We start from the raw sequence: 45,472 nt of genomic DNA, 5'->3' as shown, positions 1-45,472 counted from the left end.
GCCGTACGGCCCGGGCCGCGAACGGCTCGCGCGCCCGCCCCTACGCGCCGCCGCCGCGCGGGTCGCTGCCCGAGCCGTACGCGCCGCCACCGCGCAGCCGCCCGGTGGGAACGAACCGGGTCCCTCGGCCCGGCGACCGGCCCGCGGGCGCCGACGGTGCCCGGCGGGCGGACGGCCGGGCCGTGCTGCTGGCGCGGCTCACCGACGCGCTGTGCGAGCTGTCCTGCATGGAGACGCCGCAGGGCCGTGCGATGTTCGCCATGCTGCTGGGCGATCAGCTGGGCCGCCAGGTCGATCTGCGGGGCGTCCGGCTCCGGGAGGACGCGGTGGCCGTCGCGCGGGCCGTGCTCGCGGTCCCGGCGGGCAGGCGGGTGCTGGTGGCGGTGGTCCGGATCCTCGAAGGAGGGCCCGCGGGCGACGAGTTGGAGTGGCTGATCGACGCCCACGACTGACCGGTCGTCGAAGCCGTTCGTGCGGATACCGTGGACAACCACGCCGTCCGGCGCTACCTTCCCCTCAGGGCGAGGTGGGAGCGCTCCCATACTTCGGTGGACCGGAACCCGCCGTCGGCGCGCTGCCGCCTCGCCCGGTCCACGCACCTCCGGCCGGTCCCTCGCCCGCCCGCCTCACCCGTTCCCGAACACCTCGGCCAGCCAGTCCAGTTGGCGCCGCACATGGACCGCGTCCCCGCCCTCGTGTCCGTTGAACGGGTAGGCGTGCAGCACCTTGACGGGGTCCGCGGCCGTGCGTTCCGCGTAGCGGTTGAACGCCGCGTACGCCCCGCTCGGCGGGCAGACCGTGTCGCGCAGCCCGACCCCGAAGTGGGCCGGGGCGTGCGCCCGGCGGGCGAAGGACACGCCCTCGAGGTAGGACAGGGTGCGGTGGGCCGCCTCCTCGGCGCCCCGGTGGACCGCGAGATACGCGGTGATCTCGCCGTACGGGGGCAGGTCGGTGAGGTCCAGGGCGCGTTGGATGCCGCACAGCAGCGGGGCGGTGACCAGGACCGCCGCGAGGTCCGGTACGAGTCCGGCCACGGCCAGCGCGAGTCCTCCGCCCTGGCTGTTGCCGACGGCCGCGACCCGCGAGGCGTCCACGCCGGGCATTGCGCGCACGGCGGCCACCGCGCGCACGGCGTCGGTGATCAGCCGGCGGTAGTGGTGGTCCCGCGGGTCGAGCAGTCCGCGGACCGCGGGACCCGGGCCGCCCGGCGCGTGCGCGTGCGGGTCGGGGGTGGCGCCGCCGCTGCCGTACTGGTCGCCCTGGCCGCGGTTGTCCATCAGCAGATGCGCGTACCCGGCGTTCACCCAGGTCAGCCGTTCGTGCGGCAGGCCGCGGCCGCGTCCGTACCCGGCGAACTCCACGACCGCGGGCAGTGGTTCGGCGCTCGCGGCCGGAAGGCTGAACCAGGCCCGTACCGGATCGCCGGCGAAGCCGCGCAGCGTCACGTCCCAGCTCTCCGTCAGCCGCAGCCCGTTGTCCACCGGGCGCGCGGAGATCAGCGGGCCGCCCGCGGCCGACGTCTCCTCCAGGGTGCTCTCCCAGAACGCGTCGAAGTCGGCGGGCTCCTCGATGTCCGGGCGGTGGCGCTCAAGTTCCGCCCGGGGCAGGTCGAACGCGGGCACGGGGCACCTCGCAGAGTCGAACGGACGGCGCGACCGATCGTTGCGGGCGCGCACCAGAAAGTTCCGGGGACGTTAACAGATCAAGGCCGCGCTCCACAGCCGTACGGACCGGATCCGTTGCCGCTCCGACCGCTCAAAAGTCCCGCGCGCACCACCCATTGACACCGTCTACCGCGCCTCATAGGTTGCCGCGAGATTACCGGTAAGCGCTCGAAAGTTTCGGTTCTGCGTCCTAGGTACAGGAGGCCCGAGCAATGAGCACCTCCACCACGTCGGCTCGTTCCCCGGGCACGCAGGACCCGCCGCCGAAGACCCCACCGCGGCGCACACGTTCACCCGCGCGCACCGGCTGGCGCCGAGCACTGCGCAGGGACTGGCAGTTGTACTCGCTGGCCGTGCTGCCGCTGCTGTTCTTCCTGGTGTTCCGCTATCTGCCGATGATCGGCAACGTGATCGCGTTCCGCCGGTTCGAGCCGGGCGGTTCGATCCTCGGCGAGTACTGGGTGGGGCTGCGCTACGTCGAGATGTTCCTGTCCGACCCGACCTTCTGGCAGGTGTTCCGGAACACCCTGTGGATGGGCGGACTCACGCTCGTGTTCTGCTTCCCGGTCCCGATCGTGCTGGCCCTGCTGCTGAACGAGGTGCGCAGGACGTCACTGAAGCGGTTCGTGCAGTCGGTGTCGTACCTGCCGCACTTCCTGTCGATCGTGATCGTCGCGGGCATCACGCTGCAGATGCTCGCCACGGACGGCCCGATCAACCACGTCCTCGGCTGGTTCGGCCACGAACCGATCCGGTTCATTCAGGAACCCGACTGGTTCCGCACCATCTACGTCGGTTCGGAGATCTGGCAGACGGCGGGCTGGGGCACGATCCTCTACCTCGCCGCGCTCACCACCATCGACGAGGACCTGTACGAGGCCGCCCGCATCGACGGCGCCAACCGCTGGCAGCAGATCTGGCACGTCACCCTGCCCGGCATTCGCCCCACCATGATCACGCTGCTGATCCTCAACATCGGCACCTTCATGGCCGTCGGATTCGAGAAGGTCCTGTTGCTGTACAACCCGCTGACCTATCCCACCGCCGACGTGATCTCCACGTACCTCTACCGGACCGGTGTGGAGTCCAACAGCTTCAGCTACGCCGCCGCGATCGGACTGTTCGAGGCGATCATCGGGCTGGTCCTGATCACCTCCGCGAACCAGTTGTCGCGCCGCACGATGGGGACGAGCCTGTGGTGAGGCCGAGCCGCTCCTACCGCGTCTTCCAGGGAGTCAACGGGGTGATCCTCACGCTCGTCGTGGCGGTGACCCTCTACCCCTTCGTCAACATCATCGCCCGCTCGTTCAGCGGGGAACGGCAGATCCGTGCCGGTGAGGTGACGCTGTGGCCCAAGGGCTTCAACCTCACCACGTACGAGATCGTCTTCTCCGACTCGATGTTCTGGCGCAACTACGGCAACACCGTGCTGTACACGGTCGTCTCCACCGCCGTCGCCATGGTGCTGACCACCTGCTACGCCTACGTCCTGTCGAAGCGGAACCTCAAGGGGCACGGCACCCTCGTCGGGATCGCCGTCTTCACGATGTTCTTCACCGGCGGACTGATCCCCCACTACGTCCTGATCACCAGCCTCGGTCTGAAGAACAGCGTGTGGGCCATCGCCCTGCCCAACGCGATCAGCGTGTTCAACCTCCTGGTGATGAAGGCGTTCTTCGAGAGCCTGCCGACGGAACTGGAGGAGGCCGCGCAGATCGACGGCCTGAGCACCTACGGCACCCTGCTGCGGATCGTGCTGCCGCTGTCGAAGGCCGTCGTCGCGACCATGGTGCTCTTCTACGCGGTGTCGTTCTGGAACTCGTGGTTCGCCGCGTTCCTCTACATGGACCGCAGCGACCTGATGCCGGTCACCGTCTACCTGCGCAACCTGCTCGCCGGCGCCACCGGAGGCACCGGCGCCGGCGCGGCCACCGAGCAGCTCACCCAGGTCTCGGCGAACATCCAGGCGGTCACGATCGTGCTGACCTCGCTGCCGATCCTCTGCCTGTACCCGTTCCTCCAGCGCTACTTCGTCTCGGGCGTAATGCTCGGCGCGGTCAAGGGCTGACCGCCGCACCGCCTTCCCGGCCCCATCCGGCCCCTCCCGGCCGTCCGTTCCTCCCCGCCTTCCCCGCCCGCCCCTATCGAACCCGCCGACGCTCCAAGGGAGTCACCCGTGAAGAACACCGGTCAGCTGTCGCGGCGCCAGATACTCGGCGCCGCCGGATTCCTCGGCCTCGCCGCCCTCACCGGCTGCGGTGGCGGTGGCGAGGGCGGCGACGCCGCGGACCTGGCGAAGAAGCAGAAGGGCGCCATGAAGGACTACCGCGCCGGCGGCCGGTTCAAGGCGGCCCAGCCGCTCACCTTCTCCGTGCTGCACAACGACAACCCGGGCTATCCGCTCAGAGAGGGCTGGCTGTTCTGGAAGGAACTCACCCGCCGCACCGGCGTCACCCTCGACGCCACGTCGGTCCCGCTGAGCGACTACGAGAAGAAGCGCAGCCTGCTCATCGGCGCCGGAGACGCCCCGCTCCTCATCCCCAAGACCTACCCGGGCGCGGAGACCGCGTTCGTCTCCTCCGGCGCGATCCTCCCGGTCAGCGAGTACGTCCACCTGATGCCGCACTTCCAGGCCAAGGTGAAGAAGTGGCGCCTCCAGCCGGAGATCGACTCGCTGCGCCAGTCCGACGGCCGCTACTACCTGCTGCCAGGACTGCACGAGAAGGTCAAGCAGAGCTACTCGCTGGCGTTCCGCACCGACGTCCTCGACAGGCACGGCCTGACCCTGCCCACCACCTGGGACGAGGTGTACGAGACGTTCAAGGCGCTCAAGGAGGAGTACCCCGACCGCTATCCGCTCTCCGACCGCTGGAGCACCAACACCCCGTTCCCCGTCGGCGCGCTCTCCCAGTACCTCGGCCAGGCGTACGGCGTCCGGGCCGGCTGGTCGTACCTGAACACCGGCTGGGACGCCGAGGCCGGGAGGTTCGTGTTCACCGGAGCCACGGACGCCTACCGCCAGGTCGTGGAGTACCTGCACAGACTGGTCTCCGAAGAGCTGATGGACCCCGAGAGCTTCACCCAGACCGACGACGAGGCGGTCAGGAAGCTGCTGTCGGAGAAGTCCTTCGCGATCAGCGCCAACCCGCAGGAACTGGTGCAGAACTACCGCTACAACCTCGGCAAGCAGGTCGAGGGCGCCACCATCGAGATGATCCCGGTGCCGATCGGCCCCGCCGGACCGGTGGTCATGGGCGGCTCCCGCCTGGAGAACGGCCTGATGATCTCGGCTAAGGCACTGGAACGCGACGACTTCGTCGCCCTGATGCAGTTCGTGGACTGGCTCTGGTACTCCGACGCCGGCCAGGAGTTCACCAAATGGGGCGTGGAGAACACCACCTACACCCGCTCGGGACCCGGCGCGTACGAACTCGAGCCCGGTATCAGCCTCATGGGATCGGACCCGAACGCCCCCAAGGACCTCCAGAAGGACTTCGGCTTCTACAACGGCGTCTTCTCCTACGGCGGCAGCTGGGCGCTGGTCTCCTCCTCCTTCGGTCCCGACGAGAAGAAGTTCCAGGACGCCATGATCACCCGCGAACAACTGCCCGTGGACCCGCCGCACCCGCTGCGCGCCGAGGAGCAGGAACAGGCCACCCTCTGGGACACCCCGCTCAAGGACCACGTCACCCGGAACACCCTGCAGTTCGCGCTCGGCAAGCGCCCGCTGTCCGAGTGGGACGACTACGTGCAGGAGCTGCGGGCGAAGAACATGGACCGCTTCATCGACCTGCACAACCAGGCGCACGAGCGGTTCAGGGAGGACAACGCGTGATCCACGTCCCCGCGGAGCCGGACGGCCCCCTGTCCGACGCCTGGCGCCACTGCGTCGGCACCGGCCGCCTCGACCTCGCGCTGCGCCGCGACTACCAGGACTCCCTCGCCCTGCTCCAGCGCGACATCGGCTTCCGGTACCTGCGCGGGCACGGCCTGCTCAGCGACGGCATGGGCATCCACCGCACCTACGAGTGGCAGGGCGCCCGCCGCACCCACCACTCCTTCACCTACCTCGACCAGGTGCTCGACGCCTGCCTCGGCCTCGGCGTGCGCCCCTTCCTCGAACTCGGCTTCATGCCGGCCGCGCTCGCCTCGGGACGGCAGACGGTGTTCTGGTGGAAGGGCAACATCACCCCGCCCGCCGACGAGAAGGAGTGGACGGACCTCGTCCGCGCCGTCCTCACCCACCTGATCGACCGCTACGGCGCCGAAGAGGTCCGCACCTGGCCCGTCGAGGTGTGGAACGAACCCAACCTGCCCGACTTCTGGCTCAACGCCGACCAGGCGGCGTACCACCGGCTGTACGAGGTGACCGCGCACGCCGTGAAGGAGGTGGACGACCGGCTGCGGGTCGGCGGCCCGGCGATCTCACCCGGCGCGGACGAGTGGCTGGTGCCGTTCGCGGAGTTCAGCGAACGGCGCGGTGTGCCCGTCGACTTCGTCTCCCGCCACGCCTACACCTCCGGGCCCGCCCGGCACGTCCCCTTCGGCGTCCACCAGACCCTGGCGCCGGCCGCCGACCTCCTCACGCAGTTCGCCGCGCCCCGCCGGGTGCTGGCCGGCACCCGGCTGGCGGAACTGCCCGTCCACATCACCGAGTTCAACTCCTCCTACCGGCCGGACAACCCGGTCCACGACACCGCCTTCCACGCCGCCTACCTCGCGCCGGTCGTCGCCTTGGGCGGCGACCACGCCGACTCCTTCTCCTACTGGACGTTCAGCGACGTCTTCGAGGAGACCGGCATCCCGACCGCGCTCTTCCACGGCGGCTTCGGCCTGCTCACCCACCGCCAGGTCCGCAAACCCACCTACCACCTGTACGCGTTCATGGCCCGCATGGGCGAGCAGCAGCTCGCGCGGGGCGCCGACCACCTGGTGACCCGGCACGCCGACGGCCGGGTCACCGTCCTCGCCTGGGCCCCCGTCGACACGACGGGGCGCACGCCCGGCCCGGACCGGCACACCCTGCGCCTGTCCCTGCCGGTCGGCACCGCCCCGCGCGGCGAGGCGTTCGTCCGCCGCTCCCGCGTCGACGAGGAACGCGGCAACGCCTACACCGCCTGGCGGCACATGGGCAGCCCCCGCTCACCGGAGCGCACACAGCTCGACATCCTCCACGAGGCCGCCGAACCCGCCCGCAGCCACCACCGGCTGCCCGTCGAGAACGGCCGCGTCGACCTCGCGCTGACCCTCGCCCGCCACGAGGTCACCCTGGTCGAGGTCACCCCGGTCCACGACGAGGCCCCGCCCTGGTGGGACGAGCGGCGCCTGCTCGGCGGGGAGACGCCGTGAGCACCGCACGGGTGGACGCCTTCGGCACCGGCCCGCTGTCCCGGGCCGCCGCCCTGATCCACACCCTCCTCACCGTCGAGGCCCTGCTGCTGCTCACCGCGGCGCCGGGCCTCGCCGGCCTCTTCCTGCTCGCCCCCGACCCGGCCAACCTGCCCCTGGCCGCCGCCTGCCTGCTGCCGCTCGGCCCGGCCGCCGCGGCCGCCCTCTACGCGCTGCACCACCGCAGCCGCGACCTCACCGACCTCCGTCCGGCCCGCGCCTTCCTGCGCGGCTGGCGCCTCGGCGCCCGCGCCGCGCTGGCCCTGTGGGCGCCGCTGCTCGGCTGGCTCACGGTGATCGCCTTCACCCTCACCCACTTCTCCGCCACCGGACTGCCCCGCTGGTGGGCGGCCCTGCTGGGGCTCATCGGCACCGGCTCGCTGCTGTGGGGCGCCCACGCGCTGGTCCTCACCGCCCTGTTCACCTTCCGCGCCCGCGACACCGCCCGCCTCGCCGCCCACTTCCTGCTCCGGCAGCCCCGCGCCACCCTCTCCGCCGCCTCCCTGCTGGTCGTGACGGCCGCCGGGACCGCCCTGCTCACCGAGGCCCTGCCCGCCCTGCTCGCCGCCCCGCTGCTGCTGTCGCTGCTGCACGGCAGCCGCCCGCTGATCACCGAGACCGAGGAGCACTACACGGCCTGACCCCGCCGCACCCCGAAGTCCCCTACGGCGACGACAACCCCGAGCAACGGCCCGAGTGAGCGTGGGACGAGGACCACCGGCTGTTCACCCGGGCCGGCATCGACACCCTCAGCGACGTCCCCGGCCCGCTCGCCCCGCTGCCCCCCAACGGCACCCGCCCGCTTTTCCTCCTCGACCACACCACCGCACCGCCCCACCGCCCACGCCACCGTCACCGACCTGCTCACCGGTCAGGGCGAACCGTTTATCCCGGACCCGCTCGGCGTCGCCGTCCCGCGCGTTCAGTAGACGGTCCGCCCCCGCCCGTCCGGCACGCCGGACTTGCGCAGGAAGTAGCTGTTGACCTGGTCGCGCCACTCCCGGGCGCAGCGCACCTGCTCCTCGAACCGCTCGGCCACCCGCGCGTGCCGGGCCGGCTCCACCAGGTCCGCGAGGCCCGCCCACACCCGGCGGGCCTCCTCGGCCTCCTCGACACCCTCGAAGTGCGTGTCGTAGATGTGCTGGATCACCGTCTTCCCGCTGTGCAGTACGTGGCCGTAGGACACGTGGTGGAAGAACAGCAGCAGCTCGTCCGGGCAGGTCTCCGGCGACTCGTACACCTCGGACCACGGCTTGGCGTACTGCGCGGCGTACCCGGTGCCGGTCGCCGCGCTGCGGTCCACGCCGACGCCGTCGCGGTCGGCGAAGTGGTAGGTGCCCCACGGGCTGTACTCGTAGCCGTCGACGCTCGGCCCGTAGTGGTGCCCCGGCTGCACCATGAAACCCACGCCGAGCGGCGCCGTGTACTTCTCGTACGTCGACCAGGAGCCGTCGAGCACGGCGTGCAGCCCGTCGACGAGCCGCTCCGGCGCGCCGGGATGGGTCAGCGCGATCCACTCGTCGAGGACCGCGCGCGGATCCGCCGCCGGGTCCCAGGCCAGCCGGCCGAACGTGTAGAGGTTGGCCTGCGCGAGGGGATGACCGGTCCAGAACGGGTCGTCGCCCGCGTTCGACACGGCCACCAGGCCGTCCGCCAGCCGTCCGGCGCTCACCGAGCCGTCCGGCCGGAACCGCAGCGCCTCGCTCCACATCGGGCCCAGCCAGCACACGTGCCGCTGCTGCCCGGTGTACTCCTGCGTGGCCTGCACCTCCACCGCCAGCCGGGTCCGTGGCATCGCGCCGATCAGCGGGGACACCGGCTCGCGCACCTGGAAGTCCATCGGCCCGTGCTTGACCTGGAGGACCGCGTTGGGTGCGAACCGCCCGTCCAGCGGGGTGAAATGGTCGTACGCGGCCCGCGCCCGGTCGGTGGACCGGTCCCGCCAGTCCTGCCGGTGGTCGTAGACGAACGCCCGCCAGTGCACCGTGCCGCCGTACGGCTCCAGCGCCGCGGCCAGCAGGTTCGCGCCGTCGGCGTGCGAGCGGCCGTAGGCGAACGGGCCCGGCTGGCCCTCCGAGTCGGCCTTCACGACGTACCCGCCGAAGTCGCCGATCGCCTCGTACACCCGGCGCGTCGCCTCCGCCCACCAGGTGCGCACCGCCTCGTCCAGCGGGTCGGCGGTGGGCAGTCCGCCCAGCACCACCGGCGCGGCGAACGTGACCGACAGATGCGTGCGGATGCCGTACGGACGCAATACGTCGGCGATCGCGGCGACCTCACCGATCCGGTCGGTGAGCAGGTGCGCCTCGGTCGCGTGGACGTTGACGTTGTTGATGGCGACGGCGTTGATACCGCACGCCGCGAGCAGCCTGCCGTACGCCCGCACCCGGTCCAGGTCGCCGCGCGCCCGTCCGTCGGCCCAGAACAGCGAGCCGCCCGCGTAGCCGCGTTCGACCTGGCCCATCACCGGGTGCACGGCCACGTTGTCCCAGTGGTCCAGCATGCGCGTCGCGAGCGCCGGGCGGTGCACCTCCCGGGCGCGCTCACCGGTGAAGGCGTCCTCGCCGAGCCGCACCACGTGGAACAGGCCGTGCAGCAGGCCGCGTTGGCCGGACGCCGTGACGGTCGTGGTCCCGCCGCGGCGCTCGAACGTGAACCCCTCGTCGCCGAGACCGTCGACGTCGGCCGGCGCGAGGACCAGGTCCGCGTCCGCGCCGTCCGGCACCACCCGGCCGCCGAACCGGGCGCAGGCCTCGGCCAGTTCGCTGTGGACCGTGCCGGCCTGCGGGCCCTCGCCCGCGCGGACCAGCACACGCCGGCTGCCGACCGCGCGGAACGCCGCGGACGGCAGCCAGGCCGCGTCGATGTCCCCCGGGTCCGTCATCCGTGCCCTCCCCGTGCCGTGGACGCGCCGCCCGGAGAGCACCGGGGGCCGCCCTCATTCTGGTGCACGGGGGACCGGAGAGGTACCTGTTGGCCTGCGGGAATCCAGCGAAAAGGCGGGCCCGGACACGGTCCGGACCCGCCCTGTGAGCGGTGGTCAGCTCAGCAGTTCCACCTCCGTCAGCGCCGCCTCACCGGTGAGCACCAGCCGGTAGTGGCCGTAGGCCGCCGGCTCGTCCACCGAGAAGGCCCGCGTCTGGCGGTCCCAGCGGAACGACTCGTCCGCCCGGGTGTCCAGGTCGGTCCACGTCTTTCCGTCGGCCGAGCCCTGCAGCACCCAGCCGGTGGGCGCCTTGGCGCGGTCGCCGGACGTCAGCGTGTACTGGACGGCCTCGGTGTTCCCGGTGACGGGCAGGTCCACGGTGGACACCGTGGCGCCGGTCGCCGAGGTGTCGTCGAACAGCGCCCCCTCGCCCTTCAGCACGTCCTTGCGGGGCGTGGGCACCTCGTCGTCCTGCGTGATCGACACCGGGGCGGCGTTCTTGCCGGTGCCCCACGACGACGGGCGCGGGCCCATGTCGAACTCCAGGACACCGCCCTTGGCGATCAGCGCGTGCGGCAGCGAGGTGGAGTTCCAGCGCTTGCCGTTGACCTTCAGACCCTGCACGTAGACGTTCTTCGCGCTGTTCTCCGGCGCCTTGACGACCAGCTCGCGACCGTTCTCCAGGTGCACGGTGACCTTCTTGAACAGCGGGGAGCCGATGGCGTACTCGCCGCTGCCCATCACCAGCGGGTAGAAGCCGAGCGAGGAGAACAGGTACCAGGCCGACTGCTCGCCGTTGTCCTCGTCGCCGTGGTAGCCCTGCCCGATCTCGCTGCCGGTGTACAGCCGGGACAGCACCTCGCGCACGTTCTTCTGCGTCTTCCAGGGCTGCCCGGCCGCGTCGTACATGTACAGGGCGTGGTGGGCCACCTGGTTGGAGTGGCCGTACATGCCCATGCGGACGTCCCGGGCCTCGGTCATCTCGTGGATGACACCGCCGTAGGAGCCGACGAACTCCGGGGAGGCCGTCTCCGGGGTGGACAGGTACTCGTCGAGCTTGTCGCCGAGGCCGTCCCGGCCGCCGTAGAGGTTGGCCAGACCGCGGCTGTCCTGCGGGGCGGTGAAGGCGTAGCCCCAGCCGTTGGTCTCGGTGTAGTCGTGGCCCCACACGCGCGGGTCGTACTTCGAGGACTCGACCCGCCAGTCGCCCTTGGCGCTCTTGCCCTGGAAGAACCCGGCCTCGGAGTCGAAGAGGTTGACGTAGTCCTGGGCGCGGTTCAGGAAGTACGCGGCCTCCTCCTTGTACCGCTTCTCGCCCGTCTTCTTGTAGAGGGCCTCGCCCATCTTCGCGATGCCGTAGTCGTTGAGGTAGCCCTCCAGCGCCCACGACAGGCCCTCGTGCGTCTCGGTGCTGGTGTAGCCGAGGAACGGCGAGGTCGCCATGCCCTTGCGGCCCACACCGGACGACGGCGGCACGACGGTGGCGTTCTTCACCGCCGCGTCGTACGCGGCCTCCGCGTCGAAGTCGACACCCTTGACGTAGGCGTCCGCGAACGCCACGTCCGAGGAGGTGCCGGTCATCAGGTCGGCGTAGCCGGGGGAGGACCAGCGCGAGGTCCAGCCGCCGTCCTTGTAGTGCTGCACGAACCCGTCGACCAGCTCACCGGCCTTGGACGGGGTCAGGAAGGAGTACGCCGGCCAGGTGGTGCGGTAGGTGTCCCAGAAGCCGTTGTTGACGTACACCTTGCCGTCGACGATCTTCGCGCCGGTGTGCGTCGGGGTGTCCGGCTGCGGCATCCTCGAGAACGGCGAGGCGTACTTGTACGCGCCGTCGACCTTCTCGTGGCCCGCGTTCGGGTACAGGTACAGCCGGTACAGGCTGGAGTAGAGCGTGGTCAGCTGGTCCGGCGTGGCGCCCTCGACCTCGACCTTGCCGAGGATGCGGTCCCACTGGCGCTGGGCGCTCTTCTTGACCGCCTCGAAGTCGCGGCCCTCGGGGATCTCCTGGCGCAGGTTGTCCTTGGCCTGGTCGACGCTGATCAGCGAGGTGGCGAGGCGCAGCGTGACCCGGCGGTCGTCGCCCGCGTCGAAGCGCAGATGGCCCTTGACGCCGCTCGCGTCGCCCTCGGTGACCTTCTTGTCGAACTCGCCGTACACGAACATCCGGGTCGCGCCCGTGGACAGTCCGGACTTGACGTCCGAGTAGCCGGTGAACGTGCCGTTCTCCTTGTCCAGGGTCAGCCCGGCCTGGTCGGTGACGTTGTCGAACAGCACGCTCGCGTCGTCACCGGGGAAGGTGAAGCGCATCATCGCCGCGTGGTCCGTCGGCGCCATCTCGGCCTTCAGGCCGTTCTCGAACCGCACACCGTAGTAGTACGGCCGCGCGGTCTCGTTCTCGTGCCGGAAGGCCAGCTCGCGCGCCTCACGCCCGAGGTCGGGGGTGCCGGCGGCGACGGACGGCATCACCTGGAAGGTCTGCCGGTCGCCCATCCAGGGGCTCGGCTCGTGGCTCGCGCTGAACGCCTGGATCGTCGGCAGGTTGTCCGCGTTGTTGCCGCGCGCGTAGTCGTACAGCCAGCTCAGCGACCCGGCGTTGGTGACCGGGGTCCAGAAGTTGAAGCCGTGCGGGACGGCCGTCGCGGGGAAGTTGTTGCCGCGCGAGAAGCCGCCGCTGGAGTTGGTGCCGCGGGTGGTCACCGCGTAGTCGGAGAGGTGGGCCTTCGGCCGCTCCGGCGCCACCTCCTTCAGCGCCACGTCGTCCAGCCAGCCCCGGAACTTCGTCTCGCCCTTGGGCGAGTCGTACGCCACCAGGATCCGGTCGACGGTCTTGCCGGCGGCCACCGAGCCGATCCGGGAGACCACGTTGTTCCACTGGTTGACGTACAGGACCTTCGACGCGCCCTGGCCCTGCGGCGTCAGCGGGAACCCGTGCTGGTCACTGGCGCGCAGGTCGCTCAGGTAGGTGCCGTCGGTGAAGGCGAGGTCGACGGAGACGTTGGTGGCGTCGTAGTCGAGGTCGCCGTCCGCCATCGACGGGAAGACGCGGTACGACAACTGGGTGTTCCGGCCGACCGCCACATCGACGTCGAACACCTTGTTGTACGAGTACGCCCGCCCCTCGGCGGTGTGCCGGCCGGCGTAACGCAGGGCACGCTTTCCGGTGAACCCGGCGCCCGCCTTCGCCGTGGGCGAGCCGCTCGGTCCGCGGTCGACCAGCGAGAGCATGTCCTGCGGTATCGGTGTCTCGCTGTCGCCGGTGGAGAACTGCACGTCGGCGAGCTGGACCAGGTCGCCGCTGCCGTTCTTGGTGATCTCCAGCCGGAAGTGGCGGTACTCGGCGACGGCGGAGGCGTCCACGTCGTACAGCTTGGTCTGGAACCGTTCGGAGAACGTCTCGCCGGAGCGGGTGTCGAGGGTCGTCCACTGCGTGCCGTCGGCGGAGCCCTTGAGCGTCCAGTCCCTCGGGTCGCGTTCGGCGTGGTCGTTGGCGGAGGTGAGCGCGTAGCGCAGCACCTTCGCCGGCGCGTCCAGGTCGAACTCCACCCAGCCGGTGGACTCGAAGGCCAGCCACTTGGTGCTGGGCTCCCCGTCCACCAGGTTCTCCTTCACCTCACCGCCGCCGGTGTTCTCCGCGCTCGCGCGGACGTCGGTGACGTGGTCGGTGACATTGCCCGGGATGCCGGAGCTGTACCCGCCGTCCACGCCCGAGGCGCGCTTGTCGCCGCCCGGGGTCGTGTCGACCGTGTTCAGCCAGTCCGGGGCGGGCTCCCCGGACTCGAACGACGAAGCGAACTCCCGGTCGGCCTTGGCCGGTGCCGTCGGCAGGGCGACCGCTACGCCCTGGGAGCCCGCGGCCAAAGCGAAGGCGGTCGTCGCGACGACCGCCGTCCCCCATCTGTGCCGAACCCTGTGTTGCATGCGTGAGCACCCTCCCTGCGCTGGACAACGTTGTCAATCGATAAGCGCAAGCACCAGTAGTGGGTCAAGTGGCCCAAGATGTCAAGAGGGTTGAATGTGGTATTCCAGTCCGGAGGCCGGAGAATTCACGTCGGGGAAGCCTTCGGAGGCCCATATTTCCGGGAGGTCTCAACTCGGAAAAGACCGGAGGTGAACCTTGCATTCGATCTTGCTCCGTCGGCGTGAAGTGGACTATACCTGTCGGCACTCCGGGGCATCTTCACAGCGCCCGACCATGTACCAGCCGCACTTCCTGCACGACCCAGCTTGACCCGATCGCGGTGCCGGGGAGGATCCGGTTCACCGCCTGAGTCCTGGAGAAGGCGAGGACTTGAGCATGGGATCCACTTCCGCAGAAAACAACGGCACCGGCGACACCCATCCGACCGGCGTGGGACGCCGCGATCTGATCCGGCGGTCCGCCGCGCTCGGCCTCATTTCCGTACCGGCAATGGGCTTCCTGTCCGCGTGCGCGAGCGGGGGCGGTGAGGAACAGGAGAAGGCCACCCAGGGCAAGAAGTCCGAGAAGAACCCGCTCGCGGTCAACGAGACCGCGCCGATGGAATTCGTCCTGTTCGACGGCGGCTTCGGCAAGGAGTACGCCGAGGACGCGGTGAAGGTCTACGAGAAGAACTTCCCCGGGGCGAAGGTCGAGTTCTCCGCCACCCAGAAGATCCAGTCCACCCTGCAGCCGCGGTTCAACCAGGGCAATCCGCCCGACCTCATCGACAACTCCGGCGCCGAGCAGATGGACATGGGCGTCCTGGTCGGCAAGAAGCAGCTCGCCGACCTCACCCCGCTGCTGGACGCCCCGTCGTACGACGACCCGGGCAAGAAGGTCCGCGACACCCTGCGCCCCGGCATCGTGGAGATGGGGCAGTTCGACGGCGAGCAGGTCTGGATCCTCTACTACGCCTACACCGTGTACGGCGTCTGGTACTCGCAGAAGGCCCTGGAGGCGCTCGACGAGCAGTACCCGCAGACCTGGGACCAGATGCTCGCCGTCTGCGAGAAGGCCAAGAAGAAGGGCATGGCCGGCTGGACGTACGCGGGCAAATACCCCTACTACATCCCGTTCTCGCTCTACCCGATGATCGGCAAGGTCGGCGGCCGCGAGGTCCTCGACGCCATCGACAACCTGGAGCCCAACGCCTGGAAGCACCCCGCCGTCAAGGCCTGCTTCGAGGCGTACTACGAGCTCTACCGGAAGGGTTACGTCCTGCGGGGCACCCCGGGCCTGGACCACATCCAGTCGCAGACCGCCTGGGCGCAGGGCAAGGCGCTGTTCCTGCCGAACGGCTCCTGGGTGGAGAACGAGTCCGCGAAGGTCATCCCGTCGGACTTCGGCCTCACCGTCTCCGCGCCCACCGGCCTCGACTCCTCCGACAAGCTGCCCTTCGGCACCATCTGGGCCTCCGGCGGCGAGCCCTTCGTCGTCCCGGCCAAGGCGCGCAACGGCGCCGGCGGCATGGAGCAGCTGCGCATCATGCTCGGCGAGGCGTCCTCGAAGAACTTCACCAGCAAGGTGAAGTCCCTGACCGCCTACAACGGCGGCACCGACGGCATCGAGCTCACCCCGGGCCTGAAGTCCGGTGTCGCGGCACTCGACAAGGCCGGCGAGAACGTCGTCAACCCGCGCATCCAGGACTGGTACGTGCAGCTCCAGAAGGAGAAGATCGGCGTGTCCGGGCTCGGCGAGATGATGGCCGGCCGGATCACCCCGGCCGAGGCCATCAAGAAGATCCAGGGCTTCGCCGACGAGGCGGCCAAGGACTCGTCGATCAAGCACTACAAGCACCAGTGAGGACCCGTCACCAGGGCCTGTCCGGCGTGCGCGCGCCGGGCCGGCCCTGGCGGCACCCGCGCGCAGAACGGGGTCGGTAGCAATGCAGCACGGCAAGTACCGGTTCATCGTGGGGTTCCTGACGGTTCCCCTGGGGCTGTACGCGCTCTTCGTCATCTGGCCGTTCATCCAGTCGATCTACTACTCCTTCACCGACTGGACCGGACTGAGCCCCGACTTCGCCATGGTCGGGTTCGACAACTACGAACGGATGCTGGACGACGACATCTTCTGGAAGTCGTTGCAGCACAGCCTGCTGTTCGCCCTGCTGCTGCCGGTGGTGACGATCGGTCTGGCCCTGTTCCTCGCCTTCATGATCAACGTGGGCGGGCGGCGGCGGCGCGGCGGCCCGGTGATCTCCGGCGTCCGCGGCTCGGCCTTCTACAAGATCGTCTACTTCTTCCCGCAGGTGCTGTCGATCGCCATCGTGGCCCTGCTGTTCGCGTTCGCGTACAACCCGGACAGCGGTGCGATCAACTCGGTGCTGCGCGCGGTCGGCCTCGACGGCGTCCAGCCGCTGTGGCTGGGCGACCCGGACCTCGCCCTGTGGGCCGTGATGGCGGTGCTCGTCTGGTCCACGGTCGGCTTCTTCGTGGTCCTGTTCTCCGCGGGCATGGCGTCCATCCCCGCGGACCTGTACGAGGCCGCACTGCTCGACGGGGCCAACCGCGTGACCACCTTCTTCCGCGTCACGCTGCCGCTGCTGTGGGACACCGTGCAGTCCGGCTGGGTGTACATGGGCATCCTGGCCCTCGGCGCGGAGTCGTTCGCGGTCGTGCAGATCATGACGACCGGCCCCGGCGGCCCCGACTACTCGACCACCGTCATGGTCCTGTACGTGTACCAGAAGGCGTTCCGTGACGGTCAGGCCGCCTATGCCACCACCATCGGTGTCGCCCTGCTCGTCGTCACGCTGGCCTTCGCCGCCGTCGTGATGAAGCTGGGACGGCGCGAGCGGCTGGAGTACTGATGAAGACGACCGAGACCCCCGCCCCCGTACCGGCCGAGTCCGGCGCCGCCGTCACCAAGGCCGGCGCCCCGGGCGGCGGCGAGCCCGCGCGGCACAAGAGGGAGGGCACCGTCCTCAACGTCTTCTCGCACGGGATCCTGGTGATCTGGGCGATCATGGTCGTCATGCCGCTGGTGTGGGCGGTGATGACGTCCTTCAAGGACGACGCCTCCATCTTCGGCTCGCCCTGGTCGCTGCCGGACACGCTGCACTTCGACAACTGGTCGCGGGCCTGGACCCAGGCCCATATGAGCGACTACTTCCTGAACACCGTTCTGGTGGTCGGCGGCTCACTGGTCGGCACACTGGTGCTGGGCTCGATGGCGGCCTATGTGCTGGCCCGTTTCGACTTTCCCGGCAACCGGTTCATCTATTACCTGTTCATCGGCGGCATGAGTTTCCCGGTGATGCTCGCGCTGGTCCCGTTGTTCTACGTGGTCAACAACATGGGACTGCTGAACACGATTCACGGGCTGATCCTGGTCTACATCGCGTATTCACTGCCGTTCACGGTGTTCTTCCTGACCGCGTTCTTCCGGACGCTGCCCAGTTCGGTCGCGGAGGCCGCATTCGTGGACGGGGCCTCGCACACCCGCACCTTCTTCCAGATCATGCTGCCGATGGCCAAGCCCGGTCTGATCAGCGTCGGCATCTTCAACTTCCTCGGCCAGTGGAACCAGTACATGCTGCCCACCGTGCTCAACACGGACGAGGACAAGCACGTCCTCACCCAGGGTCTGGTGCAGCTGGCCGTCAGCCAGGGCTACAAGGGGGACTGGTCCGGACTTTTCGCCGGCCTCGTCATGGCGATGCTGCCCGTCCTCGCCGCGTACATCGTCTTCCAGCGGCAGGTGGTGCAGGGTCTCACCGCCGGAGCCCTGAAGTAACGCTCCGACATCGCTCGCGCACACGCCGCTCCCGTCGCAGACAGCGGCGTGTGCGCGGGTGTCCGTGTCTCCGGAAACGGTTCAACCTCTTGACGGGAGGCAACCCGAACAGCTCAGCTTAGAGTTCACTAGTTGGACATGGACGGGGCCTCGCCGAAGCGGCCCCGCGCGCAGGAGGTCGTCGTGGAGACTCCGGGGTCGCAGTCGTCGCTGCACCGAGCCAACCTGGAGCGGGTCGTCCGAGCAGTACGTCTTGCCGGTTCCCTCACCCAGGCCGAGATCGCGAGGACGACCGGCCTGTCCGCGGCCACCGTCTCCAACATCGTCCGGGAACTGAAGGACAGCGGAACGGTCGAGGTCACGCCCACCTCGGCCGGTGGACGCCGGGCCCGCAGCGTCTCGCTGAGCGGGGACGCCGGCATCGTCATCGGCGTCGACTTCGGGCACACCCACCTGCGCGTCGCGATCGGCAACCTCGCCCACCAGGTGCTCGCCGAGGAGTCCGAGCCGCTGGACGTGGACGCCTCCGCCGCACAGGGCTTCGACCGGGCGGAACAGCTGGTCAGCCGCCTGATCGAGGCGACCGGGGTGGACCGCGCCAAGGTCGCCGGCGTGGGCCTCGGCGTACCCGGCCCGATCGACGTGGAGTCCGGGACGCTGGGCTCGACCGCGATCCTGCCCGGCTGGACCGGCACCAAGCCGGCCGAGGAACTGCGAGGGCGGCTCGGCGTGCCGGTGCACGTGGACAACGACGCCAACCTCGGCGCCCTCGGCGAGATGGTGTGGGGCAGCGGCCGGGGCGTGCGCGACCTGGCGTACATCAAGGTCGCCAGCGGTGTCGGCGCGGGCCTGGTGATCAACGGCAAGATCTACCGCGGCCCCGGGGGCACCGCAGGCGAAATCGGACATATTACACTCGATGAGTCCGGCCCCGTCTGCCGCTGCGGCAACCGCGGCTGCCTGGAGACCTTCACGGCCGCACGCTATGTGCTCCCGCTGCTCCAGCCCAGCCACGGCACCGACCTGACGATGGAGGGCATCGTGCGGCTGGCGCGGGACGGAGACCCGGGCTGTCGTCGGGTGATCGCCGACGTCGGCCGCCACATCGGCAGTGGAGTCGCGAATCTCTGCAACCTGCTGAACCCGAGCCGGGTGGTGCTCGGCGGTGATCTCGCCGAGTCCGGTGAGCTGGTGCTCGGTCCGATCCGGGAGTCCGTCGGCCGCTACGCGATCCCCAGTGCGGCACGTCAACTGTCCGTTCTCCCCGGGGCACTTGGGGGCCGTGCCGAGGTGCTCGGAGCGCTCGCCCTCGCGCTGAGCGAGATGGGCGATTCGACGCTTTTGGACGGCACCGCGACGGGGTCGCTCGCCGTGGCGGGCCCTGCCTTCACTTAGAGAACGGATGGCACCGTTGCCATCTCGTTAAGGATTTACTTCTTGACGTCGCACGTGTGGCCGAGTTGACTTCCAGCCACCTCGGCCGCAACGACGCGGCCTCGTCAGGGAGGTTTCTAGAAGTGAACACGCGTATGCGTCGTGCCGCCGTAGCCATCGCCGCGGGTGCGATGGCCGTCTCGCTCGCCGCTTGCGGCAGCGCCGCCGAGTCCGGCGACAACGCCGACTCCGGTGACTCCGCCGCCAAGGGCGACGACATCAAGGTCGGTCTGCTCCTGCCGGAGAACCAGACCGCGCGGTACGAGAAGTTCGACAAGCCCTTGATCGAGAAGAAGGTCAAGGAGCTCACGAACAACAAGGGCGAGGTCGTCTACGCCAACGCCAAGCAGGACGCCAGCCTGCAGAACCAGCAGGTCGACACGATGGTGACCAACAAGGTCGACGTGCTGATCGTGGACGCGGTGGACTCCAAGGCCATCGCCGGCTCGGTGAAGAAGGCCAAGGACGCCGGCATCCCGGTCGTCGCCTACGACCGCCTCGCCGAGGGCCCGATCGACGCCTACACCTCGTTCGACAACGTGACGGTCGGCAAGACCCAGGGCGAGGCCCTGCTGGAGGCGCTGGGCGACAAGGCCAAGGACGGCCAGATCGTCATGATGAACGGGTCCTCCACCGACCCGAACGCCGCCCAGTTCAAGCAGGGCGCCCACTCCGTCCTCGACGGCAAGGTGAAGGTCGGCCGCGAGTACGACACCAAGGAGTGGAAGCCGGAGAACGCCAACGCCAACATGGAGGGCGCCATCTCCGCCCTCGGCAAGGACAAGATCGTCGGCGTCTACTCCGCCAACGACGGCATGGCGGGCGGCATCATCACCGCCCTGAAGGCCGCCGGCATCGACGACATCCCGGTCACCGGCCAGGACGCCGAACTCGCGGGCGTGCAGCGCATCGTCACCGGTGAGCAGTACATGAGCGTCTACAAGCCGTACCCGCAGGAGGCGAACGTCGCCGCGGAGATGGCCGTGCTGCTGGCCCAGGGCAAGTCGCTGGACTCCCTCGCCAAGGACAAGGTCGACAGCCCCACCCAGAAGGGCGTCCCCGCGGTCCTCGTCCCGGTCGTCTCGCTGACCCAGGACAACATCAACGACACGGTGATCAAGGACGGCATCTACACCGTCCAGGAGATCTGCACCGGTAAGTACAAGGCCGCCTGCGACAAGATCGGCCTCAAGTAAGCAGTCCAGCGTCCCGTGACACACGGGAGTCCGTGACCCGGACTCCCCGACGGGACCGACTGCCCCACGCTCCGCCGGCGCCCCGCACACACCAGCCCCGCAAGCTACGCGGGGCGCCGGACGGACCACCCCCCCTACTTCTGCACAACCTCCCGCCGGGTCAGGCGGCGAAGGAGATGGTTCACGTGTCCGCTACGCCCGTGCTGGCGTTGCGCGGGGTCTCCAAGCGGTTCGGTGCCGTCCAGGCGCTCACCGACGTAGAGCTTGAGGTCCACGCCGGTGAGGTGGTCGCCCTGGTGGGCGACAACGGCGCCGGAAAGTCCACGCTGGTCAAGACGATCGCCGGCGTGCATCCCATCGATGAGGGATCCATCGAGTGGGAAGGCCGGCCCGTCCAGATCGGCAAGCCGCACGACGCCCAGAACCTGGGCATCGCGACGGTCTACCAGGACCTCGCGCTGTGCGACAACATCGATGTCGTCGGCAACCTCTACCTGGGCCGGGAGATCCGCAGGCGCGGCGTCCTGGACGAGGTGGAGATGGAGCGCCGCTCCCGCGAGCTCCTCGACACCCTCTCGATCCGCATCCCCAGCGTCCGCATCCCGATCGCCTCCCTCTCCGGCGGTCAGCGCCAGGTCGTGGCCATCGCCCGGTCCATGCTCGGCGAGCCGAAGCTGGTGATCCTGGACGAGCCCACCGCCGCCCTCGGCGTCGAGCAGACCGCGCAGGTCCTCGACCTCGTCGAGCGGCTGCGCGAGCGCGGCCACGCCGTCATCCTCATCAGCCACAACATGGCCGATGTGAAGGCCGTGGCGGACAAGGTCGCCGTCCTGCGCCTCGGGCGCAACAACGGCGTCTTCGAGGTCAAGTCGACCTCGCAGGAAGAGATCATCTCCGCCATCACGGGCGCCACGGACAACGCCGTGACCCGTCGTGCGGCGCGCACCAATGGGGAGATCAAGAAGTGAGCACCGAAAAGACCTCCACCCCCACCGAGGGCCACGCCGTGGCGAACCCGGAGGCGGCCGCCGCGGCCGTGACCGTGGTCGACCCCCGGCTGCTGGTGCGCGAACAGGGCTTCGCGGGCTACTGGAACGAGTTCAAGCGGAAGATGAAGGCCGGTGACCTCGGCTCCCTGCCCGTCGTGGTGGGTCTGCTGATCATCTGGGCCATCTTCACCAGCCTGAACCCCAACTTCCTCACCGCCGGCAACTTCTCGGACATGTCCGTCGCCATGGTCGGCACGGGCATGATCGCCGTCGGTATCGTCTTCGTCCTGCTGCTCGGCGAGATCGACCTGTCGGTCGGCTCGGTCAGCGGTGTCGCGGGCGCCGCCTTCGCGGTCATGAGCGTCACGCACGGCATGAACGAGGTGCTGGCCCTGGTGCTGGCGATCCTCACCGGCACGGTGGCCGGCGCCATCCACGGCTTCATCTTCGCCCGCATCGGCGTCCCGGCCTTCGCCGTGACCCTGGCCGGACTGCTGTTCTGGCAGGGCTTCATGCTGCAGATCCTGGGCGACAACGGCACCATCAACCTCGACTCCGAGGGCCTCGTCGTCAAGCTGACCAGCTACTACTTCAGCGACGTGGCCGCCGCCTACGGTCTGGCCCTCGTCGCGACCGTGGGCTACTTCCTGGTCGCCTTCTTCGACAACCGCCGTCGCGAGGCAGCGGGCGTGCCCTCCCGGCCGCTCAACGAGATCATCGTGCGGACCGTCCTGCTGGCCGTGCTGGCGTTCGCCGTCGCGATCGTCTTCAACCAGTACAAGGGCCTGCCGCTGGCCGTGGTGATCTTCCTGGCGTTCCTGGTGCTGACGGACTTCGTGCTGCGCCGCACCGCCTACGGCCGCAAGGTGTTCGCGCTCGGCGGCAGCGTCGAGGCGTCCCGCCGGGCCGGCATCAACGTGGAGATGGTCCGCATCTCGGTCTTCGCGATCGCCGGCACCTTCGCCGCGATCGGCGGCCTGTTCGTCGCCTCGAAGATCGCCTCCGCCAACCAGGGCGCGGGCACCGGTGAGTTCCTGATGAACGTCATCGCCGCGGCCGTCATCGGCGGTACGTCCCTCTTCGGCGGCCGCGGCCGCACGTGGGACGCGCTCCTCGGTGTGATGGTGATCATCTCGATCACGTACGGCCTCGCCCTGGAGGGCATCGCCTCGCCGGTGCAGTACATGATCACCGGCGGTGTGCTGCTGGCGACGGTCGTCATCGACGCCGTCACCCGCAAGACGCAGAAGACGGCGGGACGCGCCTAAGGACGTCCGAGCCGGCCGGTCCCCGGCCCGCCGCGCCCGCGCGGCGCGGCCGCGGACCGACCCGGCCCCCCCGCCCCCGAGTACGCAACTGTTGCCCGGTGCCCCGACAGGTACCGGGCAACAGCCGTGTCGTAAGGCGGACGCATCCGGGGTACCGCTGATCGCGTGACGTATGACGCACCGCCCGGAGTCCGTGCGCCGGAGCGGAACATTAGACTCGACACGCCCGGCAACAGCTCGATCAGCTCTACTGCAAGGAGGCACGGGTGCCGCTGCTGACCCGCATCAGGGGACCGCGCGATCTGGACCGGCTCAGCCTGGAGGAGCTCGACCAGCTGGCCGGGGAGATCCGGACCTTCCTCGTCGACGCGGTCTCCAAGACCGGCGGCCACCTCGGCCCCAACCTCGGTGTGGTGGAGCTCACCATCGCCCTGCACCGGGTCTTCGAGTCGCCGAAGGACAAGGTCCTGTGGGACACCGGCCACCAGTCCTACGTGCACAAGCTGCTGACCGGACGGCAGGACTTCTCCCGGCTGAAGATGAAGGGCGGCCTGTCCGGCTACCCCTCGCAGGCCGAGTCCGAGCACGACGTCATCGAGAACAGCCACGCCTCCACGGTGCTCGGCTGGGCCGACGGCATCGCCAAGGCCAACCAGATCAAGAAGCGCGACAGCCACGTCGTCGCCGTCATCGGTGACGGCGCGCTCACCGGCGGCATGGCCTGGGAGGCGCTGAACAACATCGCCGACGCCAAGGACCGCCCGCTCGTCATCGTCGTCAACGACAACGAGCGCTCCTACGCGCCCACCATCGGCGGCCTCGCCAACCACCTGGCGACCCTGCGCACCACCGACGGCTACGAGCGCTTCCTGGCCCGCACCAGGGACCTCCTGGAACGCACCCCGGTCGTCGGCCGCCCCCTCTACGACACCCTGCACGGCGCCAAGAAGGGCCTGAAGGACTTCATCGCCCCGCAGGGCATGTTCGAGGACCTGGGCCTGAAGTACGTCGGCCCCATCGACGGCCACGACATCGAGGCCCTGGAGTCCGCGCTGGCCCGCGCCAAACGCTTCAACGGCCCGGTCATCGTCCACTGCCTCACCGAGAAGGGCCGCGGCTACCAGCCCGCCCTCGCCGACGAGGCCGACCGCTTCCACGCCGTCGGCAAGATCCACCCCGACACCGGCCTGCCGATCGCCTCCTCCGGCGCCGACTGGACCTCCGTCTTCGGCGACGAGATGGTCAGGATCGGCGAGGAGCGCGAGGACGTCGTCGCCATCACCGCCGCGATGCTCCAGCCGGTCGGCCTGGACAGGTTCGCCAAGCGCTTCCCCGAGCGGGTCTACGACGTCGGCATCGCCGAGCAGCACGGCGCCGTCTCCGCGGCCGGCCTCGCCCACGCCGGAGTGCACCCGGTCTTCGCCGTCTACGCCACCTTCCTCAACCGCGCCTTCGACCAGGTCCTCATGGACGTGGCGCTGCACAAGTGCGGTGTGACGTTCGTGCTGGACCGGGCCGGCATCACCGGCACCGACGGCGCCTCCCACAACGGCATGTGGGACATGTCGATCCTCCAGGTCGTCCCCGGGCTGCGGCTGGCCGCGCCGCGCGACGCCGAGCAGGTCCGCGCCCAGCTGCGCGAGGCCGTCGACGTCGACGACGCGCCGACCGTGGTGCGCTTCTCCAAGGGCGCCGTCGGCCCCGCCGTGCCCGCGGTGGGCCGGGTCGGCGGCATGGACGTCCTGCGCGAGCCCGGCACCGACACCCCGGACGTGCTGCTGGTCTCGGTGGGCGCGCTCGCGCCGATGTGCCTGGAGATCGCCGGCCTGCTCGACCGGCAGGGCATCTCGACCACCGTCGTCGACCCGCGCTGGGTCAAGCCCGTCGACGAGGCCATGGCCCCGCTCGCCGAGAAGCACCGCGTCGTCGTCACTGTCGAGGACAACTCCCGGGTCGGCGGTGTCGGCTCCGCGATCGCCCAGACCCTGCGCGACGCCGGCGTCGACGTGCCGCTGCGCGACTTCGGCATCCCGCCGCGCTTCCTCGACCACGCCTCCCGCGCCGAGGTCATGGCCGAGATCGGGCTCACCGCCCCGGACATCGCCCGCCAGGTCACCGGCCTGGTGGCGAAGCTCGACGGCATCCCCCACTCCCGGCTCCGCTCGGGCGGGAGGACGCCCGCCGAGCGGTCCGCCGCCGAGGCGGTCGACTCGGTGGAGTCGGCCCGCGACTGACCCGTCGTCCACGCGTCGCCCGGATGGGCCGCCCGTGCCACTGTGAAGAGTGGCGCGTGCGGCCCATCCGCGTGAGAACGCCCGCGCCGGGGCATACGACCTACGCCCCCTCTCGATCATGTCGAGGACGACAAGCGTGGGAGGTACCCGTGACAAGCCCCCTCTTCCGGACGAAGAAGGTCGAGCAGTCGATCCGTGACACCGAGGAACCCGAGCACGCGCTCAAGAAGTCCCTCTCGGCCCTGGACCTGACCGTCTTCGGCGTCGGCGTCATCATCGGCACCGGCATCTTCGTCCTCACCGGTACGGTCGCCAAGAACAACGCCGGACCCGCCGTGGCCCTGGCCTTCGTGGTGGCCGGCGTCGTCTGCGCGCTCGCCGCGCTCTGCTACGCCGAGTTCGCCTCCACCGTGCCGGTGGCGGGCTCCGCGTACACGTTCTCGTACGCCTCCCTGGGGGAGCTGCCCGCCTGGATCATCGGCTGGGACCTCGTCCTGGAGTTCGCGCTCGGTACGGCGGTGGTGGCCGTCGGCTGGTCCGGCTACATCCACTCGCTGCTGAACAACGCGGGCTGGGAACTGCCCGTCGCGCTCGGCACCCGGGACGGCGCCGAGGGCTTCGGCTTCGACATCCTCGCCGCCGCGCTCGTCCTGGTCCTCACCGGCATCCTCGTCCTCGGCATGAAGCTCTCCGCGCGGGTCACCTCGGTCGTCGTCGCCATCAAGGTGACCGTCGTCCTCGTCGTGATCATCGCCGGCGCGTTCTTCATCAAGGGCTCCAACTACAAGCCGTTCGTGCCCGACGCGCAGCCGGTGGCGGCGGGCCAGAGCCTGGACTCCCCGCTGATCCAGCTGATCTTCGGCTGGGCCCCGGCCAACTTCGGCGTCATGGGCATCTTCACCGCCGCCTCGGTCGTCTTCTTCGCCTTCATCGGGTTCGACATCGTCGCCACGGCCGCGGAGGAGACCAGGAACCCGCAGCGCGACATGCCCCGCGGCATCCTCGGGTCGCTGTTCATCTGCACCGCCCTGTACGTCGCCGTGTCGATCGTCGTCACCGGCATGCAGCACTACAGCGAACTGAGCGTGGACGCGCCGCTCGCGGACGCGTTCAAGGCCACCGGGCATCCCTGGTTCGCCGGCTTCATCAGCTTCGGCGCCGCCGTCGGCCTCACCACGGTGTGCATGATCCTGCTGCTCGGCCAGACCCGCGTCTTCTTCGCCATGAGCCGCGACGGCCTGCTGCCCCGCTTCTTCTCCCGCGTCCACCCCCGCTTCCGCACCCCGCACCGGCCGACCGTGCTGCTCGGCGTGATCATCGCCGTCGTCGCCGGCTTCACCCCTCTGACGGAGCTGGCGGAACTGGTCAACATCGGCACGCTGTTCGCCTTCGTGGTCGTCGCGATCAGCGTGATCATCCTGCGCCGCTCCCGCCCCGACCTGCACCGGTCCTTCCGCACCCCCTGGGTGCCGTTCCTGCCGGTCCTGTCGGTCGCGGCCTCCCTGTGGCTGATGCTCAACCTGCCCGCCGAGACCTGGGTCCGCTTCGGCATCTGGATGGCGATCGGCATCGTCGTCTACTTCCTCTACAGCCGCACCCACAGCCGGCTGGCGCGAGGGGAGGACAAGACACCGGTCCCGCCCGCCCGGTGACACCGCCCCGGTCTCCCGGATCTCCCGGGCCGTCGGAACCGTCGGCGGGCCCGGGGCTCAGGGCCGTACCGTGCGCGGCCCCGCGACGTCCGCGCCCAGCGCGGTCACCCTGCGGCGCAGCTCGCGGTCGGCCGTGACGACCAGCACCGGACGGTCGCCGGCCTCGCCCACCAGCTCGACCATCCGGTCGTCGCCGCTCCCGGGCGCAGCCACCACCCGGACACCCGGCACCGACGCCACGCCGCGGGCCGCGCCCTCCACCACCATCACGATCTCCACCGGCCCGGACCGCTCGGGCAGTCCTTCCGTGGCCAGCCGGTCACGAAGCCGCTCCGCGGCGCCCCGCCGGTCACGCCACCACCCGTCGGGCACCGACCCGACGACATTCGCGGCGTCGACGATCACGAGCAGGACAGGGGTGTCGGTCATGGGGGCCAGGGTGCCATGCCGGGCGGCCGGCCCGGACGCACGCCGAGGCTTCGGTACCGCAGCGCCGTTCGCCGGTTCGGCAGGCGTGGTTCGCCGGTGTCAGGACCTGCCGCCGTTCGCCGGTGACTTCTTGGCCGACTCCGGGATGTCCGCGTCCTCGCGGATCGCCTTCCACAGGGCCGACGCCTGCGGCTCGGCGGCCACCACCCGGTTCGGGTCGGTCGCGTCGTACTGCACCGGAAGCATGATCGTCTCCATGCGGGCCGGGTCGACCCCGTTCATGCTGCGGCCGAACTCCGCCAGCGCGGTGAGGGAGGCGAGTTCGGAGTCGGTGGTGAGGGCCGAGGTGAGCTCGTCGGCGATCTTGTAGGTCTTGGCGGGGCTGCCCAGCAGGTCCTGCCGCTTGATCTCGCCGAGCAGGGCGGTCATGAACTCCTGCTGGAGACCGATGCGTCCGAGGTCGCTGCCGTCGCCGACGCCGTGCCGGGTGCGGACGAACTGGAGGGACTGGGTGCCGTCGAGACGGTGCGTGCCCGCCGTCAGGTCCAGGCCGCTGGACGTGTCGTGGATGTCCTGGTCGACGGTGACGGTGACCCCGCCGATCGCGTCCACGAGGTCCTTGAAACCGGCGAAGTCGATCTCCATGTAGTGGTCCATGCGCACCCCGGACATCTTCTCCACCGTTTTGACCACGCACGCCGGACCGGCCTGCGCGTAGATGGAGTTGAACATCACACGCTCGGCGGGAGCCACCTGGGAGCCGTCCGCCTTGGTGCACTCCGGCCGGCTCACCAGGGTGTCGCGCGGGATGCTCACGGCGACGGCCTCGGTGCGGCCCTCGGGTATGTGCATCACCAGTGCGGTGTCCGAGCGGGCACCGGCGACGTTGCCCGTCTTCAGTCCGGCGTTGGCGCCGGCGCGCGAGTCGGAGCCCAGGACCAGGATGTTCTGACCGGAGGTCGGCAGCTTCTCCGGACGGTCCTTGCCGATGGCGTCGTCGATGTCGACGCCCTTGATGTTGCCGTCGAGTTCGCTGTAGAGCCAGTAACCGGTACCGCCGGCCAGCAGGAGGAGGACGAGCAGCCCGAGTCCGATCCTGCGGCCCAGCCGACGGGGTCTGCGTGCCCGCCCGTTGCGTGCCCGCCCCCTGCGGTGGGACGGGGGAGCGGCGGTGTCAGTGCTCATCTCGCTCGATTCCTCTGAATCCTGGCGGCCGGGTGGGGCCGGGCGGTGGTCAACAGCGTGCCGGTGCTGCAAACGCGCGCCGCATGGGGGGAACCGACGCGGAATCATCGCGGGGGCGGTGGCCGGAAACCCGCAATGAATCGGACTGGTGCCCGAGCACTATAGACGGACGATCCGGGCCGCGGCACGCGAACCCGGGCACGGCGATGTGTGGAGATCGTGTCCCCGGGCTGTGAACGGCCGGATCCGACCGCAAGGGAGCGGTCGCACTGCGTGATCGAATGCGATCCGAATCCTTGTCAAAAACGGGCAAACAGACTGCAGTGCAGCATCTCGTCTGGACAAATACTTGAAAATGATGTGAATATCCGGAGCAGCAGTATCACGTGCAAGCTGTTGCGCCAGAAGTGCCTGGGGGGGCCGGTGGATTTCAGCAAGGACAGTGCTGTCGTGTACGACCCCGCTGCTCGAGTTGGAGGTCCGCCGACCGGAAGCGTTCCGGCTGGCTCAGAACTGTTGGAGTCGAGGCCCAGCCAGTGAAGCTTTCCGTCATCGTGCCGATGTACAACGTGCGCGACTACTGTGCCACCACGCTCAAGTCCCTGGCCTTCAACGCCCGCAGCGACTTCGAGTTCATCGTCATCGACGACTGCTCGACGGACGGCACGGCCGAAATCCTGCAACGGGAGATCCGCAAGGTCCCCGGCGCCGTGCTCTACCGCACCCCGCAGAACTCGGGCATCTCCGCCACCCGCAACGCGGGGCTGCGGCTCGCCACGGGCAAGTACATCGCGTTCCTCGACGGTGACGACTGGTTCGCGCCCGGCTACCTCGGCCGGCTCGTCGACGCCATCGAACAGCTCGGCTGCCACTTCGTGCGGACCGACCACATTCGGGTCGTCGGCAAGAAGCGCGAAGTCGTGCGCTCGCCCCAGGCCGTGCGGAACACCCCGCTCCGGCCGATCGAGTCGATCATGCCCGTCAACGCCTCGACCATGGTGGACTATCCGCTGGTCTGGGCCGGCATCTTCGACCGCGAGGTGCTCGCCGCCCGCGACCTGCTGTTCTTCGACGAGAAGCTGCGCACCGCCGAGGACCGGATGTGGACCTGGCGGCTGCATCTGCACACCGACTCCTACGCGGCCGTCGACCTGGCGGGCATCTTCTACCGCCGTGACGTCAGCACCTCCCTGACCCGCATCCCCGACGAGCGTCAGCTCGACTTCATCCCGTGCTTCGACCGGGTCGCCCAGGAGGTCGCCGCCCACCCCTGGGGCCGGCACATCATGCCCAAGGTCATCCGGACCTACTGCGCCATGATGGCCATCCACCTGGACCGCGCCGACACCTACGAGGAGGACGTGCGGGCCCTGCTCAAGAGCCGGATCGCGGGCGCCCTCGAACGACTGCCGCAGCAGCTGCTGGAGCGGACCCTGGACGAGATGGGCGCCAAGCGCGCCAAGCTCATCAACTCCGTGCGCGACCTGGCCGTCCCCGAGCCCCGCCCGAGTGACGCCGTCGACGTGCGCTACCTGCCCAACCAGGGCCGCCGCGCCACCTGGACGCCCCGGCCCGGCCGGGCCGACGGGCGGCAGAACCAGCAGGCCATCGGGGTCACCGCCTGATGTCGACCCAGATCTTCGTCGCCTCCACGCTCTACGGCGCCCTGACCCTGTCGGCGGCCGTCGACGCCGGGCAGTTCGGACCGGCCGGCAGCGCGCGCCGCATCCTGGTCGTGTGCACCAACACCGAGATCCCGGAGGTCACCACACCGCTCGACGCCATGGAGGGCTTCGAGTCGCTGCGGCCCCGCTTCGACGCCGTCATCTCGTGGAACGAGGTGATCTTCCCGTACCACCCGAGCCTGTGGGACCCCCGCACCCAGGACGTGCCCATGTGGCGGGAACTGCTCGGCATGCGCTGGAACATCCCGGACGGTCCGATGGAACTCGTCGTCGAGTCCATCCAGGTCAAGCCGGCACTGACGTTCTGCAAGATCTTCCGCAACGCCTCGATCACCGTGTACGCCGACGGCCTGATGACGTACGGCCCGACCCGCAACGAACTGGCCCGCGACGTCCACTCGCGCATCCGCCGCACCCTCTACCTGGAACTCGTCCCCGGTCTGCGGCCCCTGCTGCTCACCGAGTACGGCGTGCCGAGCGAGCCGGTCGAACCGACCGCGGTGCAACGCGTGTTCGCCGAGTTCGGCCAGGCGTGCGTCCCCGCGCTCCAGGAAGCCATCCCGCCCGGCTTCCCGTCCGGCCACCGCGGAGCGGCGATGCTGCTCGGGCAGTACCTCTCCAGCATCGGGCTGCTCACCGAGGAGGAAGAGGAACGGCTCCACCTGCGGATGTTCGAGGCGGCCGTCGGCCTCGGCTTCACCTCGGTCCTCTTCAAGCCCCACCCGAGCGCTCCCCAGAGCTTCAGCGAGTCCCTCGTGGTCCGCGCCCGGGAGCTGAACGTCCAGCTGCTGGTGCTGGAGACGCCGCTGCTCGCCGAGGCCGTCTTCGGATACCTCGGGCCGGTCGCCGTCATCGGCTGCTTCTCCACGGCCCTGTTCACCGCCCGCGCCGTCTACGGCATCCCCGCCGCCGCGGTGGGTGCCCGTGAGGTGCTGCGCAAGCTGCGGCCGTACCCGAACAGCAACCGCATCCCGGTGACCATCTGCGAGGTCGCCCTGCCGGACCTGGAGGCCGCGGGCTTCGCCGGACCCGACCTGCTGGCCAGCCCGGACTGGATCCACGGCGAACTCGCCGAGTACGTGGCCGCCGTCGGCTACTGCATGCAGCCCGAACGCAACCCGCACCTGCGGGAGCGGACCGTCGCCTACATCACCCGTGCCCTCCCGCAGATGGAGGCCCGGCCCGCACTGCGCATGCACTTCAAACCCGACCTGCTCTACAAGCTGTCCCTGCCCGGCGCGCCCTCCGAGGCCGAGATGCGCGCCCTGGAACAGGCCGAGAAGGAACGCAAGGGCAAGAAGGCCACCGGCGCCGGTCGGGACAAGGGCGGGCACGAGGAGATCTCCGTCGACTCCTTCAAGGAACACCTCGAGGCCGGCGACACGGACACCGCCCGGCGCATCGGCGACCAGATCCTCAAGGACCGCAAGCCCATGGACGTCCTCATCGGCATGGCGCGCATCCACATCGGCGACGACGACCCGGAGCAGGCGAAGCGGATGCTGTCGCTCGCCGCGATGTCCGGCGACGAGCGAGCGATGACCTGGATCAAGATCGCCGAGGTGGCCGCACTGATGGGACGCGAGGGCAAGGCCCTGCGGATCTTCGCGGCCCAGGAGGCGTTGCGCATCAACCCCGAGTCGACGGCGGCCGCCCGGCTGGTCAGGACCCGCGGCGCGCGCAAGGCGGCCAGGGCGATGTCCGTGGGCTGAACCGCGAGACCTCCCGAACAGCGAACAGCAGGCGAAGAAGGATCAGTACAGGCGATGCGTATTCACGTGCTCGCCGACTCCGACACCCGATGGAAGTGGGGTGGCGAGTTGGCGCAACGACTCCACCCCGCACCCCGGGTGCACGCACACATGCTCAACGGGCGCGCCACGCCCACCGCCCGGCAGATGGCCGAGGTGGGCATCCGGCCCGAGACGGTGACGCAGTCCTCGGTGGCCGAGTTCGTCACCAGCCCCGCACTCGGCCAGGCGGACGTGCTCGTCGTCGGCTCCGTCGGCGGCACCACCCAGGCGATCCTGCACGGCCTCGCCCGCGTCTTCGAGCACGCCCCGCGCCGTCCCGTCCTGGTCACCGGCTACGTCGGCGTCGTCTACGAGAACCTGACGGACGGCCTGCTGCTGCGCGCCGGCGCCGACGTGGTGCTCGCCAACAGCCCCTTCGACGCCCGCCGGTTCCGGGAGATCTACCACGGGCTCGGCATCGACGACGACTGCGTCGTGCAGACCGCGCTGCCGTTCCTCGCCGAGCAGCAGTACGACCCGCTGCGCACGGGCGCCACGCACCCCTTCACCGTGACGTTCGCCGTGCAGCCGTCGGTGCCCGAGGACCGCGACGGCCGGGTCTACATCCTGCGCCGGGCCATCCAGCACGCCCGGCTGCGCCCCGGCCGCGAGGTGCTCATCAAGCTGCGGTCCAAGCCCGGCGAGCAGACCACCCACATCGAGCCCTACCACTACGAGACCCTGGCCGAGCAGCTCGGCGAACCGCTGCCGCCGAACCTGCAGTTCGTCTACGGGAACATGGCCGAGGTCCTGGACCGCACCGACCTCCTCGTCACCGTCAGCTCCACCGCCGCCCTGGAGTCGATGCACCGCGGCATCCCCACGGTGATCCTCAGCGACCTCGGCGTCCGTGAACCGCACGGCAACCACTACTTCACCGGCTCCGGCTGCATCGCCTCCTGGAACGAGATCGACGAGGGGTGCCAGCCGTATGCGCACGAGGGCTGGCTGGAGGAGCAGGGCATCCTGGCGCAGGACCCGTATGCCCAGCTGCGCCGGCGGGTCACGTCCCTGAGCCGGGCGGCGCTGCCACCGATCCGGCCGTACTACACGATGCAGAACGCCGCGGGCTACCTGCCCCGGCTCCTGGCCAGGCGCGGCCTGGCCCCCGACGGAACCCCGCTGCCCCACGCGGCGAACTCCGCCGGCCAACGGCCCGGCCTGATGGCCCGGACCTCACGCAAGGCCCTGCGCCGCGCGTACCGGTTCGGGGTCCAGACGGTCGCGCCGAAGATCCAGCGCTGGGGCGGTCTCTGAGCCCCGGGCTCGGCACCGCTCCCTCACCTCCCCCCACCACTGCGCGCACGCAGCCCGTGCGCTCCCACTCCGCCAGCCGCAGCACCCGAGGTCTGATATGTCAACATTTTCCGCCCCAGTCGTGGTGGCCGTCATACCGGCCCGCGGTGGCTCCAAGGGCATCCCCGGCAAGAACGTGGCACCGGTCGCGGGTGTGTCGCTCGTCGGCCGGGCCGTGCGCGCCTGCCGGGGGTCGGACCGGGTGACCCGCGTCGTGGTGAGCACCGACGCCGACGACATCGCCGAGGAGGCCCGCCGGCACGGCGCCGAGACCGTCGTACGGCCCGCCGGCCTCGCCTCGGACACGGCGTCCAGCGAGTCCGCGCTGCTGCACGCCCTCGACGTCGTCGAGGAGCGGCACGGCCGGCGCACCGACGTGCTGCTCTTCGTCCAGGCCACCAGCCCCTTCCTGACCACCGAGGACGTCGACGGCGTGGTCGGAGCCGTGCTGGACGGCGGCGCCGACTCGGCGTTCACCGCCTCGCCGTTCCACGGATTCGTGTGGCGCGGTGTCCGCGAGGAGGGACAGCGGGCCGTCGTGGCCGCCGAGGGCGTCAACCACGACAGCGCCGAACGGCTGCGCCGGCAGGACCGGCCCGAGGAGTTCCTGGAGACCGGCGCCGCCTACGCGATGCGCGCCCAGGGCTTCCGCGACCACCAGCACCGCTTCTTCGGGAACGTGGCGGCCGTGCCCGTCGACCCGGCCCGCACCCTGGAGATCGACGACCCCGCCGACCTCGAACGGGCCCGGGCACTGGCTGGGCTCCTCGACGCGCCCCGGTTCCCGACCCGCGCCGACGTCGACGCGGTCGTCCTCGACTTCGACGGCACCCAGACCGACGACCGCGTGTGGATCGACGCCGACGGGCACGAGACCGTGGTCGTCCACCGGGGCGACGGCATGGGCATCGCCCGCCTGCGCACAGCGGGCGTCCCGGTCCTCGTCCTGTCCAGCGAGACCAACCCGGTCGTCTCCGCCAGGGCACGCAAGCTCGGTGTCCCCGTCATCCAGGGGACGCTGAGCAAGGACGTCGAACTGCGCAAGTGGTACGAGGCCGAGGGCATCGACCCCGGCCGGATCCTCTACGCCGGCAACGACGTCAACGACCTGCCCTGCTTCGAACTCGTCGGCTGGCCCGTGGCCGTGGCCGACGCCCACGACATCGTCCGTGAACGAGCGCGCGCCGTGACCACGTCACGCGGGGGCCACGGCGTTGTCCGCGAAATAGCAGCACACCTTCTCGGAAAGGCTCTCTGATCAACATGCAGCACCACCCTGTCCGCCGCATCGGCTCCCGCGTGGTCGGTCACGGCGCTCCCGCCTACGTCATCGGCGAGATCGGCATCAACCACAACGGCGACCTCGACAACGCCTTCAAGCTGATCGACGCCGCCGCCGAGGCCGGCTGCGACGCCGTCAAGTTCCAGAAGCGCACGCCGGAGATCTGCACCCCGCGCGACCAGTGGGACATCGAGCGCGACACGCCGTGGGGCCGGATGACGTACATCGACTACCGCCACCGCGTGGAGTTCGGCGAGGACGAGTACCGCCGGATCGACGAGTACTGCAAGTCGAAGAACATCGACTGGTTCGCCTCCCCGTGGGACACCGAGGCCGTCGCCTTCCTCGAGAAGTTCGACGTCCCCACCCACAAGGTCGCCTCCGCCTCCCTCACCGACGACGAACTGCTGCGCGCCCTGCGCGCCACCGGCAAGACGGTCATCCTGTCCACCGGCATGTCGACCCCGGCGCAGATCCGGCACGCGGTCGAGGTGCTCGGCAGCGAGAACATCGTCCTGCTGCACGCCACCTCGACGTACCCGGCGAAGGCGGAGGAGCTCAACCTCCGTGCCATCAACACCCTCCGGGCGGAGTTCCCGAACGTCCCGATCGGCTACTCCGGCCACGAGATCGGCCTGCAGACCACGGTGGCCGCGGTCGCCCTCGGCGCCTGCATGGTGGAGCGCCACATCACGCTCGACCGCGCCATGTGGGGCTCCGACCAGGCCGCGTCCGTGGAGCCGCAGGGCCTTCAGCGCCTGGTCCGCGACATCCGCACCATCGAGGCGTCCCTCGGCGACGGCGTGAAGAAGGTCTACGAGTCCGAGCTCGGCCCGATGAAGAAGCTGCGCCGCGTCACCGGCGTCGTCGCCGAATCGGCGGTCCCGGCCGCGTGATGACGACCCTCGCCCTGGTGGAGAGTCCCGCCCAACTGCTGAACGTGGCGGAATGGGCGCATGCCGGTCACCGGGGCGAGGGCCGTGTCGCACTCGAGGTGGCGGTCCTGCTGCCGATGGACGCGTGGTCGCGGGTGCAGCTCTCCCGGGTCGCGGAACTGGCCGCCGTGAGCGACCTGGACATCACCCGGTTCGAGGTGCGGTCCGGGACCGTCAGCCGGATGCGGCAGATCGCGGCCGTGCGCAAACGGGTGGCGGCGGCCGAACGGCTCGTCGTGGGTGACCTGTTCTCCGGCCTGGTGCAGATGCTGCTGCCCTCCGCCACCGCCCGGGAACTGGTCATCGTCGACGACGGCACGGCCACCACGGAATTCGTGCGGATCGTCACCGAAGGCCGTCGGCTGACCCGCTGGCACCAGCAGGCCGGCGGCGCCGGCCGGGGCGGCCGGGCCATGACCTGGCTCACCGAACCGGCGCTGGACCGCACGCTGTTCACCTGCATGGAAGTCGCTCCGCCGCCGGGCATCCGGATCGTCTCCAACGAGTACGGCTGGACGCGGAGCCGCTTCCCTCGGCCCACCGTGCGCGACGGCGCCGACCTGCTCGGCACCTCGCTGGTCGAGACCGGCATCGTCGGGGAGGAGCACTATCTGCGGGCGGTGGCCGCCATCGTCCGTACCCGCGGCGTGGACCGGTATCTCGCCCACCGCCGCGAGAGCAGGGACAAGCTCCGGCGGATCGCCGAGGCCACGGGCGTCCGCGTGCTCCGGCCGGACCTGCCGCTGGAACTGCTCGCCGCCCAGGGGCCGATCGGCCACACGGTCCTGACCTTCCCGTCCACCGTGGCCCACACCCTGCCCATCGTCCTGGGCGGCGGAGGTGTGCGGGTGGAGCTCTGCGAGGTGTCCGAGGCGTGGTTCACGCCGGACACCACGGCCCACGCGGTGGGCTTCCTGCACGGCATGGCGGAGTCGGCGAAGCGCCGGCACGGACTGTCGAGCATGAGCCCGGGCCTCGTGGGGCGCTGACCGCCCGCGCGGCCGGTCCGACCGCCCGCACATCCGGGCCGGCCGTCAGATGTCGCGCCACTGACCGAGCGAGAGCCCGGACTCCGACACCTGGCGGGTGATCCGCGGGACACCGTCCGTGCCCAGCATGGCCACCACGATCCGGCCGTGCGCGTCCAGCACCGTCGCGGGATCACCGAGGCAGGGGCGGCCGACCTCGGCCCACTCCACGCCCCACTCCTCGGCGTTGGTCACGAAGGCGCCGAACACCGGTGTCCCGCCGACCCCGCGGTGGACGAGGACCGTGCAGTCCTGCCCGTCGATGACCGTGCGCAGCGCGGACAGCGCACCGCCGCCCGGAGCGCCGCCGATCGGTACCACGGAGCCGTTGGGGCGGATCGCCAGCAGGTTCGGGGAGTAGGCGTCGGCGGCGTAGTAGGTGAGCTGGTCCTCGGCCGTCTCCAGGGCCACGCCGGTGCCCGGCACCACGGTGACGTGGAGGTCCTCCTGGCGTTCGAACGCGCCGCCCTGCACGGGCTGCTGCCAGTGGTGCAGCGGCTTCTCGGACGGGCCGAGCACGCCGATGCGGCCCTTGGAGGTGACGCCCACGGTCACGCCCTCGTGCAGCGCGCTGCCGCGCAGGTCCTGCCAGGGACGCCACTTGCCGTCCTTGTCCTCGTGCCGCACATGGAGGCCGCGGCCCGCGTTGCGGACGAAGACGTGCAGGATGCCGGCCCCGTCGACGGCGCCGGTGGGAAAGCCCAGGCGCGGGTTGCGCTCGTCGTCGGCCTTGTACGGGTTGCCGATGGCACGCCACTCGTTGAGCGGACGGCCCGACTGGTACTGCATGGAGTACATCAGGTCGGTGACGGTCCTGCCGCCGGCGGCCTGCCGGACGCGGTGGGCCAGGAAGTGCAGATAGCCGTTGGCGCCCTGGGCGATGGTGAGGTGGCTCAGGTGCGGCGGGACGGGAAGGTGCTCGGGCCCGTTCCAGTCGGGTCCGCCGGGGCGCGACTCGGTCCAGCGCAGCAGTTCCCCGGAGCCCAGGGCGAACAGGGTGAGCCGTCCGTCGGTGCCGCGCGTGAGCCACTTGCCGCCCACCGGGTTCTCGGCTCCGTGCGAGCCCGTGGCCGACTGGGAGCCGGCCGCCCTCTCGGGTGCGCGTCGCCCGTCCTTCGCTCTTCGCCGCATTCGGCCGTCCATCCTTCCGTCTCCCCGGAACGGCCTCCCCGTACGGCGACCAGGATTGACACATTATATGGCTAAACCTTTTTCACTCCTTCACCTCACCCACGCTTTGTGACCGGAGCGCCGAAGGCGCGCCCAGAACGGACGAAGGGCCCCCGCGGAGCGGGGGCCCTAGTCACGCGCTCGGAGGTTACGCCGGGACCGACGCCACCCCGGCCTCCAGGAACCGCTTCCCGTTCACCCGCTCGGAGACGCCCTCGCGGTCCAGGTACGGCGTGATGCCGCCCAGGTGGAACGGCCAGCCGGCGCCCGTGATCAGGCACAGGTCGATGTCCTGGGCCTCGGCGACGACGCCCTCGTCGAGCATCAGCCCGATCTCCTGCGCCACCGCGTCCAGCACCCGGGCCCGCACCTGCTCCTCGGTCAGGACGGTGTCGCCCTGCTTGAGCAGCGCGGCGACCTCCGGGTCCAGCTCCGGCTTGCCGGAGTCGTAGACGTAGAAGCCGCGCTTGCCGGCCTCGACGACCGCCTTGAGGTTCGGGGAGACGGTGAAGCGGTCCGGGAAGGCCCGGTTGAGGGTCTCCGAGACGTGCAGGCCGATCGCCGGGCCGACCAGCTCCAGCAGGACCAGCGGCGACATCGGCAGGCCGAGCGGCTCGACCGCCTTCTCGGCGACCTCGACCGGCGTGCCCTCGTCGATGACGTTCTGGATCTCGCCCATGAAGCGGGTCAGGATGCGGTTCACGACGAACGCCGGGGCGTCCTTGACCAGCACCGCGGTCTTCTTCAGCTTCTTGGCGACACCGAACGCCGTGGCCAGCGACGCGTCGTCCGTCTTCTCGCCGCGGACGATCTCCAGCAGCGGCAGGACCGCGACCGGGTTGAAGAAGTGGAAGCCGACGACCCGCTCGGGGTGCTTCAGCTTCGACGCCATCTCGGAGACGGAGAGCGAGGAGGTGTTGGTGGCGAGGATCGCGTGCGCCGGGGCGACCGCCTCGACCTCCGCGAACACCTGCTGCTTGACGCCCATCTCCTCGAAGACGGCCTCGATGACGAAGTCGGCGTCGGCGAAGCCCTCGGCCTTGTCCAGGACACCCGTCACCAGCGCCTTGAGGCGGTTGGCCTTGTCCTGGTTGATGCGGCCCTTGCCGAGCAGCTTGTCGATCTCGGCGTGGACGTAGCCCACACCCTTGTCGATGCGCTCCTGGTCGATGTCCGTGAGGACGACCGGGACCTCCAGGCGGCGCAGGAACAGCAGCGCCAGCTGCGAGGCCATCAGACCGGCGCCGACCACGCCGACCTTGGTGACCGGGCGGGCCAGGTTCTTGTCCGGGGCTCCGGCGGGACGCTTGCCGCGCTTCTGCACCAGGTTGAACGCGTAGATGCCGGAACGCAGTTCGCCACCCATGATCAGGTCGGCGAGCGCGGTGTCCTCGGCGTCGTAGCCCTGCTGGAGGTCGCCGTTCTTGGCGGCGGCGATGATGTCCAGGGCGCGGTAGGCGGCCGGGGCGGCGCTGTGCACCTTGGAGTCGGCGATGAAGCGGCCCTTGGCGACGGCCTGGTCCCAGGCCTCGCCGCGGTCGATCACCGGCCGCTCGACCACGATCTCGCCCTTGAGGACGGACGCCGTCCAGATCAGCGACTGCTCCAGGAAGTCCGCGCCCTCGAAGATCGCGTCGGCGATGCCGAGTTCGTGGACCTGCTTGCCCTTGAGCTGCTTGTTCTGGTTGAGGCTGTTCTCGATGATCACCGAGACGGCCTTGTCGGCGCCGATCAGGTTCGGCAGCAGCGTGCAGCCGCCCCAGCCGGGAACCAGACCGAGGAACACCTCGGGCAGGGAGAACGCGGGGATCGCCGCGGACACCGTGCGGTAGGTGCAGTGCAGACCGACCTCGACGCCACCGCCCATGGCGGCGCCGTTGTAGTACGCGAACGTCGGCACCGCGAGATGCGCGAGGCGCTTGAAGACGTCGTGGCCGCCCTTGCCGATGGCGAGCGCGTCCTCGTGGCGCTTGAGCAGCTCGACGCCCTTGAGGTCGGCGCCGACCGCGAAGATGAACGGCTTGCCGGTGACGCCGACGCCGACGATCTCGCCGTCCGCGGCCTCCTTCTCGACCTGGTCGACGGCGGCGTTCAGGTTCGCCAGCGACTGGGGGCCGAAGGTGGTCGGCTTGGTGTGGTCCAGGCCGTTGTCCAGGGTGATCAGGGCGAAGCGGCCCGCGCCCAGGGGGAGGTCGAAGTGGCGCACGTGCGCCTGCGTGACGACCTCGTCCGGGAACAGCTCGGCCGCACCCTTCAACAGTTCTGCGGTGGTGCTCACTTGCTGCCTCCGGCGTTCTCGAAGTGCGGGTTCTCCCAGATGACCGTCGCGCCCATGCCGAAGCCGACGCACATGGTGGTCAGGCCGTAGCGGACGTGCGGCTGCTCCTCGAACTGGCGGGCCAGCTGCGTCATCAGCCGGACGCCGGAGGAGGCCAGCGGGTGTCCGAAGGCGATGGCGCCGCCGTACTGGTTGACGCGGGCGTCGTCGTCGGCGATGCCGTAGTGCTCCAGGAAGGCGAGGACCTGGACGGCGAAGGCCTCGTTGATCTCGAACAGGCCGATGTCGGAAATGGACAGGCCCGCCTGGGCGAGCGCCTTCTCCGTGGCCGGGATCGGGCCGTAGCCCATCACCTCGGGCTCCACGCCCGCGAAGGCGTAGGAGACCAGGCGCATCTTGACCGGCAGCCCGTTCTCGCGGGCGAAGTCCTCGGAGGCGATGACCGAGGCGGTGGCGCCGTCGTTCAGACCGGCCGCGTTGCCCGCGGTGACCCGGCCGTGCACGCGGAACGGCGTCTTGAGGTTCGCCAGGTTCTCCAGCGTGGTGCCCGGGCGCATCGGCTCGTCGGCGGTGACCAGACCCCAGCCGGTCTCGCCGCCCTCGGGGTTGGTGCGGCGTACGGAGATCGGCACCAGGTCGGCCTGGATCTTGCCGTTGGCGTACGCCTTGGCGGCCTTCTCCTGGGAGCGCACCGCGTACTCGTCCGCGCGCAGCTTGGTGATGGTCGGGTAGCGGTCGTGCAGGTTCTCCGCGGTCATGCCCATGAACAGGGCGGACTCGTCGACCAGCTTCTCGGAGACGAACCGCGGGTTGGGGTCGACGCCCTCGCCCATGGGGTGGCGGCCCATGTGCTCGACGCCGCCCGCGATGGCGACGTCGTACGCGCCGAAGGCGACGGAGCCGGCCACCGTGGTGACGGCGGTCAGGGCGCCGGCGCACATGCGGTCGATGGAGTAGCCCGGGACCGAGGTGGGCAGGCCCGCGAGGATGCCGGCCGTGCGGCCGATGGTCAGACCCTGGTCACCGATCTGCGTGGTCGCGGCGACGGCGACCTCGTCGATCTTCTTCGGGTCGAGCCCGGGGTTGCGGCGCAGCAGCTCCCGGATGGCCTTCACGACGAGATCGTCGGCGCGGGTCTCGTGGTAGATGCCCTTCGGGCCCGCCTTGCCGAACGGGGTGCGGACGCCGTCGACGAAGACGACGTCCCTGACGGTACGAGGCACGATGGCTCTCCTCCAGGTGCGGGATGCTGAGCGCTTGCTTACGACCCATGCTACTTACGAGTAACGTGACTGCCCAGCCCCGTCGCCTGGAGCGGCGAACATCACACGTCCGGCCGCGCCGGCCCGGCCCGTCCGGCGTCCGGGAACACGGCCCGTCCGCGGCCGGCGCGCCCGGTCACGGTGGTGCCGTGGAGCCCCGCGGAGTCAGGACCGGCGTCGGCACGGGATGGGATCCCGGACCCTCTCCGGTGATCGTCCCGAACAACGTGCGCGCCACCTCCGCGCCGAACCCGTGCACGTCGTGGCTCATCGCGGAGAGCGTCGGATGCGTCAGCCGGCACAGCTGCGAGTCGTCCCACGCCAGCAGCGACACGTCGTCCGGGACCCGCAGGCCCATCTCGGCCGCCACCGACAGACCGGCCACCGCCATGATGTCGTTGTCGTACACGATCGCCGTGGGCCGCTCACCCGGCGCCGCCGCCAGCAGCGAACGCGTCGCCCGCGCGCCCGCGTCCCCGGAGAAGTCCGTCGCCACCTGCCACGCCCGGGCGGCCGGCTCCAGGGACCGCACCGCCTCGTCGAAGGCGGTCGTGCGGATCGACGTGTGGCCGAGCGCCGCCGCCCCGCCCACCCGGGCGATCCGCCGGTGACCGAGCGCCGCCAGATAGCGCACCGCCTCGGTCACCGCCGTGGCGTCGTCGGTCCACACCGAGGTCAGCCCGCCGGTCAGCGACGGATGCCCGACCGCCACCACCGGCAGCCCGAGCCGCCCGGCCACCGCCGGGCGGGGATCGTCGGCGCGGAAGTCCACCAGGATCGACCCGCCGATCTGCCGCCCGCGCCACCACGACTCCATCAGCCCGACCTCCTCCTCCGGGCTGCGCACCAGCCGCAGCAGCAGCGAGCAGGACCGCTCGACCAGGACGCTCTCCACCCCGGAGATGAACTCCATGTAGAAGGGCTCAAGACCGAGCAGCCGGGCGGGCCGGCACACGGCCAGCCCCACCACGTCCACCCGCGAACCGGCCAGGGTCCGCGCGGTCGAACTCGGCGCCCAGCCCAGCTCCCGCGCCGCCCGGAAGATCCGGTCCCGGGTGGCCTCCGACAGGCCGGGCTTGTGGTTGAAGGCGAGGGACACGGCCCCCTTGGACACGCCGGCGCGCGCGGCGACGTCCTTGATGGTGACGCGAGGGGGCGGCGTTGCCGTCATCGAGTGGGCTCCACGCAGTACAGGGCACGACGGGCGGTTTCCGGGTCCGGAGTCTTCCAGCCCCGCACCCCGATGGTCACCTCCTCGCCGGGAAGCAGCGTCACCAGCCCCCGGTCGGCGCGCGCGTCCGCATCCAGCCGGTCGGCCTGCAGCAGCAGGTCCCGTACGAGGGTGCGGGCCGTGACCGTGATGCCGTCCGGGACGAGCGCGACCTCGAACTCCGGGCGCGGGTAGGGGATGTCCCGGTCCGGCGCCGGGAAGTGCAGCGCCCGCAGCGCTCCTCCGGTCCCGGCCTCGTCCGGCCGGGAGGGCTCCCACGCGTCGGCGACCAGGAACTCCGCGGGGCCGACGGGTATCAGCTCCGGCGGTACCTTCACCTCGGCCACCGTCCGCGCCCCGGCGGCCAGTACGAGGGCCGCCTCTCCGATCACCGTGCCGTCGACGGACATCCGCCGCAGCCGCAGCGACCCGTGCCAGTCCTCGGCCGCCTGGTTGACCGCCGCCACCACCGGACCGTCACCGTCCGCGCGCACGGTCAGCAGCCGGTCCGCGTACAGCCGCCGCAGCTCGTGGTAGAGCGGCTTCTCCCGGCCGTCCCCGTCGATCGCGGCCCAGGAGGTCACCGGCCAGCAGTCGTTGAGCTGCCACACCACCGTGCCCGCGCACACCGGCCAGTGCGAACGCCAGTGCTCGATCCCGGCGGCCACGGCCCGCGCCTGGTTGACCTGCGTCAGATAGTGCCAGCGGTCGAAGTCCCCCTCCGGCAGGGCGAAGTGGCGGGCCAGCCCGCGCTCCAGCTTGCCGTTGCCGTCGTCGGCCTTCTGGTGGTGCAGCATGCCGGGCGAGTCGGGCGCGAGTTCCTCACCGGGCAGCGCGCGGCGCAGCGTGGCGTACGCGGGCGGCGCCTGCCAGCCGAACTCGGCCACGAAGCGGGGCACGGTCAGCCGGTAGTCGGCGTAGTCGGTGCGGTTCCACACCTCCCAGGAGTGGTGCGTGCCGTGCGCCGGGTCGTTCGGGTGGTGCCGCCAGGACCCGGACCAGGGGCTGCCCGCCGTGTACGGCCGTGTCGGGTCCGACTCGGCGACCACGCGCGGCAGCACGCCCAGGTAGTAGCCCTCGCCCCAGGAGTCCCCGGCCAGCCCCGGCTCCCAGTCCCAGTCCCGGAAGCCCCACAGGTTCTCGTTGTTGCCGTTCCACAGCACCAGCGAGGGGTGCGGCATCAGCCGTACGACGTTCTCCCGGGCCTCGGCCTCCACCTCCCCGCGCAGCGGCTGCTCCTCCGGGTAGGCCGCGCAGGCGAACGGGAAGTCCTGCCAGACCAGCAGGCCCAACTCGTCGCAGGCGTCGTAGAAGTCCTCGCTCTCGTAGATCCCGCCGCCCCACACGCGGACCAGGTCCACGCCCGCGCCGGCCGCCTGCTCCAGGCGTCGCCGGTAGCGTTCCCGGGTGATGCGGGACGGGAAGACGTCGTCCGGGATCCAGTTGACGCCCCGCGCGAACAGCCGCTCGCCGTTGACGACCAGGGTGAACCCGGTCCCGTGCGCGTCGGCCGAGGTGTCCAGCTCCAGCGTCCTGAAGCCGATCCGGCGGCGCCACACGTCCAGCGCCTCCTCGCCGTGCAGCAGCGTCAACTCCACGTCGTACAGCGGCTGTTCGCCGTACCCGCGGGGCCACCACAGCCGGGCGCCGGGCACCTCGACGCGTACGGTGCCGTGCGTGCCGTCGATCTCCGCGCGGGCGCGTACGCCGCCGACGGCCGCCTCCACGGTGAGCGGCGCCTCGACCCGGGTGCGCTCGACGTCGACGGCCAGTTCGACCCGGCCCGTGCCGCCGTCGACCGTGACCAGCGGCCGCACCCGGGCGATCCGGGCGGTGGACCAGCGCTCCAGCCGCACCGGCCGCCAGATCCCGGCCGTCACCAGCGTCGGCCCCCAGTCCCAGCCGAACGAGCAGGCCATCTTGCGCACGTACTGGTAGGGCTCGGCGTAGGCGCCGGGCCGTTCGCCCACCGTGCCGCGCACCGCCTCCGCCTCGGCGTAGGCGGAGGCGAACCGCACCGCGAGCCGTCCGCTCAGCCCCGTCACGTCGAAGCGGTACGAGCGGTGCATGTTGCGCACCCGGCCCAGCGACCGGCCGTCGAGCAGGATCTCCGCGACCGTGTCGAGCCCGTCGAAGACCAGGTCCGTCTGCTCGTGCGCGCCCGTCCCGGCCGGCAGGTCCGTCTCGTACGTCCAGTCCCGCCGGCCCACCCACGCCACCTCGGCCTCGTTGCGGCCGAGGAAGGGGTCGGGGATCAGACCGGCCGCCAGCAGATCGGTGTGCACGCACCCGGGCACCGAGGCCGGCAGCTCGGCGCCCGTGCCGTCCGGGTGTCGCAGGATCCATCCGTCGGTGAGCGGTGTGACCTGACGCATGCACACTCCCTAAACCGGTTCACCCATGTCTGGGCAACGTTTTGGCATCGTTGGCGCAATAGAGACTTTACCGGTTCAGTAAGGTGCTGCCAGAGTGCCGAACCAGCCAACCCACTCGTGCTCGTCCGCCCCGTGAACGGAGCTGGTGCACATGAACCGACGCAAGGCACTCGCCGGATCCCTCGCCGTCCTCGCCCTCCTGGCCTCCGCCTGCACCGGCACGGGGGGATCCGCCGAGGGCGCCGACGCCGAGGCGCCCGACGACCCGTCCGCGGTCAAGGGGTCCATCACCGTCCTCACCCACCGGACCGACCTTGTGCAGGACGGGACGATGAAGAAGTACGCCGCCGAGTTCAACAAGACCCATCCCGGGGTGAAGGTCGAGTTCGACGCCCTCACCGACTACGAGGGCGAGGTCAAGATCCGTATGAACACGGAGAACTACGGCGACGTCCTGATGATCCCCGCGGTCATCGAGAAGAAGGACTACCCGCGGTTCTTCGCCTCCCTCGGCAGCGAGGCCGAACGGAGCGCCACGTACCGGTTCACCGACTACGCCACCGTCGACGGCAAGGTCTACGGCCAGAGCCCGATCGGCGTCGTCCCCGGCTTCGTCTACAACAGGAAGACCTGGAGCGCGGCCGGCGTCACCGACTGGCCCACCACACCCGACGCGTTCCTCGACGCCCTGCGGGCCATCAGGTCGAAGACCGACGCGGTGCCGTACTACACCAACTTCAAGGACATGTGGCCGCTGACCCAGTGGACCAACGTCAACGGCTCCGTCGGCTGCGACCCGGACGCCACCACCCGGCTCGCCGAGGGCGACCCCTGGGCCGAGGGCGCCGACCTGCGCGTGGCCGACACCCTGCTGTACGACATCGTGCGCGGCGGCCTGGCGGAGAAGGACCCGACCACCACCAACTGGGAGGCGTCCAAGGCGAAGCTGGCCAAGGGCGAGATCGCCACCATGTGGCTGGGCTCCTGGGCCGTCGTGCAGCTGCGGGCCGCCGCCGAGCAGGCCGGCACCGACCCCGCCGACATCGGCTTCATGCCGTTCCCCGCGCAGCAGGACGGCGCCTTCTGCGCGGTGACCT

The 45,472-nt window shown here is 70.4% G+C and carries 32 protein-coding genes (1 of these 32 cut by a window edge); 22 read left to right on the top strand and 10 right to left on the bottom strand.

Annotation, left to right across the window (positions count from 1 at the left end):
• Nucleotides 1–452: effector-associated domain 2-containing protein (locus FGW31_RS35540; RefSeq protein WP_411757113.1), on the top strand; the 452-nt coding region annotated here is incomplete at its 5' end.
• 174 nt (nucleotides 453–626) lie between these two features.
• Here FGW31_RS35540 and FGW31_RS06825 read toward each other — a convergent pair.
• Complete coding sequence (locus FGW31_RS06825; protein ID WP_142192453.1) at nucleotides 627–1,622, bottom strand: acetylxylan esterase; 996 nt, start codon at nucleotides 1,620–1,622, stop codon at nucleotides 627–629.
• A 254-nt stretch (nucleotides 1,623–1,876) separates the two neighbouring features.
• On the opposite strand from FGW31_RS06825, the gene FGW31_RS06820 reads away from it, so the two are divergent.
• The 5 genes from FGW31_RS06820 (at nucleotide 1,877) to FGW31_RS06800 (ending at nucleotide 7,693) form a co-directional block, all read left to right on the top strand.
• Entirely contained in the window at nucleotides 1,877–2,866 is a 990-nt protein-coding gene (locus FGW31_RS06820; RefSeq protein WP_142192452.1) for an ABC transporter permease, read from the top strand.
• Nucleotides 2,860–3,732, top strand: a complete 873-nt coding sequence (locus FGW31_RS06815; protein ID WP_142192451.1) for a carbohydrate ABC transporter permease — start codon at nucleotides 2,860–2,862, stop codon at nucleotides 3,730–3,732. The genes FGW31_RS06820 and FGW31_RS06815 overlap by 7 nt, the downstream gene beginning before the upstream one ends.
• A 108-nt stretch (nucleotides 3,733–3,840) precedes the next feature.
• A complete protein-coding gene (locus FGW31_RS06810; RefSeq protein ID WP_142192450.1) occupies nucleotides 3,841–5,499 on the top strand; it encodes an ABC transporter substrate-binding protein in 1,659 nt (552 codons plus the stop codon).
• Nucleotides 5,496–7,013, top strand: coding sequence for a GH39 family glycosyl hydrolase (locus tag FGW31_RS06805; RefSeq protein WP_142192449.1), 1,518 nt, complete (start codon nucleotides 5,496–5,498; stop codon nucleotides 7,011–7,013). The genes FGW31_RS06810 and FGW31_RS06805 overlap by 4 nt, the downstream gene beginning before the upstream one ends.
• The gene (locus FGW31_RS06800; protein ID WP_142192448.1) at nucleotides 7,010–7,693 is read left to right on the top strand and encodes a hypothetical protein; all 684 of its coding nucleotides are present in this window, start codon (nucleotides 7,010–7,012) and stop codon (nucleotides 7,691–7,693) included. Before FGW31_RS06805 ends, FGW31_RS06800 begins: the two co-directional genes overlap by 4 nt.
• A gap of 281 nt (nucleotides 7,694–7,974) precedes the next feature.
• Here FGW31_RS06800 and FGW31_RS06795 read toward each other — a convergent pair whose 3' ends face one another.
• On the bottom strand, nucleotides 7,975–9,936 hold the full coding sequence (locus tag FGW31_RS06795) for an alpha-glucuronidase (RefSeq protein WP_142192447.1): 1,962 nt from the start codon (nucleotides 9,934–9,936) through the stop codon (nucleotides 7,975–7,977).
• A gap of 156 nt (nucleotides 9,937–10,092) precedes the next feature.
• Nucleotides 10,093–13,896, bottom strand: a complete 3,804-nt coding sequence (locus tag FGW31_RS06790; RefSeq protein WP_142192446.1) for a GH92 family glycosyl hydrolase — start codon at nucleotides 13,894–13,896, stop codon at nucleotides 10,093–10,095.
• A gap of 376 nt (nucleotides 13,897–14,272) precedes the next feature.
• On the opposite strand from FGW31_RS06790, the gene ngcE reads away from it, so the two are divergent.
• The 9 genes from ngcE (at nucleotide 14,273) to FGW31_RS06745 (ending at nucleotide 26,447) form a co-directional block, all read left to right on the top strand.
• The gene (gene ngcE / locus FGW31_RS06785; RefSeq protein ID WP_142192445.1) at nucleotides 14,273–15,739 is read left to right on the top strand and encodes an N-acetylglucosamine/diacetylchitobiose ABC transporter substrate-binding protein; all 1,467 of its coding nucleotides are present in this window, start codon (nucleotides 14,273–14,275) and stop codon (nucleotides 15,737–15,739) included.
• 82 nt (nucleotides 15,740–15,821) lie between these two features.
• The gene (locus FGW31_RS06780) at nucleotides 15,822–16,748 is read left to right on the top strand and encodes a carbohydrate ABC transporter permease (RefSeq protein ID WP_142192444.1); all 927 of its coding nucleotides are present in this window, start codon (nucleotides 15,822–15,824) and stop codon (nucleotides 16,746–16,748) included.
• Nucleotides 16,748–17,674 (top strand): carbohydrate ABC transporter permease, encoded by a 927-nt coding sequence (locus tag FGW31_RS06775; RefSeq protein WP_142192443.1) that lies wholly within the window; start codon nucleotides 16,748–16,750, stop codon nucleotides 17,672–17,674. Before FGW31_RS06780 ends, FGW31_RS06775 begins: the two co-directional genes overlap by 1 nt.
• Nucleotides 17,675–17,857: 183 nt before the next feature.
• Nucleotides 17,858–19,069 carry an ROK family transcriptional regulator gene (locus FGW31_RS06770; protein WP_142192460.1) on the top strand — a complete coding sequence of 404 codons (1,212 nt, stop codon included), beginning with the start codon at nucleotides 17,858–17,860 and terminating at the stop codon, nucleotides 19,067–19,069.
• A gap of 134 nt (nucleotides 19,070–19,203) precedes the next feature.
• Nucleotides 19,204–20,304 (top strand): ABC transporter substrate-binding protein, encoded by a 1,101-nt coding sequence (locus FGW31_RS06765; RefSeq protein ID WP_161175848.1) that lies wholly within the window; start codon nucleotides 19,204–19,206, stop codon nucleotides 20,302–20,304.
• Between the two features lie 176 nt (nucleotides 20,305–20,480).
• A complete protein-coding gene (locus tag FGW31_RS06760; RefSeq protein WP_161175844.1) occupies nucleotides 20,481–21,272 on the top strand; it encodes an ATP-binding cassette domain-containing protein in 792 nt (263 codons plus the stop codon).
• Entirely contained in the window at nucleotides 21,269–22,561 is a 1,293-nt protein-coding gene (locus FGW31_RS06755; protein ID WP_142192440.1) for a sugar ABC transporter permease, read from the top strand. Before FGW31_RS06760 ends, FGW31_RS06755 begins: the two co-directional genes overlap by 4 nt.
• Nucleotides 22,562–22,827: 266 nt before the next feature.
• Complete coding sequence (dxs, locus tag FGW31_RS06750) at nucleotides 22,828–24,795, top strand: 1-deoxy-D-xylulose-5-phosphate synthase (protein WP_142192439.1); 1,968 nt, start codon at nucleotides 22,828–22,830, stop codon at nucleotides 24,793–24,795.
• Nucleotides 24,796–24,944: 149 nt separating this feature from the next.
• Nucleotides 24,945–26,447, top strand: a complete 1,503-nt coding sequence (locus tag FGW31_RS06745) for an amino acid permease (protein WP_142192438.1) — start codon at nucleotides 24,945–24,947, stop codon at nucleotides 26,445–26,447.
• A gap of 57 nt (nucleotides 26,448–26,504) precedes the next feature.
• On the opposite strand, the gene FGW31_RS06740 is transcribed toward FGW31_RS06745, so the two are convergent.
• On the bottom strand, nucleotides 26,505–26,876 hold the full coding sequence (locus FGW31_RS06740; RefSeq protein WP_142192437.1) for a PIN domain-containing protein: 372 nt from the start codon (nucleotides 26,874–26,876) through the stop codon (nucleotides 26,505–26,507).
• Between the two features lie 99 nt (nucleotides 26,877–26,975).
• The gene (locus FGW31_RS06735; protein WP_142192436.1) at nucleotides 26,976–28,061 is read right to left on the bottom strand and encodes an LCP family protein; all 1,086 of its coding nucleotides are present in this window, start codon (nucleotides 28,059–28,061) and stop codon (nucleotides 26,976–26,978) included.
• A 536-nt stretch (nucleotides 28,062–28,597) separates the two neighbouring features.
• On the opposite strand from FGW31_RS06735, the gene FGW31_RS06730 reads away from it, so the two are divergent.
• From FGW31_RS06730 to FGW31_RS06705, 6 genes are all read left to right on the top strand, one after another.
• Nucleotides 28,598–29,686, top strand: coding sequence for a glycosyltransferase family 2 protein (locus FGW31_RS06730; protein ID WP_233288539.1), 1,089 nt, complete (start codon nucleotides 28,598–28,600; stop codon nucleotides 29,684–29,686).
• Nucleotides 29,686–31,458, top strand: a complete 1,773-nt coding sequence (locus tag FGW31_RS06725) for a polysialyltransferase family glycosyltransferase (RefSeq protein WP_182674497.1) — start codon at nucleotides 29,686–29,688, stop codon at nucleotides 31,456–31,458. Before FGW31_RS06730 ends, FGW31_RS06725 begins: the two co-directional genes overlap by 1 nt.
• A 54-nt stretch (nucleotides 31,459–31,512) precedes the next feature.
• Nucleotides 31,513–32,796 carry a DUF6716 putative glycosyltransferase gene (locus tag FGW31_RS06720; RefSeq protein ID WP_142192435.1) on the top strand — a complete coding sequence of 428 codons (1,284 nt, stop codon included), beginning with the start codon at nucleotides 31,513–31,515 and terminating at the stop codon, nucleotides 32,794–32,796.
• Between the two features lie 97 nt (nucleotides 32,797–32,893).
• A complete protein-coding gene (locus FGW31_RS06715) occupies nucleotides 32,894–34,093 on the top strand; it encodes an acylneuraminate cytidylyltransferase (protein ID WP_142192434.1) in 1,200 nt (399 codons plus the stop codon).
• Between the two features lie 5 nt (nucleotides 34,094–34,098).
• The gene (locus FGW31_RS06710; RefSeq protein WP_142192433.1) at nucleotides 34,099–35,013 is read left to right on the top strand and encodes an N-acetylneuraminate synthase family protein; all 915 of its coding nucleotides are present in this window, start codon (nucleotides 34,099–34,101) and stop codon (nucleotides 35,011–35,013) included.
• Nucleotides 35,013–36,041, top strand: coding sequence for a hypothetical protein (locus FGW31_RS06705; protein ID WP_142192432.1), 1,029 nt, complete (start codon nucleotides 35,013–35,015; stop codon nucleotides 36,039–36,041). Before FGW31_RS06710 ends, FGW31_RS06705 begins: the two co-directional genes overlap by 1 nt.
• A gap of 45 nt (nucleotides 36,042–36,086) precedes the next feature.
• Here FGW31_RS06705 and FGW31_RS06700 read toward each other — a convergent pair whose 3' ends face one another.
• The 5 genes from FGW31_RS06700 to FGW31_RS06680 form a co-directional block, all read right to left on the bottom strand.
• Entirely contained in the window at nucleotides 36,087–37,211 is a 1,125-nt protein-coding gene (locus tag FGW31_RS06700) for a PLL family lectin (RefSeq protein WP_142192431.1), read from the bottom strand.
• Between the two features lie 187 nt (nucleotides 37,212–37,398).
• Nucleotides 37,399–39,528: a 3-hydroxyacyl-CoA dehydrogenase NAD-binding domain-containing protein gene (locus tag FGW31_RS06695; protein ID WP_142192430.1), complete on the bottom strand. Its 2,130-nt coding sequence runs from the start codon at nucleotides 39,526–39,528 to the stop codon at nucleotides 37,399–37,401.
• Nucleotides 39,525–40,751, bottom strand: coding sequence for a thiolase family protein (locus tag FGW31_RS06690; protein WP_142192429.1), 1,227 nt, complete (start codon nucleotides 40,749–40,751; stop codon nucleotides 39,525–39,527). Before FGW31_RS06690 ends, FGW31_RS06695 begins: the two co-directional genes overlap by 4 nt.
• A 175-nt stretch (nucleotides 40,752–40,926) precedes the next feature.
• Nucleotides 40,927–41,961 carry a LacI family DNA-binding transcriptional regulator gene (locus FGW31_RS06685; protein ID WP_142192428.1) on the bottom strand — a complete coding sequence of 345 codons (1,035 nt, stop codon included), beginning with the start codon at nucleotides 41,959–41,961 and terminating at the stop codon, nucleotides 40,927–40,929.
• A complete protein-coding gene (locus FGW31_RS06680; protein WP_142192427.1) occupies nucleotides 41,958–44,375 on the bottom strand; it encodes a glycoside hydrolase family 2 protein in 2,418 nt (805 codons plus the stop codon). Before FGW31_RS06680 ends, FGW31_RS06685 begins: the two co-directional genes overlap by 4 nt.
• A 151-nt stretch (nucleotides 44,376–44,526) precedes the next feature.
• On the opposite strand from FGW31_RS06680, the gene FGW31_RS06675 reads away from it, so the two are divergent.
• Nucleotides 44,527–45,472, top strand: partial view of an ABC transporter substrate-binding protein gene (locus FGW31_RS06675; protein ID WP_142192426.1) — the 5' portion only. It continues 371 nt past the right edge of the window; the window shows 946 of its 1,317 coding nt (coding positions 1–946); the start codon lies at nucleotides 44,527–44,529; the stop codon falls past the right edge of the window.

It is taken from the genome of Streptomyces calvus (assembly GCF_006782915.1).
Lineage (GTDB): Bacteria > Actinomycetota > Actinomycetes > Streptomycetales > Streptomycetaceae > Streptomyces > Streptomyces calvus.
Note: the sequence above shows the minus strand (reverse complement) of the source record. Positions and strands in the feature narration are given on the sequence as shown.

Bases quoted from the DNA above. Each gene is read 5' to 3' on its own strand.
- FGW31_RS06795 (WP_142192447.1), bottom strand. From the start codon at position 9,936: ATGACGGACCCGGGGGACATCGACGCGGCCTGGCTGCCGTCCGCGGCG.
- ngcE (WP_142192445.1), top strand. From the start codon at position 14,273: ATGGGATCCACTTCCGCAGAAAACAACGGCACCGGCGACACCCATCCG.
- FGW31_RS06760 (WP_161175844.1), top strand. From the start codon at position 20,481: ATGGTTCACGTGTCCGCTACGCCCGTGCTGGCGTTGCGCGGGGTCTCC.
- FGW31_RS06700 (WP_142192431.1), bottom strand. From the start codon at position 37,211: ATGCGGCGAAGAGCGAAGGACGGGCGACGCGCACCCGAGAGGGCGGCC.
- FGW31_RS06765 (WP_161175848.1), top strand. From the start codon at position 19,204: ATGCGTCGTGCCGCCGTAGCCATCGCCGCGGGTGCGATGGCCGTCTCG.
- FGW31_RS06735 (WP_142192436.1), bottom strand. From the start codon at position 28,061: ATGAGCACTGACACCGCCGCTCCCCCGTCCCACCGCAGGGGGCGGGCA.
- FGW31_RS06720 (WP_142192435.1), top strand. From the start codon at position 31,513: ATGCGTATTCACGTGCTCGCCGACTCCGACACCCGATGGAAGTGGGGT.
- FGW31_RS06725 (WP_182674497.1), top strand. From the start codon at position 29,686: ATGTCGACCCAGATCTTCGTCGCCTCCACGCTCTACGGCGCCCTGACC.
- FGW31_RS06780 (WP_142192444.1), top strand. From the start codon at position 15,822: ATGCAGCACGGCAAGTACCGGTTCATCGTGGGGTTCCTGACGGTTCCC.
- FGW31_RS06775 (WP_142192443.1), top strand. From the start codon at position 16,748: ATGAAGACGACCGAGACCCCCGCCCCCGTACCGGCCGAGTCCGGCGCC.
- FGW31_RS06790 (WP_142192446.1), bottom strand. From the start codon at position 13,896: ATGCAACACAGGGTTCGGCACAGATGGGGGACGGCGGTCGTCGCGACG.
- FGW31_RS06685 (WP_142192428.1), bottom strand. From the start codon at position 41,961: ATGACGGCAACGCCGCCCCCTCGCGTCACCATCAAGGACGTCGCCGCG.
- FGW31_RS06740 (WP_142192437.1), bottom strand. From the start codon at position 26,876: ATGACCGACACCCCTGTCCTGCTCGTGATCGTCGACGCCGCGAATGTC.
- FGW31_RS06680 (WP_142192427.1), bottom strand. From the start codon at position 44,375: ATGCGTCAGGTCACACCGCTCACCGACGGATGGATCCTGCGACACCCG.
- FGW31_RS06715 (WP_142192434.1), top strand. From the start codon at position 32,894: ATGTCAACATTTTCCGCCCCAGTCGTGGTGGCCGTCATACCGGCCCGC.
- FGW31_RS06820 (WP_142192452.1), top strand. From the start codon at position 1,877: ATGAGCACCTCCACCACGTCGGCTCGTTCCCCGGGCACGCAGGACCCG.
- FGW31_RS06710 (WP_142192433.1), top strand. From the start codon at position 34,099: ATGCAGCACCACCCTGTCCGCCGCATCGGCTCCCGCGTGGTCGGTCAC.
- FGW31_RS06705 (WP_142192432.1), top strand. From the start codon at position 35,013: ATGACGACCCTCGCCCTGGTGGAGAGTCCCGCCCAACTGCTGAACGTG.